At 59.2% G+C, this 56,533-nt stretch carries 54 protein-coding genes, 1 other RNA gene and 2 pseudogenes (2 of these 57 running past the window's edge); 21 read left to right on the forward strand and 36 right to left on the reverse strand.

Going from position 1 to position 56,533, the window contains the following annotated elements:
* The 6 genes and pseudogenes from WLY71_RS03005 to WLY71_RS03030 form a co-directional block, all read right to left on the reverse strand.
* Positions 1-15, reverse strand: the start of a protein-coding gene (locus WLY71_RS03005) for an ABC transporter ATP-binding protein (protein ID WP_008150457.1). It extends 1,128 nt beyond the left edge of the window; 15 of the gene's 1,143 nt are visible here — the first part of the coding sequence; the start codon lies at positions 13-15; its stop codon lies off the left edge, out of view.
* A 74-nt stretch (positions 16-89) separates the two neighbouring features.
* Positions 90-1,187 carry a polyamine ABC transporter substrate-binding protein gene (locus tag WLY71_RS03010; RefSeq protein ID WP_347802448.1) on the reverse strand — a complete coding sequence of 366 codons (1,098 nt, stop codon included), beginning with the start codon at positions 1,185-1,187 and terminating at the stop codon, positions 90-92.
* A 237-nt stretch (positions 1,188-1,424) separates the two neighbouring features.
* Positions 1,425-2,522: a polyamine ABC transporter substrate-binding protein gene (locus WLY71_RS03015; protein ID WP_347802493.1), complete on the reverse strand. Its 1,098-nt coding sequence runs from the start codon at positions 2,520-2,522 to the stop codon at positions 1,425-1,427.
* 197 nt (positions 2,523-2,719) lie between these two features.
* Positions 2,720-4,084, reverse strand: a complete 1,365-nt coding sequence (locus tag WLY71_RS03020) for an aspartate aminotransferase family protein (protein WP_046045153.1) — start codon at positions 4,082-4,084, stop codon at positions 2,720-2,722.
* A gap of 57 nt (positions 4,085-4,141) precedes the next feature.
* The gene (locus WLY71_RS03025; RefSeq protein ID WP_347802449.1) at positions 4,142-5,500 is read right to left on the reverse strand and encodes a glutamine synthetase family protein; all 1,359 of its coding nucleotides are present in this window, start codon (positions 5,498-5,500) and stop codon (positions 4,142-4,144) included.
* Between the two features lie 99 nt (positions 5,501-5,599).
* A pseudogene (locus WLY71_RS03030) lies at positions 5,600-5,917 on the reverse strand (gamma-glutamyl-gamma-aminobutyrate hydrolase family protein); the annotation flags it as partial.
* 278 nt (positions 5,918-6,195) lie between these two features.
* Between WLY71_RS03030 and WLY71_RS03035 the strand changes: the two are divergent.
* The 3 genes from WLY71_RS03035 (at position 6,196) to WLY71_RS03045 (ending at position 9,225) form a co-directional block, all read left to right on the forward strand.
* The gene (locus WLY71_RS03035) at positions 6,196-7,572 is read left to right on the forward strand and encodes a glutamine synthetase family protein (RefSeq protein ID WP_134420785.1); all 1,377 of its coding nucleotides are present in this window, start codon (positions 6,196-6,198) and stop codon (positions 7,570-7,572) included.
* Positions 7,573-7,812: 240 nt separating this feature from the next.
* Positions 7,813-8,445: a TetR/AcrR family transcriptional regulator gene (locus WLY71_RS03040; RefSeq protein ID WP_347802450.1), complete on the forward strand. Its 633-nt coding sequence runs from the start codon at positions 7,813-7,815 to the stop codon at positions 8,443-8,445.
* Between the two features lie 15 nt (positions 8,446-8,460).
* Positions 8,461-9,225, forward strand: coding sequence for a hypothetical protein (locus WLY71_RS03045; RefSeq protein ID WP_347802451.1), 765 nt, complete (start codon positions 8,461-8,463; stop codon positions 9,223-9,225).
* A gap of 63 nt (positions 9,226-9,288) precedes the next feature.
* On the opposite strand, the gene WLY71_RS03050 is transcribed toward WLY71_RS03045, so the two are convergent.
* From WLY71_RS03050 to WLY71_RS03090, 9 genes and pseudogenes are all read right to left on the reverse strand, one after another.
* Positions 9,289-9,504, reverse strand: a complete 216-nt coding sequence (locus WLY71_RS03050; protein ID WP_003229256.1) for a TOBE domain-containing protein — start codon at positions 9,502-9,504, stop codon at positions 9,289-9,291.
* Positions 9,505-9,536: 32 nt separating this feature from the next.
* Positions 9,537-10,343, reverse strand: a complete 807-nt coding sequence (gene ssuB, locus WLY71_RS03055; RefSeq protein WP_123368564.1) for an aliphatic sulfonates ABC transporter ATP-binding protein — start codon at positions 10,341-10,343, stop codon at positions 9,537-9,539.
* Positions 10,340-11,122, reverse strand: coding sequence for an aliphatic sulfonate ABC transporter permease SsuC (gene ssuC / locus WLY71_RS03060; protein ID WP_008150441.1), 783 nt, complete (start codon positions 11,120-11,122; stop codon positions 10,340-10,342). The genes ssuB and ssuC overlap by 4 nt, the downstream gene beginning before the upstream one ends.
* Positions 11,123-11,130: 8 nt before the next feature.
* A pseudogene (locus WLY71_RS03065) lies at positions 11,131-11,571 on the reverse strand (LLM class oxidoreductase); the annotation flags it as partial.
* A gap of 121 nt (positions 11,572-11,692) precedes the next feature.
* Complete coding sequence (locus WLY71_RS03070; RefSeq protein WP_347802453.1) at positions 11,693-12,658, reverse strand: sulfonate ABC transporter substrate-binding protein; 966 nt, start codon at positions 12,656-12,658, stop codon at positions 11,693-11,695.
* A gap of 90 nt (positions 12,659-12,748) precedes the next feature.
* A complete protein-coding gene (gene ssuE, locus WLY71_RS03075) occupies positions 12,749-13,342 on the reverse strand; it encodes an NADPH-dependent FMN reductase (RefSeq protein WP_008150435.1) in 594 nt (197 codons plus the stop codon).
* Between the two features lie 333 nt (positions 13,343-13,675).
* Entirely contained in the window at positions 13,676-14,314 is a 639-nt protein-coding gene (locus tag WLY71_RS03080) for a peroxiredoxin (RefSeq protein ID WP_129440176.1), read from the reverse strand.
* A 294-nt stretch (positions 14,315-14,608) separates the two neighbouring features.
* A complete protein-coding gene (locus WLY71_RS03085) occupies positions 14,609-15,952 on the reverse strand; it encodes an OprD family porin (protein ID WP_347802454.1) in 1,344 nt (447 codons plus the stop codon).
* A 352-nt stretch (positions 15,953-16,304) separates the two neighbouring features.
* Positions 16,305-17,642, reverse strand: coding sequence for an OprD family outer membrane porin (locus WLY71_RS03090; RefSeq protein WP_347802455.1), 1,338 nt, complete (start codon positions 17,640-17,642; stop codon positions 16,305-16,307).
* A 349-nt stretch (positions 17,643-17,991) separates the two neighbouring features.
* On the opposite strand from WLY71_RS03090, the gene tauA reads away from it, so the two are divergent.
* The gene (gene tauA / locus WLY71_RS03095; protein WP_347802456.1) at positions 17,992-18,981 is read left to right on the forward strand and encodes a taurine ABC transporter substrate-binding protein; all 990 of its coding nucleotides are present in this window, start codon (positions 17,992-17,994) and stop codon (positions 18,979-18,981) included.
* A gap of 111 nt (positions 18,982-19,092) precedes the next feature.
* Here tauA and argA read toward each other — a convergent pair whose 3' ends face one another.
* Positions 19,093-20,391, reverse strand: a complete 1,299-nt coding sequence (argA, locus tag WLY71_RS03100; protein ID WP_347802457.1) for an amino-acid N-acetyltransferase — start codon at positions 20,389-20,391, stop codon at positions 19,093-19,095.
* Between the two features lie 229 nt (positions 20,392-20,620).
* Positions 20,621-21,787 carry an acetylornithine deacetylase gene (argE, locus tag WLY71_RS03105; protein WP_347802458.1) on the reverse strand — a complete coding sequence of 389 codons (1,167 nt, stop codon included), beginning with the start codon at positions 21,785-21,787 and terminating at the stop codon, positions 20,621-20,623.
* Positions 21,788-21,945: 158 nt separating this feature from the next.
* On the opposite strand from argE, the gene WLY71_RS03110 reads away from it, so the two are divergent.
* Entirely contained in the window at positions 21,946-23,313 is a 1,368-nt protein-coding gene (locus WLY71_RS03110; protein WP_347802459.1) for a CYTH domain-containing protein, read from the forward strand.
* Positions 23,314-23,409: 96 nt separating this feature from the next.
* On the opposite strand, the gene WLY71_RS03115 is transcribed toward WLY71_RS03110, so the two are convergent.
* Positions 23,410-23,874, reverse strand: a complete 465-nt coding sequence (locus WLY71_RS03115; protein ID WP_046045137.1) for an Lrp/AsnC family transcriptional regulator — start codon at positions 23,872-23,874, stop codon at positions 23,410-23,412.
* Positions 23,875-24,000: 126 nt separating this feature from the next.
* Here WLY71_RS03115 and WLY71_RS03120 point away from each other — a divergent pair, with 126 nt between their 5' ends.
* The 4 genes from WLY71_RS03120 (at position 24,001) to WLY71_RS03135 (ending at position 27,484) form a co-directional block, all read left to right on the forward strand.
* Positions 24,001-24,339, forward strand: a complete 339-nt coding sequence (locus WLY71_RS03120) for a hypothetical protein (protein WP_347802460.1) — start codon at positions 24,001-24,003, stop codon at positions 24,337-24,339.
* 90 nt (positions 24,340-24,429) lie between these two features.
* Positions 24,430-26,214, forward strand: coding sequence for a type IV pilus assembly ATPase TfpB (gene tfpB / locus WLY71_RS03125; protein ID WP_347802461.1), 1,785 nt, complete (start codon positions 24,430-24,432; stop codon positions 26,212-26,214).
* A gap of 73 nt (positions 26,215-26,287) precedes the next feature.
* On the forward strand, positions 26,288-26,605 hold the full coding sequence (locus WLY71_RS03130; RefSeq protein ID WP_010466645.1) for a DUF2388 domain-containing protein: 318 nt from the start codon (positions 26,288-26,290) through the stop codon (positions 26,603-26,605).
* A 213-nt stretch (positions 26,606-26,818) separates the two neighbouring features.
* Entirely contained in the window at positions 26,819-27,484 is a 666-nt protein-coding gene (locus WLY71_RS03135; protein WP_347802462.1) for an outer membrane protein, read from the forward strand.
* A gap of 66 nt (positions 27,485-27,550) precedes the next feature.
* Here the strand turns inward: WLY71_RS03135 and gcvP are convergent, their stop codons facing one another.
* The 10 genes from gcvP to WLY71_RS03185 all read right to left on the reverse strand — a co-directional run bounded on the left by gcvP (position 27,551) and on the right by WLY71_RS03185 (position 39,767).
* Entirely contained in the window at positions 27,551-30,424 is a 2,874-nt protein-coding gene (gene gcvP / locus WLY71_RS03140) for an aminomethyl-transferring glycine dehydrogenase (RefSeq protein WP_347802463.1), read from the reverse strand.
* 208 nt (positions 30,425-30,632) lie between these two features.
* On the reverse strand, positions 30,633-31,016 hold the full coding sequence (gene gcvH / locus WLY71_RS03145; RefSeq protein ID WP_074871817.1) for a glycine cleavage system protein GcvH: 384 nt from the start codon (positions 31,014-31,016) through the stop codon (positions 30,633-30,635).
* A 50-nt stretch (positions 31,017-31,066) separates the two neighbouring features.
* Positions 31,067-32,149: a glycine cleavage system aminomethyltransferase GcvT gene (gcvT, locus tag WLY71_RS03150; protein ID WP_347802464.1), complete on the reverse strand. Its 1,083-nt coding sequence runs from the start codon at positions 32,147-32,149 to the stop codon at positions 31,067-31,069.
* Positions 32,150-32,305: 156 nt separating this feature from the next.
* Positions 32,306-33,922: an ABC transporter permease gene (locus tag WLY71_RS03155; protein WP_347802465.1), complete on the reverse strand. Its 1,617-nt coding sequence runs from the start codon at positions 33,920-33,922 to the stop codon at positions 32,306-32,308.
* 142 nt (positions 33,923-34,064) lie between these two features.
* Complete coding sequence (locus WLY71_RS03160) at positions 34,065-35,069, reverse strand: extracellular solute-binding protein (RefSeq protein WP_347802466.1); 1,005 nt, start codon at positions 35,067-35,069, stop codon at positions 34,065-34,067.
* Positions 35,070-35,300: 231 nt separating this feature from the next.
* Positions 35,301-36,518: a 2-octaprenyl-3-methyl-6-methoxy-1,4-benzoquinol hydroxylase gene (locus WLY71_RS03165; protein ID WP_347802494.1), complete on the reverse strand. Its 1,218-nt coding sequence runs from the start codon at positions 36,516-36,518 to the stop codon at positions 35,301-35,303.
* A 9-nt stretch (positions 36,519-36,527) separates the two neighbouring features.
* The gene (locus WLY71_RS03170; RefSeq protein ID WP_347802495.1) at positions 36,528-36,668 is read right to left on the reverse strand and encodes a hypothetical protein; all 141 of its coding nucleotides are present in this window, start codon (positions 36,666-36,668) and stop codon (positions 36,528-36,530) included.
* On the reverse strand, positions 36,661-37,848 hold the full coding sequence (gene ubiH, locus WLY71_RS03175) for a 2-octaprenyl-6-methoxyphenyl hydroxylase (RefSeq protein WP_347802467.1): 1,188 nt from the start codon (positions 37,846-37,848) through the stop codon (positions 36,661-36,663). Before ubiH ends, WLY71_RS03170 begins: the two co-directional genes overlap by 8 nt.
* A complete protein-coding gene (pepP, locus tag WLY71_RS03180; RefSeq protein WP_347802468.1) occupies positions 37,845-39,179 on the reverse strand; it encodes a Xaa-Pro aminopeptidase in 1,335 nt (444 codons plus the stop codon). Before pepP ends, ubiH begins: the two co-directional genes overlap by 4 nt.
* 27 nt (positions 39,180-39,206) lie before the next feature.
* Positions 39,207-39,767 (reverse strand): YecA/YgfB family protein, encoded by a 561-nt coding sequence (locus WLY71_RS03185; RefSeq protein WP_347802469.1) that lies wholly within the window; start codon positions 39,765-39,767, stop codon positions 39,207-39,209.
* Between the two features lie 128 nt (positions 39,768-39,895).
* On the opposite strand from WLY71_RS03185, the gene WLY71_RS03190 reads away from it, so the two are divergent.
* The 4 genes from WLY71_RS03190 to WLY71_RS03205 all read left to right on the forward strand — a co-directional run bounded on the left by WLY71_RS03190 (position 39,896) and on the right by WLY71_RS03205 (position 41,320).
* Entirely contained in the window at positions 39,896-40,105 is a 210-nt protein-coding gene (locus WLY71_RS03190) for a TIGR02449 family protein (RefSeq protein ID WP_007942437.1), read from the forward strand.
* On the forward strand, positions 40,102-40,419 hold the full coding sequence (locus tag WLY71_RS03195) for a cell division protein ZapA (RefSeq protein WP_007942435.1): 318 nt from the start codon (positions 40,102-40,104) through the stop codon (positions 40,417-40,419). The genes WLY71_RS03190 and WLY71_RS03195 overlap by 4 nt, the downstream gene beginning before the upstream one ends.
* A 30-nt stretch (positions 40,420-40,449) precedes the next feature.
* Positions 40,450-40,628: non-coding RNA, 6S RNA (gene ssrS, locus WLY71_RS03200), on the forward strand.
* A gap of 86 nt (positions 40,629-40,714) precedes the next feature.
* The gene (locus tag WLY71_RS03205; RefSeq protein ID WP_140675317.1) at positions 40,715-41,320 is read left to right on the forward strand and encodes a 5-formyltetrahydrofolate cyclo-ligase; all 606 of its coding nucleotides are present in this window, start codon (positions 40,715-40,717) and stop codon (positions 41,318-41,320) included.
* 32 nt (positions 41,321-41,352) lie between these two features.
* Here the strand turns inward: WLY71_RS03205 and WLY71_RS03210 are convergent, their stop codons facing one another.
* On the reverse strand, positions 41,353-41,523 hold the full coding sequence (locus WLY71_RS03210; protein WP_347802470.1) for a hypothetical protein: 171 nt from the start codon (positions 41,521-41,523) through the stop codon (positions 41,353-41,355).
* A 201-nt stretch (positions 41,524-41,724) separates the two neighbouring features.
* Between WLY71_RS03210 and WLY71_RS03215 the strand changes: the two genes are divergently transcribed.
* The gene (locus WLY71_RS03215; RefSeq protein WP_347802471.1) at positions 41,725-42,174 is read left to right on the forward strand and encodes an EVE domain-containing protein; all 450 of its coding nucleotides are present in this window, start codon (positions 41,725-41,727) and stop codon (positions 42,172-42,174) included.
* A 106-nt stretch (positions 42,175-42,280) separates the two neighbouring features.
* Here WLY71_RS03215 and WLY71_RS03220 read toward each other — a convergent pair whose 3' ends face one another.
* Positions 42,281-42,688, reverse strand: coding sequence for a flagellar basal body-associated protein FliL (locus WLY71_RS03220; RefSeq protein WP_033060630.1), 408 nt, complete (start codon positions 42,686-42,688; stop codon positions 42,281-42,283).
* 150 nt (positions 42,689-42,838) lie between these two features.
* On the opposite strand from WLY71_RS03220, the gene WLY71_RS03225 reads away from it, so the two are divergent.
* Together WLY71_RS03225 and glpT are read left to right on the forward strand one after the other, a co-directional pair.
* A complete protein-coding gene (locus WLY71_RS03225) occupies positions 42,839-43,816 on the forward strand; it encodes an NADPH:quinone oxidoreductase family protein (RefSeq protein ID WP_008150352.1) in 978 nt (325 codons plus the stop codon).
* A gap of 430 nt (positions 43,817-44,246) precedes the next feature.
* Positions 44,247-45,596: a glycerol-3-phosphate transporter gene (gene glpT, locus WLY71_RS03230; protein WP_347802472.1), complete on the forward strand. Its 1,350-nt coding sequence runs from the start codon at positions 44,247-44,249 to the stop codon at positions 45,594-45,596.
* Here the strand turns inward: glpT and WLY71_RS03235 are convergent.
* The 6 genes from WLY71_RS03235 to WLY71_RS03260 all read right to left on the reverse strand — a co-directional run bounded on the left by WLY71_RS03235 (position 45,572) and on the right by WLY71_RS03260 (position 51,756).
* The gene (locus WLY71_RS03235) at positions 45,572-46,240 is read right to left on the reverse strand and encodes a gamma-glutamylcyclotransferase (protein WP_347802473.1); all 669 of its coding nucleotides are present in this window, start codon (positions 46,238-46,240) and stop codon (positions 45,572-45,574) included. The two genes, glpT and WLY71_RS03235, sit on opposite strands and share 25 nt — an antisense overlap.
* Positions 46,241-46,513: 273 nt before the next feature.
* Entirely contained in the window at positions 46,514-47,482 is a 969-nt protein-coding gene (locus WLY71_RS03240) for a CDP-6-deoxy-delta-3,4-glucoseen reductase (protein WP_347802474.1), read from the reverse strand.
* Positions 47,482-48,948, reverse strand: a complete 1,467-nt coding sequence (ubiD, locus tag WLY71_RS03245) for a 4-hydroxy-3-polyprenylbenzoate decarboxylase (protein ID WP_046045118.1) — start codon at positions 48,946-48,948, stop codon at positions 47,482-47,484. The genes WLY71_RS03240 and ubiD overlap by 1 nt, the downstream gene beginning before the upstream one ends.
* A 140-nt stretch (positions 48,949-49,088) precedes the next feature.
* A complete protein-coding gene (rho, locus tag WLY71_RS03250; protein WP_007942421.1) occupies positions 49,089-50,348 on the reverse strand; it encodes a transcription termination factor Rho in 1,260 nt (419 codons plus the stop codon).
* Positions 50,349-50,598: 250 nt separating this feature from the next.
* Positions 50,599-50,928, reverse strand: a complete 330-nt coding sequence (gene trxA, locus WLY71_RS03255; protein ID WP_008150340.1) for a thioredoxin TrxA — start codon at positions 50,926-50,928, stop codon at positions 50,599-50,601.
* A 120-nt stretch (positions 50,929-51,048) separates the two neighbouring features.
* Positions 51,049-51,756 (reverse strand): FadR/GntR family transcriptional regulator, encoded by a 708-nt coding sequence (locus tag WLY71_RS03260; protein ID WP_347802475.1) that lies wholly within the window; start codon positions 51,754-51,756, stop codon positions 51,049-51,051.
* A 256-nt stretch (positions 51,757-52,012) separates the two neighbouring features.
* Here WLY71_RS03260 and WLY71_RS03265 point away from each other — a divergent pair, with 256 nt between their 5' ends.
* From WLY71_RS03265 to ppx, 5 genes are all read left to right on the forward strand, one after another.
* Positions 52,013-52,798, forward strand: coding sequence for a transporter substrate-binding domain-containing protein (locus tag WLY71_RS03265; RefSeq protein WP_347802476.1), 786 nt, complete (start codon positions 52,013-52,015; stop codon positions 52,796-52,798).
* 21 nt (positions 52,799-52,819) lie between these two features.
* Positions 52,820-53,488 carry an amino acid ABC transporter permease gene (locus WLY71_RS03270; protein WP_347802477.1) on the forward strand — a complete coding sequence of 223 codons (669 nt, stop codon included), beginning with the start codon at positions 52,820-52,822 and terminating at the stop codon, positions 53,486-53,488.
* Positions 53,485-54,135: an amino acid ABC transporter permease gene (locus WLY71_RS03275; protein ID WP_347802478.1), complete on the forward strand. Its 651-nt coding sequence runs from the start codon at positions 53,485-53,487 to the stop codon at positions 54,133-54,135. The genes WLY71_RS03270 and WLY71_RS03275 overlap by 4 nt, the downstream gene beginning before the upstream one ends.
* Entirely contained in the window at positions 54,122-54,859 is a 738-nt protein-coding gene (locus WLY71_RS03280; RefSeq protein ID WP_347802479.1) for an amino acid ABC transporter ATP-binding protein, read from the forward strand. Before WLY71_RS03275 ends, WLY71_RS03280 begins: the two co-directional genes overlap by 14 nt.
* 201 nt (positions 54,860-55,060) lie before the next feature.
* Positions 55,061-56,533: the 5' portion of an exopolyphosphatase gene (gene ppx / locus WLY71_RS03285; RefSeq protein ID WP_347802480.1), read on the forward strand. 30 nt of this gene lie beyond the right edge of the window; only the first 1,473 of its 1,503 coding nucleotides appear in the window; the start codon lies at positions 55,061-55,063; its stop codon lies off the right edge, out of view.

Genomic DNA, 56,533 nt, shown 5'->3' on the forward strand with positions numbered 1-56,533 from the left:
GGAGGCAACTGCCATTTACGAAACTCCCAGAAAAAAAGAGTGCAGTTCGCTCAAGGTGAGCCAACCTTGGATAATTTGAGCCTTTGCAGCTATTTACCCGACTTGACCTTGGTCCAGCTGCGGGTCATCAAACGTTGAATGTTTGGCGGTAACTCGATAGACACGTAAGTCTTGTCGAGGACGGCTTGCGGTGGATAAACCGATTTGTCGGTGCGAATGGACTGCTCCATCAATTTGTCCGACCCGGGGTTAGGGTTGGCGTAACCCACGTAATCGCTGACCTGGGCGATCACCTCAGGCTTGAGCAAATAGTTGATGAAGGCGTGGGCTTCCTTGACGTTGGCCGCATCCTTGGGGATTGCCAGCATGTCGAACCAGAGCGCGCCGCCCTCTTTCGGAATCGAGTAGGCGATGTTCATGCCTTTGCCGGCTTCAGCCGCGCGGGCCTTGGCCTGGAACATGTCGCCGGAAAAGCCGATCGCCACGCAGATATCGCCGTTGGCCAGGTCCGCGATGTATTTGGACGAGTGGAAATAGGTCACGTAAGGTCGCACCGCCAGCAACTTGGCTTCGGCCTTTTTGTAGTCTTCGGGGTTGGTGCTGTTGGCGTTCAGGCCCATGTAGTTGAGGACCGTGGGCATCATTTCATCGGCGGAGTCGAGAAACGCTACGCCGCAGCTGTGCAGTTTCTTGATGTTCTCCGGTTCGAACACCACATCCCAGGAATCGATCTTGTCGAGGCCCAGCACAGCCTTGACCTTGTCGACGTTGTAACCGATGCCGTTGGTGCCCCACAGATACGGTACGGCGTACAGGTTACCCGGATCGTTTTGCTCCAGGCGCTTGAGCAGCACCGGGTCGAGGTTGGCATAGTGGGTGAGCTTGGACTTGTCGAGTTTCTGGAAAGCACCGGCCTTGATCTGCTTGCCAAGGAAGTGGTTGGACGGCACGACCACGTCATAACCGGTACGCCCGGCCAGCAACTTGCCTTCCAGGGTTTCGTTAGAATCGAAAACGTCATAAACCGGTTTGATGCCGGTCTCTTTCTGGAAGTCGGCCAGAGTCGTCGAACCGATGTAGTCCGACCAGTTATAAATATGCACAGTGCCGGCCGCCTGGACACTAACGGCAAGCGTCAGTCCGGCGCCGACCAGCAGTGCATTGCGCAACAAAGAAAAAATAGGCACGTGGAGGTCCTCTAAAATTAGTTGGGCCCAAGTTGCCCCGCGTTACATGACAGCCATGGCTGCCTGGCAACAAAACCGGCGCGCAACTTACCCTCGAAAAACCGTTCCAGCAAACTTTATGAAGATCCCTGTAGCAGCTGCCGCAGGCTGCGTTCAACTGCGAAGCCGTTGTGCTGTCGAAAAGCGGAGGTCCTTCGGACCTCAACGCAGCCTGCGGCAGCTGCTACAGGGTTTTACTTACTTACCGGATTTGATCTTGGTCCAGCTGCGGGTCATGAGCCGCTGGGTCGCGGCCGGCAAGTCGGCAATCGCGTACAGCTTGGCCAGCACGTCCGCTGGTGGGTAGATGCCTGGGTCGGCGGTGATGTCTTTATCGACCAATGCGGTGGCGGCCGCGTTTCCGTTCGGGAAGCGTACGGCGTTGGTGATTTCAGCCATGATTTCCGGCTTCTGCAGGAAGGTCATGAACTTGTAGGCGCCTTCGACGTTTTCGGCATCTTTAGGGATGGCGACCATGTCGTAGAAGCTGCCGGCACCTTCTTTCGGAATGTTGTAGCTGACTTTTACCTTGTCACCGGCTTCAGCCGCGCGGGACTTGGCCTGGTAGATGTCACCCGAGTAACCCACGGCCACGCAGATGTTGCCGTTGGCCAGGTCGGAGATGTACTTGGACGAGTGGAAGTAGCCCACCGAAGGACGAATCTTCAGGAACAGTGCTTCGGCTTCGGCCAGTTGTTTTTTGTCCTGGCTGTCGGTTGGATAGCCCAGGTAGTGCAACGCCACCGGAATCATCTCGGTTGGCGAATCGAGGAAGCTGATACCGCACGACTTCAACTTGGCGGCGTTTTCAGGTTTGAAGATCAGATCCCAGGAATTGGTTGGCGCATCGGCACCCAGTGCAGCCTTGACCTTCTCGGCGTTGAAGCCGACACCGATCGAACCCCACATGTACGGGAACGCGTGTTCGTTGCCCGGGTCGCTCACCGAGACTGCTTTAAGCAGGTCAGTGTTCAGGTTCTTCCAGTTAGGCAGCTTGGACTTGTCGAGCTTCTGGTAAACGCCGGCCTTGATTTGCTTGGCCAGGAAGTTGTTCGACGGCACGACGATGTCGTAGCCGGACTTGCCTGCCAGCAACTTGGCTTCCAGGGTTTCGTTACTGTCGAATACGTCGTAAACAACCTTGATCCCCGACTCGGCTTCGAACTTCTTGACGGTTTCCGGTGCGATGTAATCGGACCAGTTGTACACGTGAAGAACCTTGTCGTCCGCCTGAACTGCGCCCGCCATCACGCCCATCAGGGACATGGCGAGGAGGGTCTTGCCAGCTATCTTCATACCTAATGCCTTCATGGGTAATGCTCCAATTTTTCTTTTTAACCACGTTCTTGTTAACCAAGAGCCAGCGGCCTATTCCTGGGCAACTAAAACAACCGGTAGTCTGGCAAGATCCCAGGCAGGCTTTCAAGGAAAGACCCATCCTTTGTTTGCGCTGAGCGAAATGCGAACTTCGCACCCCGCTCAGAGCCTAGCACTTAGCCCTGCAACGCACTCAGGGTCAGGTCCAGACACTTGCGTGCCTTGGTCACCAACTCATCGATTTCTGCCGGTGTAATCACCAGTGGTGGAGCAATGATCATGGTGTCGCCGACGGCGCGCATGATCAGGCCGTTTTCGAAGCAGAACGTGCGGCAAATCATGCCGGCGCCCTTGCCTTCGTAACGCTTGCGAGTGGCCTTGTCCTGCACCAGCTCGATCGCCCCCAGCAGCCCCACGCCGCGGACTTCCCCCACCAATGGGTGATCGTTCAGTTCCCGTAGACGCTTTTGCAAATAGGGTGCCGTTTCTGCATGAACGCGCTCGATAATTTTTTCTTCGCGCAGGATGCGGATGTTTTCCAGCGCCACCGCAGCCGCTACCGGGTGCCCGGAATAGGTGAAACCGTGGTTGAAATCGCCACCTTCATTGAGCACCGCAACCACTTCGTCACGCACGATCAGGCCACCCATAGGGATGTAGCCGGACGTCAGGCCTTTGGCGATGGTCATCATGTCGGGTCTGAGGTCGTAGAAATCGGAACCGAACCACTCACCGGTGCGGCCGAAACCACAGATCACTTCGTCCGCCACGAACAGGATGTCGTACTTGGCGAGGATTTCCTTGATGCGCGGCCAGTAGGTGTCTGGCGGAATGATCACGCCGCCGGCGCCCTGGATCGGCTCGGCAATAAAGGCACCGACGTTGTCCACGCCGACTTCCAGAATCTTCTCTTCCAGCTGATTGGCCGCCCAGATACCGAACTCTTCCGGCGTCATCTCGCCGCCTTCAGCAAACCAGTACGGCTGCGCGATGTGGACGATGCCCGGGATCGGCAAGTCGCCTTGTTCGTGCATGTACGTCATGCCACCCAAGCTCGCGCCGGCCACGGTGGAACCGTGATAGCCGTTCTTGCGGCTGATGATGACTTTCTTCTTCGGCTGGCCCTTGATCGCCCAGTAGTGACGAACCATACGCAGCATGGTGTCGTTGCCTTCAGAGCCGGAACCGGTGAAGAACACGTGGTTCATGCCTTGTGGCGCGATGTCGGAGATGGCCTTGGCCAGTTCCAGCACCGGCGGGTGAGCCGTCTGGAAGAACAGGTTGTAGTAAGGCAGTTCGCGCATTTGTTTACTGGCGGCATCGGCCAGTTCATCGCGACCGTAGCCGATCGCCACGCACCACAGGCCGGCCATGCCGTCGAGGATCTTGTTGCCTTCGCTGTCCCAGAGGTAAACGCCCTTGGCGTTGGTGATGATCCGTGGGCCTTTCTCTTTCAGCTGCTTGAAATCGCTGAACGGCGCCAGGTGGTGATCGTTGCTCAGGGTTTGCCATTCACGGGTTTGCGGGTTGTTGCTGGTCATGCGAATTCTCCTAAGATTTCAGTGAAGGCGCCGCCAATATCAGCGGCGCCCGGCGCATCAGACGGCGAAAAGCAGGAATTCCCGCTCCCACGAACTGATCACGCGCTTGAAGTTTTCATGCTCGGCCCGCTTGACCGCGACGTAGCCAGTGATGAATTTCTTGCCCAGGTACTTCTCGATAGTCGCGCTGTGTTCCATGCGTTCCAACGCGTCTTCGATGGTCAGTGGCAGGCGCAGGTTGCGGCGTTCATAGCCACGCCCCACCACCGGCGCACTCGGGTTCAAACCTTCGACCATGCCGATATAACCGCAGAGCAGGCTCGCGGCAATCGCCAGGTACGGGTTGGCGTCGGCGCCCGGCAGGCGGTTTTCCACCCGACGGTTTTGCGGCCCGGCATCCGGAACCCGCAGGCCCACGGTGCGGTTCTCTTCGCCCCACTCCACGTTCACCGGTGCCGAAGTGTCCGGCAGGAAGCGGCGGAACGAGTTCACGTTCGGGGCGAACAGCGGCAACAGCTCGGGGATCAGTTTCTGCAAACCACCGATGTGGTTCAGGAACAGCTGGCTCATGCTCCCGTCTTCATTGGAGAAGACGTTCTTGCCGGTTTCGATGTCGATGATGCTCTGGTGCAAGTGCATCGCACTGCCCGGCTCTCCAGTCATGGGCTTGGCCATGAACGTCGCCGCCACGTTGTGCTTGAGCGCGGCTTCGCGCATGGTGCGCTTGAACACCAGGATCTGGTCGGCCAGGGACAGGGCATCGCCGTGACGGAAGTTGATTTCCATCTGCGCCGTGCCGTCCTCGTGGATCAGCGTGTCGAGGTCCAGTTCCTGCAATTCGCACCAGTCGTAGACGTCTTCGAACAACGGATCGAATTCGTTCGCCGCTTCGATCGAGAAGGACTGGCGACCCGTTTCCGGACGACCTGAACGGCCAACCGGCGGTTGCAACGGGAAGTCCGGGTCCTCGCAACGCTTGGTCAGGTAGAACTCCATTTCTGGCGCCACGATCGGCTGCCAGCCCCTGTCGGAATAGAGTTTCAGCACCTTTTTCAGCACGTTGCGCGGCGACAGCTCGATCGGGTTGCCTTGCTTGTCGTAGGTGTCGTGGATCACCTGAGCGGTGGGCTCGATGGCCCAGGGCACCAGGAATACCGCGTTCTGGTCGGGGCGGCAGATCATGTCGATGTCGGCCGGGTCGAGCAGTTCGTAATAGATGTCGTCTTCGACATAGTCGCCGGTCACGGTCTGCAACAGAACGCTCTCGGGCAGGCGCATGCCTTTTTCGGCAATGAACTTGTTGGTCGGCGAAATCTTGCCCCGGGTGATCCCGGTCAAGTCGGCGATCATGCATTCGACTTCTGTGATCTTGTGGTCTTTCAACCAATCGGTGAGCTGGTCGAGGTTGTTACTCATAAATGCCTCTAGGCTGAGTTTCCTGACTCTTATAAGTCAGGCGTTGTTTGACGCATCGGCGTCGCGTGATACAGATTGCCACTGCAAGGGCCGCGCACAAAGACCCGCAGCGACCAGAGCAGGGGGCAGGGAGAGCGTAGCCGGGCGTGCAGAATCATGAGCAGGGCCCGACGCAATGGCCGGGCCGTTGAAGTAAAACGGTTCTATATTGGAAACAGAGGCAGTAAAGAGAATGTCGTGCAGACCGTCCAGAATATCGGACGGAGGCACAAAAGCAGCCGGGGAAGGAAGAGTCGACGATACACCGCTGGCAAGGCTGGCCTTGGCGTGGACGTACGGATCGCCACTGATGTGATAAGCATGCAGACCGATCTGCTTAGAGCAGGCGGTGACGCCGATTAACGGCAGGCGAGACATGAAGCACCCCGGTATTATTGCTGTTATGGGTTTGAATCGAGCTTAGCCTTGTTCATTTTTTTACACAACACCCCCGTAAAAAATACAACACGGCCCGCTCAAGCCCGCAGACGCTAAAGCGCTCAAAGGCATAAAAACGCCCCAAAGTGCCTCAAAAAAGCCCCACGGGTGCTTTTTTAGGGCAAAAAAGGCCTCGCTTGACTTCGGCATGCCGTTCGGGTTGACTGAAACCCGAAGAGATCAATGATTGATATTTTTAACAACAAAGGTGTTGCATCATGTCGGTACCCCCGCGTGCCGTTCAGCTTAACGAAGCGAACGCGTTCCTTAAGGAACATCCTGAGGTTCTGTACGTTGACCTTCTGATTGCGGATATGAATGGTGTGGTGCGCGGCAAGCGCATTGAACGCACCAGCCTCCACAAGGTTTACGAGAAAGGCATCAACCTGCCGGCCTCTCTATTTGCTCTGGATATCAATGGCTCGACGGTGGAAAGCACCGGCCTGGGTCTGGACATCGGCGATGCTGACCGAATCTGCTATCCAATCCCTGACACCCTGTGCAACGAGCCTTGGCAGAAGCGCCCTACCGCGCAACTGTTGATGACCATGCACGAACTGGAAGGCCAGCCGTTCTTTGCCGACCCGCGAGAAGTGCTGGCCAATGTCGTGCGCAAGTTCGACGAGATGGGCCTGACCATCTGCGCCGCGTTCGAACTGGAGTTCTACCTGATCGACCAGGAGAACGTGAACGGTCGTCCGCAACCGCCACGCTCGCCAGTGTCCGGCAAACGCCCGCACTCGACACAGGTTTACCTGATCGACGACCTCGACGAATACGTCGACTGCCTCCAGGACATTCTGGAAGGTGCGAAAGAGCAAGGCATCCCTGCCGACGCGATCGTCAAGGAAAGTGCCCCGGCGCAGTTCGAAGTGAACCTGCACCACGTGGCCGACCCGATCAAGGCCTGCGACTACGCAGTTCTGCTCAAGCGTCTGATCAAAAACATCGCCTACGACCATGAGATGGACACCACCTTCATGGCCAAGCCTTACCCGGGCCAGGCGGGTAACGGTCTGCACGTCCACGTCTCGATTCTTGATAGAGACGGCAAAAACATTTTTGCCAGTGAGGATCCCGAGCAGAACGCCGCACTGCGTCACGCGATCGGCGGTGTGCTCGAGACCCTACCGGCGCAGATGGCTTTCCTGTGCCCGAACGTCAACTCCTACCGTCGTTTCGGCGCACAGTTCTACGTGCCGAATGCCCCGTGCTGGGGTCTGGACAACCGCACTGTTGCGGTACGTGTGCCAACCGGTTCCGCCGACGCGGTCCGTCTGGAACACCGCGTTGCCGGCGCGGATGCCAACCCGTACCTGCTGATGGCTTCGGTCCTGGCAGGCGTGCATCACGGCCTGACCAACAAGATCGAGCCGGGCGCACCCGTGGAAGGCAACTCCTACGAGCAGAACGAGCAAAGCCTGCCGAACAACCTGCGCGATGCATTGCGTGAGCTGGACGACAGCGAAGTCATGGCCAAGTACATCGATCCGAAATACATCGATATCTTCGTCGCATGTAAAGAGAGCGAGCTGGAAGAGTTCGAACACTCCATCTCCGACCTCGAGTACAACTGGTACCTGCATACTGTGTAAGCGGTTGCAGTAAAAACAACGCCGCAGGCCTCACAGCTTGCGGCGTTTTTTTATGCGTTCCTTCAGTTAAACCGAGTTGCATTCATCGCGAGCAAGCTCGCTCCCACAGGGATCTTCTTTGACCACAAAATCTGCATTCAACATCGATCAAATGTGGGAGCGAGCTTGCTCGCGATGGCGTCCTGGCAGACAACATAGATACCTGCTCGTACAATGCCCGCTGCCCCGCAGGAGACACCAATGACCCGACTCGCCACCCCACGCAAACCCCGCGCTCGCAGCCAGGCCCGGATCGATTCGATACTCGATGCCGCCCGCACGCTGCTGGCTGCCGAGGGCGTGGCCAGCCTGTCGATCTACAGCGTCGCTGAACGCGCGGAGATCCCGCCCTCCTCCGTCTACCACTTCTTCGCCAGCGTCCCGGCGCTGCTCGAAGCCCTGACGGCCGACGTCCACGCTGCGTTCCGTGCCTGCCTGCAAGCCCCCATCGACCATGACGCCCTCAACGGCTGGCGCGATCTGTCGCGACTGGTGGAACAACGCATGCTCGCGATCTACAGCGAAGACGCCGCCGCCCGCCAGCTCATTCTTGCCCAGCACGGTTTGACCGAGGTCACCCAGGCCGACCGTCAGCACGACATCGAACTCGGCGACTTGATGCACAAACTCTTCGATCATCACTTCGAATTGCCGAAGCTTCCGACCGATGTCGATGTGTTTGCCCTGGCCATGGAGCTCGGCGACCGCGTCTATGCACGCTCGGTGCAACAACACGGACAGATCACCCCACGCATGGCCGAAGAAGGCATGCGGGTATTCGACGCCTATCTGGGTCTGTATTTGCCGCCCTACCTGTCCAAGCGCGACGCATAACGCAACGAGGTATTCATGGCACACGTTCCAGACAACTACCTTGGCGTGTGGCAACGACGCCTGATCAAATTCCAGTCGGGGCGCGTCGACAGCGAAACGGCCGTGTACTGGTTGCAAACCCCGCGCTTGTTTGCCGACCTGCGCATCCCGCCTGCCCCGCTTCCGGCCTTGCCGCTGGAACAACTGAATCACGCTGATTTGCTGACCCTGAGCGAGCAAAAAGGCTTCGCCGGCGTAACCCAGGTCGACGGCGACATTTGCCAGTGGCATCGCAAACTCGACTACCAGCCCGTCAGCGCCGAAGAAGACATCGGGCGCATGCATTTTGAAACCAGCGAACGCCTGATCGAAACCGCCCTGGACGACAGCTACTACGAGATCTGGGAGCGGCTGCCGGACTCTCGCGGCACCTGTCGCGGTCAGTGGTTGCAGGCGGTCGATGATCCAACGCGTGTTGCCTGCCTGGTGCTGGCCGGTGACTACTTTCTGTTCGCCGCCAGCCGGGTTGTCGCGCTGGAACCCGGTGGTCATTTGCGCGAACACATCGACTCGGCCACCGCTCAGCCGCAGCTTGCCTGCGAACTCTCTTTCGGCCGTCACCACGCCGGACAATCGCCGTGGCACATCGACTACTCCACACTGCCCATGCTGACCGGCCAGCCACTGTTGCCGGCAGACATTGATCCCAACGCCAGCGAGCTATTCAGCGACCCACGCCTGCTGTCTTCACTCGGCTCCTACGCGCCCGCCGTCGGTTGGCGCTGCGCCCCCGAGCCCTGAACACCCGCGCATAAAAAACCCCGAAGGGTTCACACCCTTCGGGGTTGTGCGCAATGCACGCGCTTACAACTTGGCGATCGACACCTCGGTGGATTTCACAAACGCGATCACTTCGCTGCCGACCACCAGTTCCAGCTCTTTCACCGAGCGAGTGGTGATCACCGAGGTGACGATGCCGGAAGCGGTCTGTACGTCGATTTCGGATAGCACGTCGCCGAGTACGATTTCCTTGATGGAGCCTTTGAACTGGTTGCGAACGTTGATGGCTTTGATTGTCATGATGTTGATTCCTGTCGTGGATAAGGCTTGAGTTATTGAGCCCAACGCAATTGCGTGGGCAATGGTGAAACAGGTTCCGGTGCCGGCGGTTCGCCGGGCAACGCCAGCACGCGATTGAGGACTTCGGTTTCCAGCGCCGCCAGCCGATGAGAGCCGCGAACCCGAGGGCGCGGCAACTCAACGTGGAGGTCGAGGCCGACTTCGCCCTCTTCGATCAGGATCACCCGATCGGCAATCGCCACCGCTTCACTGACGTCGTGGGTGACCAGCAACACGGTGAAACCGTGCTTCTGCCAGAGCCGTTCGATCAGCTGCTGCATTTCAATTCGGGTCAGTGCATCCAGCGCGCCCAGCGGTTCGTCCAGCAACAGCAACCGCGGTTGATGGATCAGCGCGCGGGCCAGGGCCACACGTTGCTTCTGGCCGCCGGACAAGGCGGCGGGCCATTCATTGGCGCGGTCGGCCAGACCGACCGACTCCAACGCTTCCAGCGCTTGTGGCCGCCAGTTGCCCTTGAGCCCGAGGCCGACGTTGTCGATGACCTTTTTCCAGGGCAACAAACGCGCTTCCTGGAACATCAATCGGGTGTCTTCCCGCGCCTCACTGAGCGGCGCGGAACCCGCGAGCAGTTCACCGCCCGTGGGTTTGTCGAGACCGGCGAGCAAGCGCAGCAAGGTACTTTTGCCGCAACCGCTACGACCGACCACGGCGACAAACTGACCGGCCGGGATGTGCAGATCGATCTCACGCAGCACTTGCCGCGAGCCAAAGGTTTTTTGCAGTTTGCGCACCGCCAGCGGAATCCCGCGCAGCAGGCGTGGAGGTTGTTGAGCCGTCATGCCGCACCTCCTTTAACAACCTGATAGGCCGGGTGCCAGCGCAACCACACGCGTTCAAGTCCACGGGCCGCGAGGTCGGCGAGTTTGCCGAGCACGGCGTACAAAAGAATCGCCAGTACCACCACGTCGGTTTGCAGGAACTCCCGGGCATTCATCGCCAGGTAGCCGATGCCGGAGCTGGCGGAAATGGTTTCCGCGACGATCAACGTCAGCCACATGAAGCCCAGCGCGAACCGCACGCCGACCAGAATCGAAGGCAGCGCCCCCGGCAGAATCACCTGACGGAACAGGCTGAAGCCGGACAAGCCATAACTGCGGGACATTTCCACCAGTGCCGGATCAACGTTGCGGATGCCGTGATAGGTGTTGAGGTAGATCGGGAACAACGTGCCCAATGCCACCAGGAAAATCTTCGCCGACTCATCGATGCCGAACCACAGGATCACCAGTGGAATCAGCGCCAGGTGCGGCACGTTGCGGATCATCTGCACCGAACTGTCGAGCAGGCGCTCGCCCCATTTCGACAGGCCGGTGATGAAGCCCAGGGTCAGACCGATGCTGCCACCGATGGCGAAGCCCAGCGCCGCACGCCAGCCGCTGATCGCCAGGTGAGTCCAGATTTCACCGCTGCGCACCAGGCTGACGCCGGCTTCGATGACGGCGATTGGCGCCGGCAGAATCCGTGTCGACAACCAGCCCGCCGACACCGACAACTGCCACACCGCCAGCAGCAACACCGGCAACGCCCAGGGCGCAAGGTTATGGATAAGTTTCTTCATGGCGCGCCTCAGCTCTGCGACGCGGCTTTGGGGAGGATGTCGTTGGCGACCATCTCACCAAACGGGCTGACGTAACCGGCACTTTTCGGCAATTCCGGGCGCTCGATATCGAGGTGCGGGAACAGCAATTCGGCGACGCGGTACGACTCTTCCAGGTGTGGATAACCGGAGAAGATGAACGTATCGATGCCCAGGTCCGCGTATTCCTTCACGCGGGCGGCCACGGTCGGACCATCGCCCACCAACGCTGTGCCGGCACCGCCGCGCACCAGACCGACACCGGCCCACAGGTTGGGGCTGACTTCCAGGTTGTCACGGCTGCCGCCATGCAGCGCGGCCATGCGTTGCTGACCGACCGAGTCGAAGCGCGCCAGAGAAGCTTGAGCGCGAGCGATGGTGTCGTCGTCCAGGTGAGAGATCAGCCGATCCGCCGCTTGCGCAACTTGTTGCAGATAACCGTGGTCGACGGCGCGAGCGCCTTCGGCGGTGCCGAGGTAATGGCCGTCGCCGTGGGTGGGCAGGAACCAGAAGATATTGAGGCTCATGGAGTGGTCTCCTTAGGGATTCGAATTACTGAGCTTTGGCAACGGCCGCCGGAGGCGTCCAGATCACGTCTTTGATGCTCAGCGGCTTTGGAATCAGCTTGAGCTGGTAGAAGCTGTCGGCGATTTTCTGTTGCGCGGCGACCACTTCAGGCGTGAGGAACAACGCGCCATAGCCTTGGCGTTTTACCGAAGTCAGGGTGATATCTGCCGGCAGGCCGAGCAGTGGCGAGACTTGTTTAGTCACGTCTTCGGGATTGGCCTTGGACCATTCGCCGACCGCACGCACTTCTTCCACGAGGGTCTTGATCACCTCAGGATTTTTCTGCGCATAAGGCTTGGTCGCGAGGTAGAACTGATGGTTGTCGACGATGCCTTGGCCATCACGCAACGTGCGTGCTTGCAGTTGCTGTTCGGCGGCAGCCTGGTACGGGTCCCAGATCACCCAGGCATCGACGCTGCCACGCTCGAACGCGGCGCGGGCATCGGCCGGCGGGAGGAATACGGTCTGGATGTCGGTGTATTTGAGGCCGGCGTCTTCCAGTGCGCGGACCAGCAAGTAGTGAACGTTGGAGCCTTTGTTCAGGACGACTTTCTTGCCCTTGAGGTCCTGCACCGATTTGATCGGCGAGTCCTTCGGCACCAGGATCGCTTCGCTGTGAGGCGCTGGTGGTTCGTAGGCGACGTAGAGCAGATCGGCGCCGGCGGCTTGAGCGAATACGGGTGGCGTTTCACCCGTAACGCCGAAGTCGATGGAGCCGACGTTCAGGCCTTCGAGCAGTTGCGGGCCGCCGGGGAATTCAGTCCATTGCACGTCCACGCCTTGGGCGGCGAGGCGTCTTTCCAAAGTGCCTTTGGCTTTGAGCAGCACCAGGGTGCCGTATTTTTGATAGCCGATTCGCAACGTCTCGGCTTGTGCTTGAGAAATAACGCCGAAGGACACAGCCGCAGCAAACAGAGCGACCAGACCACGACGCAAAATGACAGTGCGCATGGCGCTCTCCTTTTTGCAGTTGGGTTTTGGCTGCACCTGCTTGCCCGTTAGCGGGCCAGTAAGGTGGAGTACATCAAATTCGATTGAGGCTTAAATACTCCAGCGAGCACTCAGCAAACGTTCATTCAACAGGTTCGGATCGATCGGCTTGGGCCGTCGGGCCATGGCGCTGAAAAACAGCTCCAGTGATTCATTCAGTCTTTCTTCCAGCTCCGGTGCCAACTGCGCCTGGACGCTGCCTTCGCCGTAAGCGATCTGGCTGTCTACGGCGAAAATCCCGTGAAGCATTTCCTGGGCTTTCAACGCCGACAGCACCGGCTTGAGCGCGTAATCCACCGCCAACATGTGAGCGATGCTGCCACCGGTGGCCATTGGCAAAACCACCTTGTGGGCCAGGGCGCGCTCGGGCAGCAGGTCCAGCACGGTTTTCAATGCGCCGGAGAACGACGCCTTGTACACCGGTGTAGCGATCAGCAGGCCATCGGCGTTTTCAATCTGCTGCAGCAGGTCGATGACCTTCGGGCTGTCGAAGCGTGCATGCAGCAAGTCTTCGGCCGGGAAGTCCCGCACCTGGTAACTCACCACTTCCACACCTTGCTCCTGCAACCAGCGTTGGGAGCGCTCCAGCAGCACCCCGGAACGGGAGCGTTGGCTGGGACTGCCACCGAGTGAGACGACCAGCATTCAGACGATTCCTTGAGCGGTGTTGGCGATTCGCGGTTTGCGATCTCGCTTTGATGGAAGTGACCTTAACAGGTGATTGTTATATCCATAAATCATATTTATTCATTTGGTTATGCTTTGTAGATCTATGCGAGATGCCTTTCTCCGGGTAAAAAATAGGCCGTAAAAACGGCCTGAAATCCCCTGCTTTGTGGATACGGTTCAATCTGGATTCTGCGGCGCCTGGCCGGCCGTCATCGCGAGCAAGCTCGCTCCCACATTAGAGCGCGCTGTACCTGTGGGAGCGAGCTTGCTCGCGATAGCGATTTCAGCCTCACCGCAGGTGCTGGAGGTTTATCTGTTCGGCTGTGGCGTCAGGCGCAGGTACGGCTTCACCGCGCGATAGCCCTTGGGAAAGCGTTTCTTTATTTCGTCTTCGTCCTTGAGCGACGGCACGATCACTACTTCATCACCGTCCTGCCAGTTGGCCGGGGTGGCCACCTTGTAGTTGTCGGTGAGCTGCAGCGAGTCGATCACTCGCAGAATTTCATGGAAGTTACGCCCGGTGCTCGCCGGGTAGGTGATGGTCAGCCGAACCTTTTTGTTCGGGTCGATCACGAACAGCGAACGCACGGTCAGGGTGTCGTTGGCGTTGGGATGGATCAGGTCGTAGAGGTCCGAGACCTTGCGGTCGGCATCGGCAAGGATGGGGAAGTTGACGAGGGTGTTCTGGGTTTCGTTGATGTCTTCGATCCATTTGTGGTGCGAGTCCACCGGGTCCACGGACAGGGCAATGGCTTTCACACCGCGCTGCGCAAACTCGTCCTTTAGCTTGGCAGTGAAGCCCAACTCGGTGGTGCACACCGGGGTGAAGTCCGCCGGGTGGGAAAACAGCACGCCCCAGCTATCGCCCAGCCATTCGTGGAAACGGAGGGTGCCGGCGCTGGAATCCTGTTCAAAGTCGGGGGCGATATCGCCCAGTCTGAGGCTCATGGTGCTGCTCCTGGTGAGTGCTTGTTGAGGTCAACTGTGCCTGCATTTCTTATTCATTAAAAAGAATAAATATCGATTTGTTTAGATCGTAAATGAATATTAAAAATGTGTTCACTGGACCTCGCCCGCGGTCGGGACGACTATCACCCACAAGGTTCGAGAAGGCCTTGAGTTGCTGCACAAAGAGGGAAATTTCGAGGAAGGTTTACGGGGTGAGCCTGACTTGAAAACGCAAAAGCCCCGCCCGGCGAGATGCCGGGCGGGGCTTTTTTTACGTCGGTTACGCGAGCGCTATTACAACAGCGGAATCGAGTAGCTGACGATCAGGCGGTTTTCGTCCTGGTCGCGTTGGCCCGGGATGTTGGTGCGCCATGTAGCGTTTTTCCACATCAGGCCAACGTTTTTCAACGGGCCTTCCGGTACGACATAACCAACAGTCAGATCGCGTTCCCATTCGGAGCTGCCAGTGCTTGCTGGGGAACGGGTATCGATGTCGTCGCCATGCAAGTAAACCATACCGGCGGTCAAGCCAGGCACGCCAACCTTGGCGAAGTCATACGAGTAGCGTGCCTGCCAGGTACGTTCGCCGGCACGGGCGAACTTGGCGATCTGGCTGTCGGTAGTCAGGTAAGCCGACGAGCCGTCACCCTGGTTCAACCAAGGGAAGTCGCTGCTGCCGTTGCTGACCTGATAGCCGCCACCGAAGGTGTGGCCGGCAACGGTATACAGGAACAGGCCGCTATACAGGTTGTTGTCGACCTTACCTTTACCGGTGCCGGTGCTGTTGTAGTTACCGTTGCTGTAATAGGCCGGAGTGTTGCTGTTCAGACCGTCATCGGAGCTGTTGAAATAACGCAGGTCAGACTTCAACACGCCCGGACCGATCGACCAGTTGTGCACCAGACCCAGGAAGTGTTGCTTGTAGAAGTCTTCCAGATTGCCGTAGTAGTACTGGGCAGTCAGGTCTTTGGTGATCTTGTAGTCGCCACCGGCGTAGATGAGCTTGTTGCTGTTGGCGGTACGCGCGGAAGCGCCGCCGATAGACATTTGTTCATTGTTGCTGGAGTTACGGCCTTTGACGTGCTCGATCTGACCACCGATCAGTGTCAGGTCCTTGATCTCGCCCGAAGTGATCTGACCGCCCTGGAAAGTTTGTGGAAGCAGACGACCGTCGTTGGTCACGATCACCGGCAGTTTTGGCTGCAGGGTGCCCAACTTCAGTTCGGTCTGGGAAATCTTGGCTTTGGCAGTCAGGCCCAGGCTGGAAAAGTTATCCACCGCTTCGCCGTTGGATTCGCTTGGGAAAACGGTGCCGCCATAAGCGGGACCAGGGGTGCCATTGCCGTTAACGTTGCCATTAGTGCCGCCGCCCGAATCCAGACGTACACCCAGCAGGCCGATAGCATCGATACCGAAGCCGACGGTGCCTTGGGTGTAGCCGGAGATGAAGCGCAGGTCGAAGCCTTGGCCCCATTCTTCGTTTCTGCTTGGATCGTTAGTACCGCTACGGTTATCGGTGTTGATGTAGAAGTTACGCAGCCCCAATGTAGCCTTGCTGTCTTCGATGAAACCGGCGGCGCCTGCCTGCTGCGCCATAACCCCTACGGCCACAGCCAGGGCCAAGGTGGACTTGTTCATTTGTTTCGCTCCTATCGTTTCTAATTCTTGAGGTCCTGGGTCGAATGCCCTGGATCCTGAAATGCTCGGTTAGTGCCAGACCGTGTGACTACGGCGATGGCCTGACCCCTGTGATTTTGGCCCGCATAATAAACACAAAAAGAATTATTTCATTATTTTTCATGCCATTCAGGAATATAGCTTCGCGCTATTCCCCTGAGTCGGGACACAAGGTATCGGCTCATAAGCCACCCACTTTAGGCGTTTGGCCTAAAAGCCAAAAAGAATAAAAAATTACTAAGTAAGCTCTACTTGGAATAATGAAACACACAAAAAAAGCCTCGCTAGCAGGCGAGGCTTTTTCTAACGGGTTTTACAGGAAGCTGTAGGTGTAGTTGAAGATCAGACGGGTCTGGTCCTTGTCGGCAAGGCCGGCTGCGTCGCCACGGTAGACGCCATGACGCACCGTTGCGCCTAAGCCTTTGAGCGCGCCCTGCTGAATGGTGTAGTCCACCCGCATGTCGCGCTCCCACTCGGACGCATCGCTGCCACCTGTTGCGGATTTGATATTTTCGCCCTTCAAGTAAGCCACGGACGCTTTCAGACCCGGCACACCCGCAGCGGCGAAATCGTAGGTGTATTGACCGAACGTGGTGTTTTCACCTGCACGGACAAAACCGTTGATCATGGCATCGGTGAACAGGTAGAAGCTGGTACCACCGTTACCTTCCGGACGACCATTGCCGTCAACAACGTTGTTTTGGTTCAGGTAGACGAAACCGCCGTCATCATTGACGCGTTGGTGACCAAGCAGGAAGGCGTTACCACCCAAGGTGTAGGTGAACATGGCGCTCCAGGTCTTGTTATCGACCTCGCCCGGGGTCTTGGCGAAACCACCGTTGTTGTTGAAGCGGTAACCGGCGTCGCCGTTCTTGCCATCGGAGCCGCTGTCAAAATAGCGCAGGTCTGTCTTGAAGGACTGTTTGGCGTCGATCGGGAAAACGTGAATCAGACCAAGGAAGTCCTGCTTGTAGTAATCCTTCAGATTCGAGTGGTAGTACTGCAGGGTGAGGTCCTTGGTGACCTTCCAGTCAGCACCGGCGTAACGGAACTGGTTGCTGTCCTGAGTACCGCCAGCCACGGCCAGGCCGGTGGAGTTTGAAGAGGCGCGACCCGCCGAGTGCTCCAACTGACCCAGGTTAAAGGTCACGTTGTCGATTTCCTTCGAGGTGATGGTGCCACCGTCAAAGGTCTGTGGCAGCAGGCGGCTGTCGTTCGCTACCAGGATCGGCATGTTCGGTTGCAGAGCGCCACCCAGGTGGGCTTCGGTCTTCGAGAAGCGGGCCTTGACGTTAGCCGCCGCACGGCTCCACTCGTCCACAGCCGAACCATCGGTGTCGCTTGGGAAGAACGTGTTGTTATTTGCTGGGTGGTGACCTTTGCCGCCGTCCAGATGGATACCCACAAGGGCCTGGGCGTCGATACCGAAGCCGACCGTACCTTGGGTGAAACCGGACAGATAATCGAACTTGAGGCCTTCAGCGGTCTCTCTCTGATCCGTGCCACCGGAATCGCGGTTATCGTCGTTGTAATACATGGTGCGAGAACTGACGGAAGCCTTGCTGTCTTCGATGAAACCGGCGGCGCCTGCCTGCTGCGCTAAAACCCCGACGGCAACAGCCACGCCCAGAGCCAAGGTGGACTTGTTCATTGTTTCGCTCCTCTCGTTTCTAATTCTTGTGTTCCTGGACCCGGGACGTATGCCCAGGCTCCTAAGATCCGCGATTAGCGCCAGACCGTGACTCACAAGTCAATCGTAACTATGTGTGTCTACGACCATGGTCTAACCCCCAATAAATTCGTTCCTTGGCGGGCCATAAACCCAAAAAGAATCACCCAATTTTTTTTCATACCGTTTAGGAATTTAGCTCCGCACTACCCCTTAAGCCGGGACACGGGCGCCGGCTCATAAGCTAATTCCTAAGTGGTATTTGTGAGACTTTTTTTAGATCGATTAGCTTTGATGCATTCACGATCAATCCCTATCGAAAGGCAGCGCCATGACGACCAAACGCGCACTATCCGGCCCAATTGTTACAGTTTGTGTATCGCTAATAATTTCTTTTAGCGCCCAGGCGGCGAACCTCACGGTCGGTTATCAAACCGGTATCGACCCCAGCAAAGTCCCCCAGGCAGACGGACTGTACGAGAAAACCATCGGCCAAAAAATTGACTGGCGTCGTTTCAATAGCGGCCCGGAAGTGGTTACTGCCATTGCTTCCGGCGACGTGCAGATTGGCAACCTCGGTTCAAGTCCGCTGGCAGCCGCTGCTTCGCGCAATCTGCCGATCGTTGCGTTCATTGTTTCCGCTCAAATCAACGCCGCTGAAGCACTGGTGGTGCGTAACGGCAGCGGCATCGATAAACCGGAAGATCTGATCGGCAAGACCATCGCCACACCCTTCGTTTCAACCTCCCACTACAGTTTGCTGGGTGCGTTGAAGCACTGGGGCCTGGATGCCTCGAAAGTCAAAGTGGTGAATTTGCAACCGGCGGAAATCGCGACGGCGTGGAAGCGTGGTGACATCGATGGTGCGTTTGTCTGGTCACCCGCCCTGGGGGAAATTCGCAAGACTGGCAAGACTTTGACCGACGCTGCACAGGTCGGCCAATGGGGTGCTCCGACCTTCGAGGTCTGGGTCGCGCGCAAGGATTACGCCGAGAAGCACCCAGAGGTTGTGGCCAAATTCGCCAAGGTCACGCTGGACTCGTTCGCCGACTATGCCGCGCATAAGGACAGCTGGACTGCTGACTCGGTGCCGGTGCAAAAAATCGCCAAACTGACCGGTGCCAATGCCGTCGATGTGCCGGAGTTGCTGGCCGGTTCTACGTTCCCGGATGCTAAAGCCCAACAGACCACCGCGCTGCTGGACGGCGGCACGGCCAAAGCGATTGGCGAGACGGCGAAGTTCTTGAAGGAACAAGGGAAGGTTGAGACGGTGCTGCCGGATTATTCGCCGTATGTCAGTGTGAAGTTTGTCACCCAATGATTGCTGACGGCTGCTGCGCAGCCGATCGCGAGCAAGCTCGCTCCCACAGGGATCTTTGGCGTTTACAAAACCACTGTGGGAGCGAGCTTGCTCGCGATGGGGGCCCTGCGGTTACAAGGTTTTTTCGAAGATCTTCGAATTACGCTGATAGTTGTACAGCGACGCCCGCGCTGATGGCAGACGCTCTACGCTGCTCGGCACAAACCCACGCTCGCGAAACCAGTGAGCGGTCCGGGTCGTCAGCACGAACAAGGTTTTCAGCCCCTGCGCCCGGGCGCGGGTTTCGATGCGCTCCAGCAGTTCATCTCCACGACCGCCATGGCGGTATTCCGGGTTCACCGCCAGACACGCCAACTCCCCCGCATCCGAATCAGCAATCTGATACAGCGCCGCACACGCGATGATCATGCCTTCGCGTTCGACCACACTGAACTGCTCGATCTCACGCTCCAGCACCTCGCGGGAACGCCGCACCAGAATGCCCTGCTCTTCCAGCGGGCTGATCAAATCCAGCAAACCACCGACGTCTTCGATCGCCGCTTCGCGCACAATCTCGAATTGCTCCTGGGCCACCAGCGTACCGCCACCGTCACGGGTGAACAGTTCGGTCAGCAGCGCGCCGTCTTCGGCGTAGCTGACGATATGACTGCGAGCCACACCGCCGCGACAGGCCTCAGCGGCCGCATCCAACAGCTCAGCCTGATAGTTGCTGCCCAGACGCTGCAGATGCGCCGGCACTTGTTGCGGACGCAACTCACGAACCAGACGACCGTATTCATCGATCAGACCCAGGTCGGCGCCGAACAACAGCAACTTGTCCGCCCCCAGATCGATGGCGGCTCGGGTGGCGACGTCTTCGCAGGCGAGGTTGAAAATCTCACCGGTCGGCGAGTAACCCAGTGGCGACAACAGCACGATAGAGCGCTCATCCAGCAGGCGATTGATGCCCTTGCGGTCGACCCGACGCACTTCGCCGGTGTGGTGATAGTCGACGCCTTCGAGCACGCCGATTGGCCGTGCGGTCACCAGGTTGCCGCTGGCCACCCGCAGACGCGAGCCCTGCATCGGCGATGAAGCCATGTCCATGGACAGCCGCGCTTCGATGGCGATACGCAGCTGGCCGACCGCATCGATCACACACTCCAGCGTTGCGGCATCGGTGATGCGCATCCCGTGGTGGTAATGCGGGGTCAGGCCGCGCGCAGCCAGGCGGGTTTCAATTTGCGGACGGGAACCGTGAACCAGCACCAGTCGCACGCCGAGGCTGTGCAACAGCACCAGGTCGTGGACGATATTGCCGAAGTTCGGGTGCTCCACGCCGTCGCCGGGCAGCATGACGACGAAGGTGCAATCGCGGTGGGCGTTGATGTAAGGCGAAGCGTGACGAAGCCAATTAACGTATTCGGGCATGAACCTGGGCCTGTAATAAATAGCAGCCAAAAAATGGGCGAAACAGAAAACGCACAGCGGGCTGATGGTTATCGTCGGAACAGGCTTGGCGACACGCGCGCTCTCCTCATGAATACGGGTTAAAACACCGGCAATTTATACGCGCTCCCTGTAGGAGCTGCCGAAGGCTGCGATCTTTTGATCTTTGTTTTTAGAAGCAAGATCAATAGATCGCAGCCTTCGGCAGCTCCTACACTGGCATCGCCGTTTTGGCCGGCGTCAGGCAGTAATGTTCAATCAGTTGACGTAATAGATGCACCGTAGGCTGCAAACGTGACATTTCGAGGTATTCCCCCGGTTGGTGCGCACAGGCGATGTCGCCAGGGCCGAGCACCAGGGTTTCGCAGCCAAGACGCTGAAGATAAGGCGCTTCGGTGCCAAACGCCACTGCTTCGGCACGATGGCCGGTGAGCTTTTCCGCGACCCGGACCAATTCTGCATCCTCGGCCTGCTCGAACGGCGGCACTTCGGGGAACAGCGGCGCGTAATCGATCTTCACCTGATGCCACTTGGCAATAGGCTTGAGCTTCTGCAGAATCTCCGCGCGCAGGGCATTGGGGTCCATGCCCGGCAACGGGCGCAGATCAAACTCCAGCGAACACTGACCGCAAATACGGTTGGGGTTATCGCCGCCATGGATGCAGCCGAAGTTCAGGGTCGGCGTCGGCACGCTGAATTGTGGATTACGGAACTCACGCTGCCACAACAGGCGCAAACCGCGCAGTTCACCGATGGCGTCGTGCATGGCTTCGAGGGCGCTGTGGCCAAGGCGTGGATCCGAGGAGTGGCCGCTCTGGCCGAGGATGTCGATGCGCTCCATCATGATGCCTTTGTGCATGCGGATCGGCTTCAGCCCGGTCGGCTCGCCGATCACCGCCGCACGACCCAGCGGACGCCCGGCTTCGGCCAGGGCGCGAGCGCCGGACATCGAGCTTTCTTCATCGCAGGTGGCGAGGATCAGCAGCGGTTGCTTGAACGGCTGATCGAGCAGAGGTATGACGGCTTCGATGGCCAGCGCGAAAAAGCCCTTCATGTCGCAGCTGCCCAGACCCACCCAGCGGCCGTCGACTTCCGTCAGCTTCAGCGGATCGGTCTGCCACAGCGCGCCATCGAACGGCACCGTATCGCTGTGACCGGCCAGCACCAGGCCACCAGGGCCGGAACCGAAACTGGCCAGCAGATTGAATTTACCGGGGCTGACCTGCTGGATATCACAGGAAAAACCCAAATCACCGAGCCACGTTGCCAACAGGTCAATCACTGGACGGTTGGATTGATCGAGGCTGGGTTGGGTGCAGCTGACGGACGGCGCAGCGATCAGCGCAGCGAATTGATCTTTCATGGACGGCAAAAGCATCGCTGACTCCCAACTCCCGATTTGAACTCCATCATAGAACCATCTGGCGACAGGAATAAACCGTCGCGGCGCGTAGGAGGGATGAGTCCTGTACACTGCACGACCTTGGCAGCCACACATTCCCCCCGGCTGCGCTCCCGATCCTGGATTTTCCGGCCATGCAGAAAGAAACCGAAATCAAACTCCGCGTCAGCCGAGAAACTCTCGCTGCCCTGCGCGAGCACCCGCTCCTGAAAAAACGCAACAAAAGTGGCTGGGAACGCCGTGAGTTGATGAACCAGTACTTCGACACGCCTGAGCGCGACCTGGCCCGCGCCAAGGTTGCCCTGCGCCTGCGCCGCGATGGCGAAGAAGTGATTCAGACCCTCAAGACCCGCGGCCAGAGCGTCGCCGGTTTGTCCGAGCGTAACGAATACGACTGGAACCTGCCCAAAGCCAAGCTCGACGTGAAGAAACTCGACGGCGAATGCTGGCCTGAAGAGTTGGCCGAGCTGGACAAGAAAACCCTGAAGCCGATTTTCACTACCGATTTCGTCCGCGAACGCGCGGAAATCGCCTGGGGCCGTGGCAAGACCAAAGTGGTGATCGAAGCCGCACTGGATCTGGGTCACGTGATCGTGGGCAAGCAGAAAGAAGAAATCTGCGAGCTGGAGCTGGAACTGCGCGAAGGCGAGCCGGCCGCTCTGCTGGAACTGGCCGCCGAACTGGCCGCGACCCTGGCCCTGATGCCGTGTGACATCAGCAAGGCCGAGCGCGGTTATCGCTTGTACGACGCCAACAGCTATTCGTTGAGCCTGCCGGCGCCGCAGATCACCGCGGAAACGCCGCTGGACGACGCGTTCGCCGCGCTGAGCTGGCACTTGCTGAGCAGCAGCCAGCGCCTGGCCGAGCAGTATCGCTTCAATGGTCACTGGCGCCTGTTGCAGGACTGGGTCGAAAACCTGGCTGAATTGCGCGCGCTGCTGAGCAGCCTGGGTCAAGCCGCGCCACGTCAGTCGACGCACGATCTGCGCGTCGCGCTGGATGCCTTGCTCGAAGACTGGCGTCCGCTGGTGCAAGCCGGTGTCGACGACGAAGACGTGCGCAAAGCCGCGCCGGAGCAGTTCCTCGAAGAACTGGAAGATCCGCGTTGGGGCTTGTTCTCGCTGAACACTTCGCGCTGGTTGCTGGCCCGCACCTGGGCGGCCGATCGCAACGTCCGTGGCAACCGCCAGGGCGCTGCACAATTGGGCAGTTGGTTGCCGCGTTTGCTGGGCGAGGAAGCGACTTCCCTGCAACTGCAGCGTTATCAGCAACAGCCGGAAGACCTGGCCGAGCAACTGCCGCGCATCGAGCGCATCCAGGCCTGGCTGCACCACGCCCGCAGCGTGCTGGACATCCCGGAAATGGATCGCTTGTACGGTGAGCTGAAACAGCTTGCTCAATTGGCGAACGAGCCGATCACCGATGAATCGCTGGATGCGCGCAAGCAGCAGGCGATTGCGGTGTATCAGAATCGTTCGTGGAAGATGCTTCTGCGTATGTGACACCGCCTTCGCGAGCAGGCTCGCTCCCACATTGGAATGCGTTCCCCTGTGGGAGCGAGCCTGCTCGCGAAGAGGCCCGAACTTTCACCGAAAACATCAGACCGGCAAACTCGTCGTGGACTTTATTTCCGACAACGCCACGATCGAGTTCACCTCCTGAATCCCCGGCACCATCGACAGCTTCTCGAAGAAAAACCGCTCATACGCCTCGATGTCCGCCGTCACAATCCGCAGCAAGAAATCCACCGACCCCATCAGCACATAACACTCCAGCACTTCGGGAAAGCCGCGAATCGCCTCGGTGAATTCGGTGAAGTTCGAACGCCCGTGAGCGTTGAGTTTGATTTCAGCGAAGATCTGCGTGTTCAGACCGATTTTCTTCCGATCGAGCAAGGTTACCTGCCCGCGAATAATCCCCTCCTCCTTCATCCGCTGTATCCGTCGCCAGCACGGCGACTGCGACAGCCCGACCTGCTCGGCGATTTGCGCGCTGGAGAGCGAAGCGTCCTCTTGCAGCAACGCCAGAATCTTGCGGTCGTAGCCATCCAGCTCGCTATGCATAAAAAAACCTTTGATTGATAACTTAACGAATCAAGCAATTCAAATAATCGCCAGTAAGCTCAATCATAGATAAGAAATGCCCGACACCTAATGTAAAAATTCCTCCAGTGATTTTGGAGAACGACCATGCCGCATCTAGAAGCCGTGAACACCCCGCACCCCCGCGCCGATGTCTGGAACGTCAGCAACGCCCACTGCCGTGTTCATTACCAACTGGTGGCCGAGGCCGAACCGGACCTGCTGTGCCGGGCGCTCAACCTGTTTGCTTTGCAGTTTCTGACGCCGCAACAGGTCAACGTGCAGCGAATGGACGATCTGTTGTCGATCGACATCGTGATAGACGGCCTGAGCTGGCACCGCGCCCAAGTGATCGCGGAAAAATTACGTAACCTGATCAGCGTCTGTTCGGTTGAGCTGCAAGCAGCTGATTGCGCGTGGGATGAACCGGCTCAGGCGGCGGGCTGAAAAAACTCGACACGGCTTCGTCGGGTAGTGGCCCAACGGTCTGCGGGTCCGCGACTATCCTTTGCGAACTGTTGTTCATGAGGAGCCCGCATGTCCGTTCAACCTGCCATTCAGGACCGCTGGCTGGATCTCAATGATTTGCTGCGTGAACTGGTCGCCCAAGGCTTTATCAGCCAGGACTCGGCCGAACACGCGCTCAATGCTCGACGCCGTCACGCTGCCAATGGCCAGATGCACCCGCTGGAATTCATCGCCAGCCAACACCTGGACGACCTCAGCCGTCCCGGTAAACACCTCGACCTGGAAAGCCTGACGCTTTGGCTGTCGCAGCAGGCCGGTCAGCCTTATCTGCGTATCGATCCGCTGAAAATCAATGTGGCAGCGATTACGCCGCTGATGTCCTACGCGTTCGCTCAGCGCCACAAGATTCTTGCGGTGTCTATCGACCGCGACGCGGTGACTGTGGCCAGCGCCCAACCCTACGTCACCGGCTGGGAAGCCGACCTGACCCATGTGCTGAAGCTGCCGATCAAGCGTGTGGTCGCCAACCCGGTGGACATCCAGCGCTTCAGCGTGGAGTTTTTCCGCCTGGCCAAATCGGTCAGCGGCGCGACCAACGCCGATCAGCAGATGAACACCCTGGGCAATTTCGAACAGCTGCTCAACCTCGGCGCCAGCGACCAGGAACCGGACGCCAACGACGCGCACATCGTCAACATCGTCGACTGGTTGTTCCAGTACGCGTTCCAGCAACGCGCCAGCGACATCCACATCGAACCCCGGCGCGAACAAGGCACGGTGCGTTTTCGCATCGATGGCGTGCTGCATAACGTCTATCAATTCCCGCCGCAAGTGACCATGGCCATCGTCAGCCGCCTGAAAAGCCTCGGGCGAATGAACGTCGCGGAAAAACGCAAACCCCAGGACGGCCGGGTGAAAACCAAGACCCCGGACGGTGGTGAAGTCGAGCTGCGGCTGTCTACGTTGCCAACGGCGTTCGGCGAAAAAATGGTCATGCGGATCTTCGACCCGGAGGTACTGCTCAAGAACTTTGATCAGCTGGGCTTCTCCGCCGAAGACTTGCGTCGCTGGCAAGACATGACGAGCCAGCCCAACGGCATCATTCTGGTCACCGGCCCGACCGGCTCCGGCAAGACCACCACGCTGTACACCACCCTGAAGAAACTGGCGACGCCGGAGGTCAACCTCTGCACCATCGAAGACCCGATCGAAATGGTCGAGCCGGCGTTCAACCAGATGCAGGTCCAGCACAACATCGACCTGACCTTCGCCGCCGGTGTGCGCGCGCTGATGCGACAGGATCCGGACATCATCATGATCGGTGAGATCCGAGATCTGGAAACCGCTGAAATGGCGATCCAGGCTGCGCTCACCGGCCACTTGGTGCTGTCGACGCTGCACACCAACGATGCGCCGAGCGCGATCAGCCGCTTGCTGGAACTGGGTGTGCCGCATTACCTGATCAAAGCCACGGTGCTTGGCGTCATGGCCCAGCGCCTGGTCCGCACCTTGTGCCCGCATTGCAAGGCACTGCTGACCCTGGGTGAAGAAGACTGGCAAACCTTGACCCGGCCCTGGCAGGCACCGTTGCCGAACAACGCACATCGCGCCATCGGTTGCCTGGAATGCCGCGATACCGGTTACCGCGGCCGCGCCGGAGTCTATGAAATCATGCAGCTGACGGACGGCGTCAAGGCGCTGATCAACCCCGACACCGATTTGCTGGCCGTGCGGCGTCAGGCGTTCAAGGAAGGCATGCGCAGTTTGCGGTTGTCAGGGGCGCAAAAAGTGGCGGCGGGTTTGACGACGATTGAGGAGGTATTGCGGGTGACGCCGCAGAGCGAACAAAAGTAGGCGCGGCCGTCATGGAACTCGATTGGGGGATTGGCAATCCAACGCCGTAGTTAACCCAGTGGAGTCACCCAATATGCGTCTCAAACTTGCTGTCGCTACCATCGCCTTGTTGTCCCTTCCTGTCGGTTCGGCGATGGCCGATAGCTTTTGGCGTAACGTCATCTCGTCCGGTGCGACTACCGGTTCGACCTACCTGACTTTCAAGGATCACAAGCTGATCGTTGCTGCCCAGGACGATGCCGGCAGCTTTGTCGCCAGTGACGGCGGCATTCGCGGCCCATACCTGGAGGCCGCGATGCAGAAAGTCCGCGCCGACAACCCTGGCCTGCAGGCCACGGACATGGAACTGGCGAACGCGATCCTGGCGAAGAATGCCGTTGCTTCGGAATAAGCGTTGTTGCTGAATAAAAAATGCCGCTCTCAATGAGCGGCATTTTTTTGAACCAGAGAAATTGCATAGCTATTTCCTACGTAGGCTAACGCCAAAACACTGACATGCAGACGAGTTTTCACCGACCTACTGATGAAAGCTCTGATATGAGCGCCAGACGTGCGAACTCAAACTTTGTCGATTCGGATTACCCCCACAAGCGAATCGACTCACATGAAAAAACCAGTCTTATCTTTACTTCTGCTGGCCGCCTACAGTCACGTTTCCCAAGCCGAAGGCCTGTACGGCTCGATAAAAATCCAGAGCGTCCAGCAAGAACTTGCCGACGCCCTGCTCACAAGTCCCAGAGTGAACAACCGTACCGTCAGTCCGGAGCGCAACAAAGATGTCGGCGGCTCCGTTGCGCTCGGCTATGAGTTCATAGGTGGCTGGCGCCTGGAAAGCGAGTACACCATCAAGCAGGACTCGGAGTTCAAGAGTTACTGGGCGCCATTCAACGCCAACGTTAACAACATGCAGGTCTCATCCAAGCGCCTGATGTTCAATGCCTACAAGGACTTCCCCTTGACCCAAAGCCTATCGCTGTACGCCATGGCCGGCGCAGGTGTGGCCCATATCAATTCCGAAGGCTACCAGTCCAACCCTTCACGTCGATTTGCCAACAATACCCAAAACAATTTCGCCTACACCCTGGGCGTCGGTGCAGACCTAAAACTGACCCGGCAAATTACCGTCGGCACCGGCTACCGCTATGTCGACATGGGTAAGGTTGAAACCGGCTATAACACCTTCGCCAACCGCATCAATGCACGGGACGAACAGCTAAAGGGCAAGCTTCGAGAGCAGAATCTTTACGTTGAAGCGCGGATGTCGTTCTGATTCATGACTCAAAAAAATGCCGCTCTCCATGAGCGGCATTTTTTTGCTGGAATACAAAACGGTGTGTCAGCGGTAATCATCCACCGGAACACACGCACAAAACAGATTGCGGTCACCGTAGACATTGTCCACCCGGTTCACCACCGGCCAGTACTTATGCGCCTTGGTGTGGGCATCCGGCGTCACCGCCTGCTCGATGGTGTAGGGCCGCTCCCACACCCCGGTGATATCCGCCAGGGTATGCGGCGAACGTTTCAGCGGGTTGTCATCGGCCGGCCAGTTGCCGTTCTGCACCTCGGTGATTTCCGCGCGGATACTCAGCATCGCCCCGATAAACCGGTCCAGCTCTGCCTTCGATTCACTTTCGGTCGGTTCAACCATCAGCGTCCCCGGCACCGGGAACGACATGGTCGGCGCATGGAACCCGTAATCCATCAGCCGCTTGGCGACGTCCTCCTCGCTGATCCCGGTCAGCGCCTTGAGTGGCCGCAGATCAAGAATGCATTCGTGAGCCACCCGTTCGTTACGCCCGGTGTAAAGCACCGGAAACGCCCCGGACAAGTGTTGCGCCAGGTAATTCGCGGCGAGGATCGCCACCTCACTGGCATCCGCCAATTGCGGCCCCATCATCGCGATGTACATCCAGCTGATCGGCAGAATGCTCGCGCTGCCCCAAGGCGCCGCGCTGACTGCGCCGTTTTGCGCCAGCGGCCCGTCAATCGGCACCACCGGGTGATTGGCCACGAACGGCGCCAGATGCGCCCGCACACCACTCGGCCCCATGCCCGGCCCGCCGCCACCATGTGGAATGCAGAAGGTCTTGTGCAGGTTCATGTGGGACACGTCGGCGCCGATGTCCGCCGGGCGCGCCAGTCCGACCTGGGCGTTGAGGTTGGCGCCATCCATGTACACCTGGCCGCCGTGGCTGTGGATAACTTCGCAGATTTCGCTGATGCCTTCCTCGTACACGCCGTGGGTAGAAGGATACGTCGCCATCAGGCAGGCGAGTTTGTCGCCCGCCTCGGCTGCTTTGCCTTTGAGATCATCCAGATCAACGTTGCCCGCCTCGTCGCATTCGACGATCACCACGCGCATCCCGGCCATCTGCGCCGAAGCCGGATTGGTGCCGTGGGCCGAGGACGGGATCAGGCAAATATCCCGCGCGCCCTCATGACGACTCTCGTGATATTTGCGGATCGCCAGCAACCCGGCGTACTCGCCTTGGGCGCCAGAGTTGGGTTGCATACAGATCGCGTCGAAACCGGTAATCGCGCAGAGCCAACGCTCCAGTTCTTCGATCATCAGCGAATAACCGACCGCCTGCTCTTTCGGCACAAACGGGTGCAGGTTGGCGAACTGCGGCCACGTGATCGGGATCATCTCGCTGGTGGCATTGAGCTTCATGGTGCAGGAGCCCAGCGGGATCATCGATTGGTTGAGCGCCAGGTCCTTGTTCTCCAGTTGCTTGAGGTAGCGCAACATCTCGGTTTCGCTGTGATGGGCGCTGAACACCGGGTGGCGTAAATAAGGCGAGGTGCGCAGCAGACCTACGGGAATGCCGGAATCGAGGGCTTCAGCGTCCAGTTCCTCGACGTTAAGCCCATGATCGGCACCGAGGAACACATCAAACAACTTCGCGACGGTGGATTCGTCAGAGGTTTCGTCGAGGCTCAGTCCCAACTGCCCGCGCCCGAGAATGCGCAAATTGATCTGTGCAGCCTGGGCACTTTCGATGATTGCCGTCTGAGTACCACCGACCTCCAGCGTCAGCGTGTCGAAAAAGTGTTTATTAAGGCGGGTGATACCGTGGCGCTCCAGGCCAGCGGCAAGGATGCTGGTCAGCCGATGGACGCGCTGGGCAATGCGTTTAAGCCCTTCCGGACCGTGATAGACCGCATAGAAACTGGCAATGTTGGCCAGCAGCACTTGAGCCGTGCAGATGTTTGAGTTGGCCTTCTCCCGGCGGATATGTTGCTCGCGGGTTTGCAGGGCCATGCGCAGGGCGACATTGCCGCGAGCATCTTTCGACACGCCGATGATCCGCCCGGGAATCGCCCGTTTGTACTCATCGCGACTGGCAAAAAACGCCGCGTGCGGCCCGCCGTAACCCATGGGCACGCCGAAACGCTGGGATGAACCGAACACCACGTCGGCGCCCAACTCCCCCGGCGGCGTCAGTAACAGCAAACTCAGCAGGTCGGTTGCGACACACGCCAAGGCTTGCTGCGCATGCAGATGATCGATCAATGGACGAAGATCGCGGATCTCGCCGTGGGTATCGGGATACTGCAGCAGCGCGCCGAACACCTGGTGCTGTTTCAAGTTATCCACAGTGTCGATGATGAGTTCGAAGCCGAACCCTTCTGCCCGGGTCTGCACCACGGAAATGGTCTGCGGATGACAGTTTTCGTCGACGAAGAACAGATTGCTTCTGGACTTGGCGACACGCTTGGCCAGTGCCATGGCTTCCGCCGCCGCCGTGGCTTCGTCCAGCAACGAGGCGTTGGCCAGTTCCAGGCCCGTGAGGTCAATGGTCAATTGCTGAAAGTTCAACAGCGCTTCGAGCCGCCCTTGGGCGATCTCTGGTTGATACGGCGTGTACGCGGTGTACCAACCGGGATTTTCCAGCACGTTGCGCACAATGACGGTCGGCGTGAGGGTGCCGTGGTAGCCCATGCCGATCAGGCTGGTCCAGACCTGGTTTTGCTCAGCGTAACCGCGCAGTTTGGCCAGCGCGGCTTCTTCGTCGAGCGCGGGCGGCAGGTCGAGCGGCCTGTTCAGGCGGATTCCCGGCGGCACCGTCTGCTCGATCAACTCGACCCGGCTGCCGAGGCCGAGGCTGTCGAGCATCGCCTGTTGCTCGGCGGCATCGGGCCCGAGGTGGCGGCGAAGGAAGGCATTGGGGTCGCGTAACTGGCTCAAGGACGGCAACTGGGACATGACGGGCTCTCTCTTGACTGGCGCTCAACGTCGATGCAACACGGTCAAACCAGCATAGCAGTCGATGTCGCAGTGCCCTTGAACATCAAAAGATCGCAGCCTCGTTTCACTCGACAGCTCCTACATTGGAATGCGATCTTTTGATCCATGATCTGCAAGGCATAAAAAAGCCCCGACAAGTCGGGGCTTTGGGGATGACGCTAAACGCTTACTCGCCGATGGCGGCCTTGTAGCCAGCTGCATCGAGCAGCTTGTCCAGATCGCCAGCGTTGCTTGGCTTGAGCTTGAAGATCCAGGCACCGTACGGGTCGGAGTTGAGCAACTCAGGGTTAGCGCTCAGTTCTTCGTTGATGGCAATCACTTCACCGGCAACCGGGGAGTAGATGTCCGAAGCGGCTTTAACCGACTCCACCACACCGGATTGATCACCGGCAGCAAAGACTGTTCCGACTTCGGTCAGCTCAACGAACACCACGTCACCCAAGGCTTCCTGAGCGTGATCGCTGATGCCCACGGTGACGCTGCCATCGGCTTCGAGACGGGCCCACTCGTGACTTTCGGCAAAACGCAGGTCGGCTGGAATATCGCTCATGTTCTGTGTCCTCAAGAGAATTGTCAGCGGTCGTTGCCCGCCAGAAAAGGTTAGATCAAGGTTTTGCCATGGCGTACGAAGGTCGGTTTGACCACGCGGACCGGGTACCACTTGCCACGGATTTCCACTTCTGCGCGGTCGGCTGTCGCCATCGGCACGCGCGCCAGTGCTATCGACTTGCTAAGCGTAGGAGAGAAACTACCACTGGTGATCTCCCCTTCGCCAACATTGGCGATGCGGACTACTTGATGAGCGCGCAAAACCCCACGCTCCTCAAGGACCAGACCGACCAGTTTGTGCTGCACGCCACCCGCCCGCTCGGCTTCTAAAGCGCTGCGACCGATGAACTGGCGAGTGGCCGGTTCCCAGGCAATGCTCCAGGCCATGTTGGAGGCTAGCGGTGAAACGTCTTGGTGAATGTCCTGACCGTAGAGGTTCATGCCGGCTTCGACCCGCAGAGTATCGCGCGCGCCTAGGCCGATAGGCGAGATGCCCGCGCCCACCAGATCGTTAAAAAATCCTGGCGCTTGACTGGCCGGCAGAACGATTTCCAGGCCATCTTCGCCGGTGTAACCCGTGCGTGCGATGAACCAGTCACCATCGGCCTGGCCTTCGAAGGGCTTGAGCATCTGAATCAGGTTGCCGCGGGACTGGGTCACCAGTTCGGAAATTTTGTGCCGGGCCTGGGGACCTTGAATGGCCAGCATCGCCAGCTCGGAGCGCTCGTTGAGCCGCACCTTGAAACCATCGAGGTGAGCCTGCATCCAGGCGAGGTCCTGATTGCGGGTGGAGGCGTTGACCACCAGCCGATAACCATCCTCGAGACGGTAGACGATCATGTCGTCGACGATGCCGCCGCGCTCGTTGAGCATGGTGCTGTACAAGGCACGGCCAGGGCTGTGCAGACGTTCGACGTCATTGGCCAGCAAATGCTGGAGCCAGGCCTTGGCCTGAGGGCCGCTGACATCGATCACGGTCATGTGGGACACATCGAAAACCCCGCAATCGCGACGCACCTGATGGTGTTCCTCGACCTGCGAGCCGTAATGCAAAGGCATATCCCAACCGCCAAAATCGACCATCTTCGCGCCGAGGGCGAGATGAAGGTCATACAGAGGCGTGCGCTGTCCCATGGGTTTCTCCTTCCGGGCGTGGCGAAGGTGCGGGCCGGTGCTGCACGGGGTGAAAGCCTTGAAATACAAGGCTTCCAGCCGATTTCAGCTACCTGGTCTGTAGGACGGACCGCACCGAATGCCGCGCATTGTAGCCTCAAGGTGTAGGACTGGCACCTAGGCGTTTCGATGCGCCGAACGTCGAATCAATCCGATGACCGGTAACAGCCCGACCAAAACCAGCGTCAAGGCCGGCAACGAGGCCCTCGCCCACTCGCCTTCGCTGGTCATTTCGAAGATGCGCACCGCCAGCGTGTCCCAGCCAAACGGGCGCATCAGCAGGGTCGCGGGCATTTCCTTGAGCACATCGACGAACACCAGCAACCCAGCGCTCAACGTGCCGGGCAGCAATAACGGCAGATACACTTTGAAAAACAGTCGTGGCCCACTGACGCCAAGGCTACGTGCCGCTTCGGGCAAAGATGGCCGTATTCGCGCCAGACTGCTTTCCAGCGGCCCATATGCCACCGCGATGAAACGCACCAGATAGGCCAGCAACAACGCCGACAGGCTGCCCAGCAGCAATGGCTTGCCGGCGCCGCCCAACCAACCCGATAACGGGATCACCAGTTCGCGATCCAGGTAACTGAACGCCAGCATGATCGACACCGCCAGCACCGAACCCGGCAAGGCGTAGCCGAGGTTGGCCAGGCTGATGCCGGTGCGGATCGCTTGGGTCGGGGCCAGACGCCGGGCAAACGCCAGCACTAAAGCAACACTGACGGTGATCAGCGCCGCCATGCCGCCCAGGTACAACGTATGGACGATCAACCCTGCGTAACGCTCATCCAGGTCGAAGCGCCCGCGCTGCCAGAACCACACCATCAGTTGCAGCATCGGAATGACGAAGGCACACGCGAACACCAGAGCGCACCAACTCATGGCCGCCAGCGCTTTGAAACCGCGCAGGTGATACAGCGCCTTGACCCGAGGTCGTTCGTTGCTCGCCCGGTTGGCCCCGCGAGCACGGCGCTCGCCGTACAGCACGACCATCACCACCAGCAGCAACAGGCTGGCCAGTTGCGCGGCGGTGGAGAGGCTGAAAAATCCGTACCAGGTCTTGTAGATGGCGGTCGTGAACGTGTCGAAGTTGAACACCGACACCGCACCGAAATCCGCCAGTGTTTCCATCAACGCCAGCGCCACGCCAGCGCCGATGGCCGGGCGCGCCATGGGCAACGCGACTCGCCAGAACGCTTGCCACGGGGATTGCCCCAGGACTCGCGCCGCTTCCATCAAGCCTTTGCCCTGAGCCAGGAACGCGGTTCGCGCCAACAGGTAAACGTAGGGGTAGAAGACCAGCACCAGGACCAGAATCACGCCGCCAGTGGAGCGCACGCGCGGCAACCTCAAGCCCGAGCCGAACCATTCGCGCAACAGGGTTTGCACGGGGCCGGCAAAATCCAACAGGCCGACGAAGACGAATGCCAGCACGTAAGCGGGAATGGCGAATGGCAGCATCAGCGCCCAGTCCAGCCAACGCCGACCGGGGAATTCGCAGAGGCTGGTGAGCCAGGCGAGGCTCACACCCAAGAGCGTCACGCCGATACCGACGCCGAGTACGAGGGTCAGGGTATTGCCCAGCAGGCGCGGCATCTGGGTATCCCAGAGGTGGGACCAGATTTGATGATCGATGGCTTGCCATGACAACAGCAAAACGCTAAGTGGCAGCAGGACCAGCGCAGCGATGGCGAAGACCAGGGGGTACCAGCGGCGTTGGGCGGGGTGGGCCAATGAAAAGCTCTCTGCGGTGAAACAATGAAATGTACGTTAAACGCAAAAAGATCGCAGCCTGCGGCAGCTCCTACATTGGGATGCGGTACACCCGGTAGGAGCTGCCGCAGGCTGCGATCTTTTGCTCTTTAAAACAGCAGAGTCAGTTCCAGCCCGCCCGATCCATCATCCGAATCGCTTCAGCCTGACGCTTGCCGGCAATTTCCACAGGCAAGGTATCGGCGACAAACTTGCCCCAGCTCGCCACTTCTGCAGATGGCTGAACCGCAGGGTTGGCCGGGAACTCCTGGTTCACGTCAGCAAAGATCTTCTGTGCTTCAGGTGTGGTCATCCATTCCACCAAGGCCTTGGCCGCTTCCGGGTGCGGGGCGTGTTTGGTCAGGCCGATGCCCGACAGGTTCACGTGCACGCCACGGTCGCCCTGGTTCGGCCAGAACAACTTCACCGCCAGGTCAGGCTTCTGCTTGTGCAGACGACCGTAGTAGTACGTGTTGACGATACCGACGTCGCATTGACCCGCGTTGATTGCCTCCAACACCGCGATGTCATCCGAGAACACATCAGTGGACAGGTTACTCACCCAACCCTTGAGAATCTTCTCGGTTTTGTCAGCGCCGTGGACTTCGATCATGGTGGCGGTCAGGGACTGGTTGTAGACCTTCTTCGCCGTGCGCAGGCACAGGCGGCCTTCCCAGTTCTTGTCGGCCAGACCTTCGTAGGTGGTCAACTCACCGGGTTTCACCCGATCGGTGGAGTAAGCGATGGTCCTCGCCCGCAGGCTCAGGCCAGTCCAGGCATGGGCGGATGAGCGGTATTGCAGCGGGATGTTGGCGTCGATCACCTTGGAGGTGAACGGTTGCAGGATGCCCATTTGCTCGGCCTGCCAGAGGTTGCCGGCATCGACGGTCAGCAGCAGATCCGCGGTGGCGTTCTCGCCCTCGGCCTTGATCCGCTGCATCAGCGGCGCTTCCTTGTCGGTGATGAACTTCACCTGCACGCCGGTTTTCGCGGTGTAGGCATCGAAGACCGGTTTGATCAGCTCGTCGATACGCGAGGAGTAAACCACCACCTCGTCAGCGGCCTGGGCAGCAGCGCTGCCAATCAGGGTCAGGGCGAGCGCGGTCAGTAGACGCTTCGGTATCAACATGGGAGCGATCTCTCGGTTGAAAAAGTAAGGGCAAATGATATGGACTCACATTTACCTTCTCAATCGAACAGTTCGCGGAGGCGTTACCAGATGTTGCACCGCTGGAAATTTGCGGTGAATGTACCGGCCTCATCGCGAGCAAGCTCGCTCCCACAGGGGATCTTCAGTGTTCACAAACCCAATGTGGGAGCGAGCTTGCTCGCGATGGGGCCACTAGCCACACAGAAAACCTCAGGCCTTGGCGAGTGCCGGCAGATCCCCGGTCAACCCCAGCGCCTCACGCACGAACAGAGCCTTGGCTTCGGGCATTTGGTCGACCATCTTTAACCCGGCATTGCGCAACCAGCGAATCGGCAACGGATCAGCCTGAAACAGGCGCTCGAAGCCTTCCATCGCCGCCATCAACGCCAGGTTGTGGGGCATGCGTCGACGTTCGTAACGGCTGAGCACTTTCACATCCGCCAGACGCTCGCCACGCGTGGCCGCTTGCAACAGCACTTCCGCCAGCACGGCGGCATCGAGGAAACCAAGGTTCACGCCCTGCCCGGCCAGCGGGTGAATGGTGTGCGCCGCATCACCGATCAACGCCAAACCTTCAGCCACATAACGCTTGGCATGACGCTGCCGCAGCGGTACGCACAGACGCGGATCGGCGCTGAGCACCTTACCGAGTCGGCCTTCGAAGGCCCGCTCCAGCTCTTTGCAGAAACCGTCGTCATCCAGCGCCATCAGGCGTTCGGCTTCGCTCGGGGTGGTCGACCAGACGATCGAACACCAATCCTGCTGACCGTCACGCTCCAGCGGCAAAAACGCCAGCGGACCGTTGTCGGTGAAGCGCTGCCAGGCAGTCATTTGATGCGGCTTGGCGCTGCGCACGCTGGTGACAATCGCGTGGTGCATGTAGTCCCACTCGCGCGTCGCCATGCCGGTCAGACGCCGAACGGCGGAATTAGCGCCATCCGCCGCGATCACCAAAGGTGCGCGCAAGGTGCGGCCATCGGCCAGGGTCAGCAGCCACTCGTCGCCGGAGCGACGCATTTGCTCCAGGCGCGCGTTGGCCAACATTCCAAGATCGCAGTCGTGCAAGCGGTCGAGCAAGGCGTCCTGAACCACGCGGTTCTCGACGATATGCCCCAGCACGTCGGCATGCACACTGGTCGCCGAAAAGTGGATTTGCCCGGTGCCGCTGCCGTCCCAAACGTGCATGTCGGTGTAGGGGCTGCTGCGCCGATTGGCGATGCCGTCCCAAACGCCCAGACGCTCAAGAATCCGCTGGCTGGCCGTTGACAAGGCACTGACTCGCGGCTCGAACGAAGCCTGCCCATCGAAGGGTTTGACGCTCAGGGGGCTGCCGTCCAGCAGCAGGACTTCCAGCCCGCTGTCCTGCAACGCCAGCGCCAGGGTGCTACCGACCATTCCGGCCCCGACAATCAGCAGATCTGCGCGCATTTCCATGCTTTAAGCCTGTCTCGCTTGCGGCTTGAGCCGCACGTAAAGGGTTTTTCCGACAATGTACCGGTGACCGAGGTTCTCCAGCAGCATCAGCATGAAAAACGGATCGACCATCGAGTCGAGTCTTGCAGTCAGCCACTTAAGCATCGGGACGCGCACCCAAACCCATGGCCTGTCGCGCGAACCAGCGTTTGGCCGGCGGCAACAGATCGAGACCGAGCAGACCGATGTTACGGCCCAGGGACACCAACGGTTGAGTGCTGCCAAACAAACGGGTGACCTGATCGGAGAAACCCACTGTCAGGTTCTGATCCAGACGCTGACGCTCGCGGTAAGCCTGCAAGGTCGCAAAGTCGCCGGGAGATGTTTCGCTGGCCAGCAGCGCATCCGCCAGCGCTTGAGCATCACGCAGGGACAGGTTGAAACCTTGCCCTGCAATCGGGTGCAGGCTGTGAGCAGCGTTGCCGAGAATCGCCAGATGCGGACGCACCTGCTCTTCGGCTTCGATCAATGTCAGCGGGTACAAGTGCCGCGCGCCAACCTGCTTCAAAGTGCCGAGGCGATAACCGAACACGCCTTGCAACTCGCTGAGGAAGCTCTTTTCATCGAGGGCCGCCAGCCGTTGCGCGTCCATGCCCAATCGAGTCCAGACCAGTGCGCAGCGGTTTTCCGGCAACGGCAACAAGGCCATCGGCCCGTCATCGGTGAAACGCTCGAAGGCCATGCCGTTGTGCGCTTCACTCGGCGTGATGTTGGCAATCAACGCGCTCTGGTTGTACGGGCGCTTTTTGATACCGATCCCCAGTTGCTCGCGCAGGCCGGAACGGCCGCCATCAGCCAGCACCGCAAGATCGCATTCCAGAGTGATTTCGTCGTTGAGGGTCAGGCGATATCCATCGATCAGCGGCTCCATGCGCGTGACTTCCGCCGGGCAACGCCAGCTGATCACGTCCTTGTCCAGACCTTGCCAGAGGCATTGGCCAAGCCAGGCGTTTTCCACCACGTAACCCAGCGCCGGCACGCCCTCTTCCATCGCCGACAGTCGCGCGGTGGAGAAGCGTCCACGGTCGGAGACATGAATCTGCTTGATCGGCTCTGCGCGGCGGGAGATTTCCTGCCACACGCCCAACCGTTGATAAATCTGCTTGGCGCCGTAGGACAACGCCGAAGAACGGGCGTCATAGCTCGGTTGATAAGTATCGCCGGGGGCAAACGGCTCGATCAGCACGATCTTCCAGCCACGAGCCTTGGCTCCGGCCTGCAGTGCCAACGCCAGGCTGGCGCCGACCAGACCACCACCGATGATTGCCAGATTGACTCGACTCATGCCGCTTGTGTCCGCGCGGCGGCCATCAAGGCCTCAATCTCGGCGACCGTTTTCGGTACGCCTTTGGTCAGGATTTCACAGCCGCTTTTGGTGACCACTACGTCGTCCTCGATGCGCACGCCAATGCCGCGCCATTTCTTCGCTACGTTCTGGTTGTCCGGGGCAATGTAGATGCCCGGTTCCACAGTGAGCGCCATGCCGACTTCCAGCACACGCCATTCGCCGCCGACCTTGTATTCGCCAACGTCATGTACATCCATGCCCAGCCAGTGGCCGGCGCGGTGCATGTAAAACGCTTTATAGGCTTCGCTGGCGATCAACTCGTCGACGTCGCCCTGCAACAGGCCCAACTTCACCAGACCGGCAGTAATCACCCGGACTGTGGCTTCGTGGGCCTGATTCCAGTGTTTATTCGGGGCGATTTCGGCAAACGCGGCTTCTTGCGACGCCAGCACCAGCTCGTAGATCGCCTTCTGTTCCGCTGAATACTTGCCGTTGACCGGCCAGGTACGGGTGATGTCGCTGGCGTAGCAGTCGATCTCGCAACCGGCATCGATCAGCACCAGATCGCCGTCCTTGAGCACCGCGTCATTCTGCTGGTAATGCAGGATGCAGCTGTTGCGCCCAGCGGCGACGATCGAACCGTAGGCCGGCATTTTCGCCCCGCCCTTGCGAAATTCGTAGTCGAGCTCGGCTTCGAGGCTGAACTCATGCAGCCCCACACGACTGGCCTGCATCGCGCGGATGTGTGCCTGTGCGGAAATCCGTGCGGCTTCGCGCATCACCTTCACTTCTGCCGCCGATTTATACAGGCGCATATCGTGAAGCAGATGATCCAGGGCAACGAATTCGTTCGGCGGCTGGGCGCCAAGGTGCGCTTTAGAGCGGATCACGTTGATCCAGTCCATCAGGTGCCGGTCGAATTCCGGGTTGCTGCCCATGGCCGAATACACCCGGTCGCGACCTTCGATCAGGCCTGGCAGGATGTCGTCGATGTCGGTGATGGGGAAGGCGTCGTCGGCGCCAAAGTCGCGAATCGCGCCTTCCTGCCCGGCGCGCAGGCCGTCCCACAACTCCCGTTCGGCATTGCGTTCACGGCAGAACAGTATGTATTCGCCATGTAAGCGCCCAGGCATCAAAACGATGACCGCCTGAGGCTCGGGAAAACCGCTGAGGTACTGGAAGTCGCTGTCCTGACGGTAGACGTGCTCGACGTCACGGTTGCGGATCGCAACGGCGGCGGCGGGCAGGATGGCGATGCTGTTGGGTTCCATCTGCGCCATCAGGGCCTTGCGGCGACGGCTGTATTCCGATTTCGGGATATGAATCATGGGCAGATGGCTTTCCCTGGCACGCGATTAATGCAACGACGGTTTGGCGGCAGCCGGCGCGTCCGGCTTTTTGTTTTCGGTGAACAGCAGCAGCGGCGCGACGCGTAGGTACTCCATCACTTCCATGTAATCGCTTTCGCCGTCGTCGGACTCTTCCAGGGCGTCTTGCACCTGTGAAATAGCCGCCAGGTCCTGAAGTACTTCGGTGGCCTCGGTGCTCAGCATGCTGCTGTCACGGCAGTTCAGGCCAAAACCGCTGAGGAAACCTTGGCACCATTGGCCCAGTGCGGCGGCGCGGTCGGCCAGTGGCTCGTCATCGGTCGGCAGCAGCAGAACGACGGTCACGTCGTCGCCGGTGAGCTCGCCCTTGACCATCTCCTGCAAGCCGATCAAGGCGTTGCGAACATTATCCTGCGGCTCGCTTTCGAGCAGCTCGGCGGCGTCAATCAGCCAGCCTTCGGCATCGAAGCCGGCACCGGCGCAACTGCGACCGAGCAGCAGGCCATGCAGTTCGGCAGGCGAGACGTTATGACCGCTGGAAGTCAGCAGGGTGGCGAAGGCTTGGTACGGGGAATTCTGAATGGGCATGGGCAGCTAGGCGCCAGACGGCGCTATGTCTAGAATGAAGGCCTTGTATCCTACATCGACAGACTCGCCAAGACTATTAAAGGCTGTCCGCCAGCTACCACTCATCAAGCACAATTTAAGTGGACACAATGGAAGACACCGACCTGCAAGCGCTGATGGCCAGACTCGAACTGCTAATTAGCCGCGTCGAGCAACTAAAGAGTCAAAACGGACTCCTATTAGCTCAGGAAAAGACCTGGCGCGAGGAACGCGCTCACCTCATTGAAAAGAACGAAATCGCCCGGCGTAAGGTCGAATCAATGATTTCGCGCCTCAAGGCCCTGGAGCAAGACTCATGAGTTCAAGCAATAGCGTTACCGTGCAGATCCTCGATAAAGAATATTCGATCATCTGCCCGCAGGAAGAGCGCAGCAACCTGGTGAGCGCCGCCCGTTACCTGGACGGCAAGATGCGCGAAATCCGCAGCAGCGGCAAAGTCATCGGCGCCGATCGCATCGCCGTGATGGCCGCCCTGAACATCACCCACGATCTTCTGCACAAGGAAGAACGCCCGGATGTGCAGGCCAGCGGCTCGACCCGTGAGCAGGTTCGCGACCTGCTGGATCGCGTCGATCTGGTGCTCGCCACCGATCCGGACGTCACCAAGGGCTGAAACGCGAAACCGCTTGGGGTATACTCGCAACACTCCCTGGGGTGCTTGCCAGTTGGCGATGTCCCTGAGCCGATTTGCTATACCCTGGAGGTTGCACGTTGGGCTGGTGTGCATGTCCGCTAGACGGAAAGCCTTAAAGCCTACTGCATCTTCCACCTTGAACTTTCGGGTTCAAGGGCTAAGTCGACAGCGGTACATCCGGGGAGCCTGATTCCAGTCCGATGCCGGTTTAAATACCGGCATCGGCTTTTTTACGGGTACGCTTTATGTACCCGTACTGCCGAAGCCCGAATTCATGACCGAACCTGCGCTGCTGCCCCGCCCGCAACTTCGACGCATGCTGCGCAAGGCCCGCCGCGCCCTGACTCCCAGTCAGCAACGCCAGGCCGCTCGCGGGCTGTACAAGCAATTGGCCCAGCAGCCGCTGTTTCGCCGCGCAAAACATATCTCTCTCTATTTGCCCACTGACGGTGAAATCGACCCGCGTGTTTTGCTGCGTGCGGCTCAACGTCGGGGCAAGGCGACGTATCTGCCGGTGCTCAGCGCCTGGCCTCGAACCAAAATGGTGTTCCAGCGAATTCGCCCCGGCGAAAAACTGAAACCCAACCGCTTCCGTATTCTCGAACCCAGGCACAACCTCGCCCGGCAACGCAAAGTCTGGGCGCTCGATCTGGTGCTGTTGCCATTGGTGGGGTTTGATGATGTCGGCGGACGCCTGGGCATGGGCGGCGGTTTCTATGATCGAAGCCTGGCGTACCTGGCACGACGTAAAAACTGGCGCAAGCCGACGCTATTGGGGCTGGCCCATGAATGTCAGAAGGTCGAACGATTGGCTCAAGCGAGCTGGGATGTGCCGTTACAGGGAACGGTGACAGACAAGGCGCGGTATTTCGCCGGCTAGACGCCACTGGAATCAGCGGCGTCCGAAGAGATTCAGCGCTTGAAGGCCGAAGGCTGCTGTTGCTGTTGCTGTTGCTGTTGCTGCGCGATTTCGATCGGAGCGTCAGTCTTGTTGCTCCACAGGCTTTGGGCATAGCCAGTGGTCACGACGCCGAGGCCGAACAAAATAACCAAAATCCATAGTAAATCCGGTTTGCGTTTCATCGATTGCCCCCCAAAGGCACATCAACACGATGACAGCAGCGGTTTCCGTTGTAGGTGTAGGCCGTGCAGCAGCGTCAAGCTTAGAAGGCCGGCATTTTGCGACAACGTGAACCGACACGCAAACGCTGGCGTCAACCGACCGTCGGTTTGTCATAAAATTCCCCGACAACTTGCCCACCCACTTCGCAAGGAGCAAAAACCATGGCTTATTGGCTGATGAAATCCGAGCCCGACGAGCTCTCGATCAAGGGCCTGGAGACGCTTGGCAAGGCGCGCTGGGACGGGGTTCGCAACTACCAGGCGCGTAATTTTCTGCGGGCCATGGCCGTGGGCGACGAGTTTTTCTTCTATCACTCCAGCTGCCCCGAACCGGGGATCGCCGGGATCGGAAAGATTGTCGAAGCCGCGTATCCGGACCCGACGGCGCTGGAGCCGGAGAGTCATTACTACGATCCGAAGGCCACGGCAGAGAAAAACGCCTGGAGCGCGATCGATGTCGCGTATGTCGAGACGTTTCCCAAGGTGCTTAAGCTGGATTACCTGAAACAGCAGGCGGCGCTGGCCGAGATGCCGCTGGTGCAGAAAGGTTCGCGACTGTCGGTGATGCCGGTGACAGCCGAGCAGTGGGCGGCGGTGATTGCATTGCGCTGACGGACGCCAAAAGATCGCAGCCTCCGGCAGCTCCTACAGGAAACCGCGCTCGGCGTAGGAGCTGCCGAAGGCTGCGATCTTGGCAATCAATCAGACAAACCAAGACTCACTGGATAATGAGGTTGTTGAACAACAGATCCTCAACCACCGGTTTGCCGGTTTCGTCGTTCATGATTTGCTGGGTCTGCTTCAGGGCTTCCTGACGCAGCTTTTCCTTGGCCTCGACGTTGTTCATCGCTTCAGTGGTCTGCTGGGCAAACAGCGCCACCAGTTGATTACGAATCAACGGTTCGTTGGCTTTCACCAGTTTGGTCGCCTCATCACCGGTCACTCGCAACGCCACATCGGCCTTGTAGACCTTGAGCTTCGGCGTCCCGTCCAGCCCGTAGTTGCCCACGAACGGCGGGCTCAGGGTGATGTAATTGACCTTCGGAGCTGCACCTTCTTTGGCTTCTTCGGCCATCGCTGCCACAGGCAGAGACAGGGCCAGCAACAACATGATCCACGCTTTCACAATTCGCTCCTTATCCGGTTTGCGGCCTAGCATAACGACCCGCCGCTCAAGCACAAGCTTATGGCTGACTATCAGGGCCGGGCATGCTCGTTGACCCATCGACTCACACACCTACACTTATCGGCCATCACTCCCAAAGGAATAGCCCTGATGAAAGCCGTGCTGTGCAAAGCCTTCGGCCCTGCCGAATCGCTGGTGCTGGAAGATGTCGCCAGTCCTGTCGCGAAGAAGAATGAAATCCTGCTGGACGTGCACGCCGCCGGGGTGAATTTCCCGGACACGCTGATCATCGAGGGCAAATATCAGTTCAAGCCGCCCTTCCCGTTTTCCCCGGGCGGCGAAGCGGCTGGCGTGGTCAGCGAAGTAGGCGAAAAGGTCAGCCACCTCAAGGTTGGTGATCGTGTCATGGCGCTGACCGGCTGGGGCAGTTTTGCCGAACAGGTCGCGGTGCCGGGCTACAACGTGCTACCCATCCCGCCATCGATGGACTTCAACACCGCCGCCGCGTTCAGCATGACTTACGGCACGTCGATGCACGCGCTCAAGCAACGGGGCAACCTGCAACCGGGTGAAACCTTGCTGGTACTCGGTGCTTCCGGCGGTGTCGGTCTGGCCGCCGTGGAAATCGGCAAAGCCATGGGCGCCCGCGTGATCGCCGCCGCCAGCAGCGCCGAAAAACTCGCGGTGGCCAAGGCTGCCGGTGCCGATGAGCTGATTAACTACAGCGAAACCAGTCTCAAGGACGAAATCAAGCGCCTGACCGATGGCCAGGGCGCCGACGTGATCTACGATCCGGTGGGCGGCGACCTGTTCGACCAGGCCATCCGTGCCATCGCGTGGAACGGCCGCCTGCTGGTAGTCGGCTTCGCCAGCGGACGCATTCCCGAACTCCCCGTGAACCTCGCGTTGCTCAAAGGTGCAGCGGTGGTCGGCGTGTTCTGGGGCTCGTTCGCCCAGCGCCAGCCTCAAGACAACGCGGCGAACTTCCAGCAATTGTTTGGCTGGTTTGCCGAAGGCAAGTTGAAGCCGCTGGTGTCGCAGGTGTATCCACTGAGCAATGCGGCGCAGGCGATCAATGATCTTGGCCAGCGCAAAGCGGTTGGGAAAGTGGTGGTTCAAGTTCGCTGAGCCCAGTGCAGCGGTCTGGACTTCAAATGAAGTTTTCCAGACCGCTTTTTATTGTCCGGCACTAAAGCAACTTCCGAATATCCTCCGGCAGCAAACTCATGTACTTGCGGACAGGGCTCGCCCGGCAATCCCTGACGATTTTCGGTACCCGCTTATTCAGTTTGTGACTGAGAACAGGACGCCACGACTTCCCATTCATACGAAGGACATTTCCCAAAGCCTCGTCCTACCCTGGACCGAAATGCGGCATGTAGACCTGCAAGTAACGTTTCCCACAACGCCCTACATTTATACCTGAGCGACATGTTCATAAAAGAACATGCAATCTTCAGCATTTCCGCTATTTGGCCGATGCGAACCGGTGCTATTTTCGGTAACGAAACTGTAACATTCGCATCCGCAGTCAAAACAAGAAATCTGGAGCTCTTGAATGTTTGCTTTCTTTCGTCCTGCCGCACATCAGGCTCCATTGCCTGAAGAAAAAATAGACAACACCTACCGACGCCTTCGCTGGCAGATCTTCGCCGGCATTTTTATCGGCTACGCCGGCTATTACCTGCTGCGCAAAAACTTCTCCCTGGCCATGCCCTATCTGATCGAAGAGGGCTATACCCGCGGTGAGCTGGGCCTGGCGCTGTCGGCCATCGCCATTGCCTACGGCCTGTCCAAGTTCCTGATGGGCATCGTGTCCGACCGTTCCAATCCGCGTTTCTTCCTGCCCTTCGGCCTGTTGGTATCGGCCGGTGTGATGTTCATTTTCGGCTTCGCGCCCTGGGCGACGTCCAGCGTGACCATCATGTTCATCCTGCTCTTTATCAATGGCTGGGCTCAGGGCATGGGCTGGCCACCGAGTGGGCGGACGATGGTGCATTGGTGGTCGCAGAAGGAACGCGGCGGCGTAGTGTCCTTGTGGAACGTGGCGCATAACGTCGGTGGCGGCCTGATCGGCCCGCTGTTCCTGCTCGGCATGGGCCTGTTCAATGACTGGCACGCAGCGTTTTACGTGCCGGCGGCGGTCGCCATGGCGGTGGCGGTGTTTGCCTTTGTCACCATGCGCGACACCCCGCAATCGGTGGGCCTGCCGCCCATCGAGAAGTACAAGAACGACTACCCGGAAGGCTACGACGCCAGCCACGAAGAAGAATTCAGCGCCAAGGAAATCTTCGTCAAATACGTGCTACGCAACAAAATGCTCTGGTACATCGCCCTGGCCAACGTCTTCGTCTACCTGTTGCGCTACGGCGTGCTGGACTGGGCACCGACCTACCTCAAGGAAGCCAAAGGATTCAGCGTGGACAAAACCTCGTGGGCGTATTTCCTCTACGAGTGGGCAGGTATTCCGGGCACGCTGCTATGCGGCTGGATGTCGGACAAGATCTTCCGAGGCAACCGTGGCCTGACCGGCATGGTGTTCATGGCTTTGGTGACCGTGGCGACCCTGGTGTACTGGCTCAACCCGGCCGGCAACCCGACAGTCGACATGATCGCGCTCATCTCGATCGGCTTCCTGATTTACGGCCCGGTGATGCTGATCGGCCTGCAAGCGCTGGAATTGGCACCCAAGAAAGCCGCCGGTACGGCAGCGGGCTTCACGGGCCTGTTCGGTTATCTGGGGGGTTCGGTCGCGGCCAGTGCAGCGATGGGCTACACCGTGGACCACTTCGGCTGGGATGGCGGTTTCGTGCTGCTGATCGGCGCATGCTTACTGGCGATGGCCTTCCTGGCCCCGACGCTGTGGCACAAACAAGTCGCCAGTCAGAGCCGCGAAGCAATCGCCTGATCGGCCTTTGATTTGCAGCGCTTGAGCCGCGCCTCCAGATTCCGGTCTGGCATGGCGTGGCTACGCAGGGCGTGGGCGGTCTGCTCGACATAATCGCGAGTCGTGCCGTAACGCCCGCAAGCGTTTTCGAACACGTGGCTCAGCACGTGATCCGGCAAGTTGCCCGCATAGCTGGGCAGATGCCGCTCCAATACAAACCCCAACGCCTGAACCTGACTTCCGTCTTCAAGACGGCAGTTGAGCCAGTGTGGGCGATAGGACGGGAATGGCATTTCGCGCTGCCAAAGTGCGTAAAGAGAGGCTTCAAGTTGTTCTTCAGGCAAGCGATAGGCGAAGCCGCTGCAAGAACCACCGCGATCCAGGCCGAATACCAGCCCAGGCACTTCGGGCGTGCCGCGATGTTCGTGGGACCACAAATACAAACCGCGATGGTAGCCATGTACACGACCGCGCACTCGCTCCACCGCTGCGCATTCGGGACGCCAGATCAGCGAACCGTAAGCGAACAGCCACACCGGCCCGCCCTTGTGGCTCGCCATTGTCGACTGCATTGAGCTGAGCAATTGTTCGTGCGTGAGCTGCGGCCCCAGATCGAGCCGCGGAGGGTAAGCCAGATTCAAAAAAGCAGATTCAATGGCGCTCATGGCGATTAGCGTTCAGCTCCCCGCGGGTGAAGAATTACTTAATAGAACGCACCGCTGTAACAATAAGGCACATATGTTTTAAGGCAATTTAAGTGCCATGGCACAGTTCTTAAATAATTGCCTGGATGACATATAACCTACCGGCATTTATATCATTTTATAAATACCGATCGGCTATATAGGGAGTTATAACGATTAAGATCGCGGATCAAGATCGCGGATCAAGATCGCGGATCAAGATCGCGGATCAAGATCGCGGATCAAGATCGCGGATCAAGATCGCGGAGCGTACGCAAACACGTCGGCACGCATCTGATGCGCATCCATCCCGGCTTCGACCAAAGCATCCAGTGTGCCGTAGACCATGGCCGGAGAGCCGCTGGCGTAGACATGCAAGGGTTTCAGATCCGGGAAGTCCTCACACACTGCCTCATGCAGCATCCCGCAGCGCCCCTGCCAGCCGCATTGATCGCTGACGACTTTATGCAGGAATAGATTGGGCAGTTTCAGCCATTCATCCCAATGTTCGATTGCATAAAAATCTTCAGGACGACGCACGCCCCAATACAGATGCACCGGATGTTTGAAGCCCGTAGCTCGGCAATGTTCGATCAGGCTATGGATCTGGCCCATGCCGGTGCCCGCAGCGATCAGCACCAGCGGACCCTCCGGCAGTTCCGCCAGATGGGTGTCGCCGAACGGCATTTCGATCCGCACCATCGGGTTGCGTTGCAACTGGTGGATCAGGCTCAGCGCACTGCTTTCGCGCGCCAGTACATGGATTTCCAGATCGCGCCCGCCATGCGGCGCCGAGGCCAGGGAGAACGCGGATTTCTCACCGTTCTCGCGCTCGATCATCAAGTACTGACCGGCGTGATAACGCAGCGGCTTGCCGGCCGGCGCTCGCAGACGCACACGCCAGGTATCGCCGCCGACGTCCCTGCATTCAATGACCTGACACGACAAGCTGCGCACCGGCAATTCTCCCAGCGCGAGCACGCCATCCCACAGCACGATGCAGTCTTCCAGCGGCTCTGCAATGCAAGTGTAGAACTCGCCATGGTCGCGCACACCGCCTTCCTGTTCGACCCGCCCTTCCACCAGCAGTGCGGCGCACACGTGGCAATTGCCGTTTCGACAGCTTTGCGGGCATTCATAGCCCAGACGCCGCGCGCCATCGAGAATCCGCTCGCCGGGCAGAATCTGTAGCACTGCTCCGGAGGGCTGCAAGGTTACACGCATCAATCTATTCCTAACTGATTCCAGATGGCATCGATCCGCTGGGTAACGGCTTCGTCCTTGACGATCACCCGGCCCCACTCGCGAGTGGTTTCGCCCGGCCATTTATGCGTGGCATCGAGCCCCATCTTCGAACCCAGGCCGGAAACCGGCGAGGCGAAGTCCAGGTAATCGATCGGCGTGTTGTCGATCATCACCGTATCGCGCTTGGGGTCCATGCGCGTGGTGATGGCCCAGATCACGTCGTTCCAGTCGCGTGCGTTGATATCGTCGTCACAGACGATAACGAACTTGGTGTACATGAACTGTCGCAAAAACGACCAGACACCGAGCATTACCCGCTTGGCATGGCCGGGATACGACTTCTTCATGGTCACGATGGCCATGCGGTACGAGCAGCCTTCGGGCGGCAGGTAGAAGTCGGTGATCTCGGGGAACTGCTTCTGCAGGATCGGCACGAACACTTCGTTCAGCGCCACGCCGAGAATCGCCGGCTCATCCGGCGGACGGCCAGTGTAGGTGCTGTGATAAATCGGTTTGATGCGATGGGTGATGCGCTCGACGGTGAACACCGGAAAGCTGTCGACTTCGTTGTAGTAGCCGGTGTGGTCGCCGTACGGGCCTTCATCAGCCATTTCGCCCGGATGGATCACGCCTTCAAGGATGATCTCGGCGGTCGCCGGGACCTGCAAGTCGTTGCCACGGCACTTCACCAACTCGGTGCGGTTGCCGCGCAACAAGCCCGCGAAAGCGTATTCGGAAAGGCTGTCCGGCACAGGAGTCACCGCGCCGAGAATGGTCGCTGGGTCAGCACCCAGCGCCACGGACACCGGGAACGGCTGGCCAGGATGCTTCTCGCACCACTCGCGGTAATCCAGCGCGCCGCCACGGTGACTGAGCCAGCGCATGATGACCTTGTTGCGGCCGATCACTTGTTGACGGTAGATGCCGAGGTTCTGGCGATCCTTGTTCGGGCCTTTGGTGACGGTCAGGCCCCAGGTGATCAGCGGGCCGACGTCGCCCGGCCAGCAGGTCTGCACCGGCAGCATCGCGAGGTCGACGTCGTCGCCTTCGATGACCACTTCCTGGCAGACCGCGTCTTTGACCACCTTCGGTGCCATGGCGATGATCTTGCGGAAGATCGGCAGCTTGGACCAGGCATCCTTCAGGCCTTTCGGCGGCTCGGGCTCCTTGAGGAACGCCAGCAGCTTGCCGATCTCGCGCAATTCGCTGACCGCTTCAGCGCCCATGCCCAGCGCCACGCGCTCGGGGGTGCCGAACAGGTTGCCGAGCACCGGGATGTCATAACCCGTGGGCTTTTCGAAAAGCAGGGCCGGACCTTTGGCACGCAGGGTGCGGTCGCAGACCTCGGTCATTTCGAGCACTGGGGACACCGGAACCTGGATGCGCTTGAGTTCGCCGCGCTTTTCCAGGCCGCTGATAAAGTCGCGCAAGTCGCGATACTGCATGCGTGAGCCTCGTGTTGGCCGTGCCGTTCGGGGGTGGCAGTTTAGCGCCGAACCCCTCTATTCAGAACCACGAACTGCTGGTTCAGCAAAAATCAGATAGCAAAAAGCCGGGTTTCCCCGGCTCTAGTGCCCTTATCGACTTACTTGCGTTTCATCGACAGGAAGAACTCATCGTTGGTCTTGGTCGTTTTCAGCTTGTCGACCAGGAACTCGATGGCAGCGATTTCGTCCATCGGGTGCAGCAGCTTGCGAAGGATCCACATGCGTTGCAACTCGTCGTCGGCTGTCAGCAACTCTTCGCGGCGGGTGCCGGAACGGTTGATGTTGATGGCCGGGAAGACGCGTTTTTCAGCGATGCGGCGATCCAGAGGCAGTTCCATGTTGCCCGTGCCTTTGAATTCTTCGTAGATCACTTCGTCCATCTTCGAGCCGGTTTCAACCAGCGCGGTGGCGATGATGGTCAGCGAACCGCCTTCTTCGATGTTCCGCGCGGCGCCGAAGAAACGTTTCGGTTTCTCCAGGGCGTGGGCATCGACACCACCGGTGAGTACTTTGCCGGAGCTCGGGATCACGGTGTTGTAAGCGCGAGCAAGACGGGTGATGGAGTCGAGCAGGATCACCACGTCTTTCTTGTGTTCGACCAGGCGCTTGGCCTTCTCGATCACCATTTCGGCAACCTGCACGTGGCGGGTTGGCGGCTCGTCGAACGTCGAGGCAACCACTTCGCCGCGCACGGTGCGCTGCATTTCGGTCACTTCTTCCGGACGTTCGTCGATCAGCAATACGATCAGATGAACTTCAGGATTGTTACGCGCGATGTTGGCTGCGATGTTCTGCAGCATGATGGTTTTACCGGCTTTCGGCGGTGCAACAATCAGACCGCGCTGGCCTTTGCCGATCGGGGCGCACAGGTCGATGACACGACCGGTCAAGTCTTCGGTGGAACCGTTGCCGGCTTCCATCTTCATGCGCACGGTCGGGAACAGCGGGGTCAGGTTCTCGAAGAGAATCTTGTTTTTCGCGTTCTCTGGACGATCGTAGTTGATCGTGTCGACCTTGAGCAGCGCGAAATAACGCTCGCCTTCCTTTGGAGGACGGATCTTGCCAACGATGGTGTCACCGGTGCGCAAGTTGAAGCGACGGATCTGACTCGGCGAGACGTAGATATCGTCTGGGCCGGCGAGATAGGAAGCGTCAGCGGAGCGAAGGAAGCCGAAGCCGTCCTGGAGAATCTCCAGCACGCCATCACCGGAGATTTCCTCGCCGCTTTTAGCGTGCTTTTTGAGCAGGGAGAAAATCACGTCCTGCTTGCGCGAACGGGCCATATTTTCTATGCCCATCTGTTCGGCCAATTCGAGCAGTTCGGTAATCGGCTTTTGCTTGAGTTCAGTCAGATTCATATAGGAATGACGTAATCATTTATGGAGGGGGGGGAAATTAAGCTTTTGGCTTAATGAGGCCGCGCCGCAGAGAAGGCGACAGGATCGCGTACTTATTCGAAAAGGAGTGCGTCGGCGACGGCTAGCAGGGGGCAGTGGAGAAACCAGTGCGGGGCCGAATGTACCACCTGAGTTTCGGAGCGTCTAGCCCTGAATAACGAAAAGGCCCCGCAATATGCGGGGCCTTTTAAATGACGCTTTACAACGACGCTTAGATGTTGGCGTCGAGGAAGGCAGCCAGTTGCGACTTCGACAGCGCACCGACCTTGGTCGCTTCAACGTTGCCGTTCTTGAACAGCATCAGAGTCGGGATACCACGCACGCCGTGCTTGGCCGGGGTTTCCTGGTTCTCGTCGATGTTCAGTTTGGCAACGGTCAGCTTGCCTTTGTAGGTTTCAGCAATTTCGTCCAGAACAGGAGCGATCATTTTGCAAGGGCCGCACCATTCAGCCCAGTAGTCGACCAGTACAGCGCCTTCGGCCTTGAGGACGTCGACGTCGAAGCTAGCGTCGGTGACGTGTTTAATAAGATCGCTGCTCATGGAAGTCTCCAGGTTGTAAGCAAAAAAACGTGGCCCATCATAGCCGCCCTTCCCTCGTTCAGGAAGGTGCAGATGATTGAGTCTCGCTATGGTGCCGCATGAGTTTGGGTATAGCCCAAGTCACGAGGTGGCGGGAGCGACGAAGGCAATTCCTGTGCGCAGTGCCGCGTTACGCACATGTTCGTACATGGCCTTCTGCGCTGGGCCGGACGCCCGCCGGGCCAGTGCGCGGAGGATTTTGCGGTGTTCCTGCCAGGTTTCCATGGCCCGCTCTGCCCGGATGAACGGTAGTTTCTGGCTCTCTAGAAAAATGTCGGCGCTGGCCGTCAGGATGCTCAGCATCGCCTGATTGCCGCTCGCCAGCAGAATGCGTCGGTGAAACTCGAAATCCAGTCTCGCCGCGGCCTCGAAGTCGCCGGCCTTCAATTCGATGCGCATGGCGGCGACGTTATCTTCCAGTGCATCGAGCTCGTGAGTACTCAGGGTCACCGCCGCCAAACCGGCAGCAAAGCCTTCCAGGGCATAGCGCAACTGGAAGATGTCCAGCGGCGAGGCCTGGGCCGCGAACGGCCAACTCAGCCCCGCATCACCTCGCGGCAAATCAATCGGCGACTGCACGAACACGCCTTTGCCAGGCTGGATGCTGATCACCCCCAACGCACTCAATGACGACAACGCTTCGCGCAGCGACGCCCGACTGACCCGCAATTGCACCGCCAAATCCCGTTGCGAGGGCAAAGCATCCCCCGGCCCGAAACCTTGCTCGGTGATGAGTTTACGGATGGCTTGCAGCGCCACTTCAGGTACGGCGCGGGAGATCGAGTTCATGGTTTTTCAGCCGAACCAGGCGAATGAGCGGTTAGTTGTAAAGCTATTCGCGACGCCCGGCAAGTCGTGCCCCATGGGGGTTCGGAGATTTTCATGGATGCGCTATCGGGGTGCGAAACGCCGCTCAACTGTTCAGACCAGTAAGACCGATCGACACCAGCAAAACCGTGGCCTCGCGCCCCCAAAACCCGATATTGGCACGGCCCATGCTCTGTCGATCCGCAGAATTCACTTCTCGCCGATTCGGAGATTTGCCATGACCCAGTGTTACAGCGCCCTCCTCGCCGCCCTGTTTGCCAGCCTGATGCTGAGCCAGGCGCCCGCCCATGCCGACGGTCTGGAGGATGTGGTCAAGCGCGGCGTCCTCAAGGTTGCCGTACCTCAGGACTTCCCGCCCTTCGGTTCGGTCGGTCCGGACATGAAACCGCGCGGCCTGGATATCGATACTGCAAAACTACTGGCCGACCAACTCAAGGTCAAACTCGAGCTGACACCGGTCAACAGCACCAACCGCATTCCGTTCCTGACCACCGGCAAGGTCGATCTGGTGATCTCCAGCCTCGGCAAGAACCCCGAGCGCGAGAAGGTCATCGACTTCTCCCGTGCCTACGCGCCGTTCTACCTCGCCGTATTCGGTCCGCCAGACGCTGACATAAAAAGCCTGGACGACCTCAAGGGCAAAACCATCAGCGTTACCCGTGGCGCCATCGAAGACATCGAGCTGACCAAAGTCGCGCCCGAAGGCGTGACCATCAAGCGCTTCGAAGACAACAACTCGACCATCGCCGCTTACCTCGCCGGGCAAGTTGATCTGATCGCCAGTGGCAACGTGGTGATGGTGACCATCAGCGAGCGCAACCCGAAACGCATTCCGGCGCTGAAAGTGAAGCTCAAGGATTCGCCGGTCTACGTCGGCGTGAACAAAAACGAGCCGGCGCTGCTGGACAAGGTCAACCAGATCCTCACCACCGCCAGGACCGACGGCGCGCTGGAGAAGAACTCCCGGACCTGGCTCAAAGAGCCGCTGCCGGCCGATCTCTGATCGTCGTTGCGGAGACTGAACATGGCTTATCAGTTCGATTTCATACCGGTGGTGCAAAACACCGACCTGCTGCTGCGCGGTGCGCTGTTCACCCTTGAACTGACGGCCATCGGCGCAGTGCTCGGGGTGGGTCTGGGCATCGTCGGGGCGCTGGTGCGGGCGTGGAACATCCGCCCGTTCGCCGGCATTTTTGGGGTTTACGTCGAGTTGATCCGCAATACGCCGTTTCTGGTGCAGTTGTTTTTCATTTTCTTCGGCCTGCCGTCACTGGGCGTGCAGATTTCCGAATGGCAGGCCGCGGTGCTGGCGATGGTGATCAACCTCGGCGCCTATTCCACCGAGATCATCCGCGCCGGCATCCAAGCGATCCCCCGAGGCCAACTGGAAGCCGCCGCCGCGTTGGCGATGACCCGTTTCGAAGCGTTCCGCCACGTGGTGCTGCTGCCGGCGCTGGGCAAGGTTTGGCCGGCGCTGAGCAGCCAGATCATCATCGTCATGCTCGGCTCGGCGGTCTGCTCGCAGATCGCCACCGAAGAGCTGAGCTTCGCCGCCAACTTCATTCAGTCGCGCAACTTCCGTGCTTTTGAAACCTACGTCCTGACTACGCTGATCTACCTGTGCATGGCGCTAATGATCCGCCAATTGCTGAACTGGATTGGTCGCCGCTACATAGCCCGGAGCAGCCAATGAGCGATTTCACGTTCTGGGACGTCGTACGCAACCTGCTCACAGGCCTGCAATGGACCCTGGCGCTGTCGCTGGTGGCGTTTATCGGTGGCGGACTGATCGGCTTGCTGATCATGGTCATGCGCATCTCGAAAAAATCCCTGCCCCGCAGCTTCGCCCGCACCTACATCGAACTGTTCCAGGGCACGCCGCTGTTGATGCAGCTGTTTCTGGTGTTCTTCGGTGTGGCGTTGGCGGGGGTTGAGATTTCGCCGTGGATGGCCGCGGCAGTTGCCTTGACGCTGTTCACCAGCGCCTACCTGGCAGAGATCTGGCGTGGTTGCGTCGAGTCGATCCCCAATGGCCAGTGGGAAGCCTCGTCGAGTCTGGCGCTGAACCCGCTGGAGCAACTGCGTTACGTGATCCTGCCGCAAGCGCTGAGGATCGCCGTGGCGCCGACCGTGGGCTTCTCCGTGCAGGTGGTCAAAGGCACCGCCGTCACCTCGATCATCGGCTTCACCGAACTGACCAAGACCGGCGGCATGCTCGCCAACGCGACCTTTGAACCGTTCATGGTCTACGGCCTCGTGGCCCTCGGTTACTTCCTGCTCTGTTACCCCTTGTCCCTCAGCGCGCGCTACCTGGAAAGGAGACTGCATGCCTCTGCTTAGAATTTCCGCCCTGCATAAATATTACGGCGACCACCATGTGCTCAAAGGCATCGACCTGAGCGTCGAGGAAGGCCAGGTGGTGGCAATCATCGGCCGCAGCGGCTCGGGGAAATCCACCTTGTTGCGCACCCTCAATGGCCTGGAATCGATCAACGACGGCGTGATTGAAGTCGACGGCGAATACCTCGACGCCGCTCGTGCCGATCTGCGCAGCTTGCGACAGAAAGTCGGGATGGTGTTTCAGCAGTTCAACCTGTTCCCGCACCTGACGGTCGGCGAGAACGTGATGCTCGCACCGCAAGTGGTGCAGAAAGTGCCGAAAGCCAAAGCTGCCGAGCGGGCGCGGGAGATGTTGGAACGGGTTGGGCTGGGGGAGAAATTCGATGCCTTCCCGGATCGGTTGTCTGGCGGGCAGCAACAGCGGGTGGCGATTGCCCGGGCGCTGGCGATGTCGCCGAAGGTCTTGCTGTGCGATGAGATTACCTCGGCGCTGGACCCGGAATTGGTCAATGAAGTGCTGAGCGTGGTCCGGCAACTGGCCAAGGAAGGGATGACGTTGATTATGGTCACCCATGAGATGCGTTTTGCCAGGGAGGTTGGGGATAAGTTGGTGTTCATGCATCAGGGCAAGGTGCATGAGGTGGGGGATCCGAAGATTTTGTTTGCCAACCCGCAGACCGCGGAGTTGGCGAATTTCATTGGTACCGTCGAAGCGGCAGGTTGAAGGATCTTTAGTCGCTGGAAGGCCCTTATCGCGAGCAAGCTCGCTCCCACATTGGTTTTGCGCTGCAGCAGGAATTGGGGCAACACAGAACCCTGCGGGAGCGAGCTTGCTCGCGATTGACCGCGAAGCGGTCACCTGCGCGTTGGCGGCAGCGTTTGATCGTGGCACGATGTCGAGGTTATCGACCGAGACCCCCTGACCATGCCGCAATCCCAAGCCAAGAATCTGTCTCTGATCGCCGCAATCGACCTGGGCTCCAACAGCTTTCACATGGTCGTGGCCAAGGCCCAGAACGGCGAAATCCGTATTCTCGAACGTCTCGGGGAGAAGGTTCAGCTGGCCGCCGGCATCGACGATGAGCGTCAGCTCAGTGAAGAATCCATGCAACGCGGGCTCGATTGCCTGAAGCGTTTCGCCCAACTGATCAGCGGTATGCCGACCGGCGCCGTGCGGATCGTCGGCACCAACGCCCTGCGCGAAGCCCGTAACCGTGCCGAGTTCATCCACCGCGCCGAAGAAATTCTAGGCCACCCGGTGGAAGTCATCTCCGGTCGTGAAGAAGCACGCCTGATTTACCTCGGCGTTTCCCACACCCTCGCCGACACCCCTGGCAAACGCCTGGTGGCCGACATTGGCGGCGGCAGTACCGAATTCATTATCGGCCAGCGCTTCGAACCGCTGCTGCGCGAAAGCCTGCAAATGGGCTGCGTCAGCTACACCCAGCGCTATTTCAAGGACGGCAAGATCACCCCGGCCCGCTACGCCCAGGCGTACACGGCGGCGCGGCTGGAGATCATGAGCATCGAACACGCCCTGCATCGGCTGACCTGGGATGAAGCCATCGGCTCCTCGGGCACCATTCGCGCCATCGGCCTGGCGCTCAAGGCCGGGGGACATGGCACTGGCGAGGTCAATGCCGAAGGCCTGGCCTGGCTCAAACGCAAGCTGTTCAAACTCGGCGACGTCGAGAAGATCGACTTCGAAGGCATCAAGCCTGACCGCCGGGCGATCTTCCCGGCGGGCCTGGCGATTCTCGAAGCGATCTTCGACGCGCTCGAACTGCAACGCATGGACCACTGTGAAGGCGCCCTGCGCGAAGGCGTGCTCTATGACCTGCTGGGCCGTCATCATCACGAAGACGTCCGTGAGCGCACCCTCAGCTCGTTGATGGAGCGTTATCACGTCGATCTGGAACAAGCGGCGCGGGTTGAGCGCAAGGCGTTGCATGCCTTCGATCAAGTCGCCGAAGATTGGGATCTGGATGACGGCGTATGGCGCGAACTGCTGGGCTGGGCCGCCAAGGTCCATGAAGTGGGCCTGGACATCGCCCACTATCACTACCACAAGCACGGCGCCTACCTGATCGAGCATTCGGACCTGGCCGGGTTCTCCCGCGAAGACCAACTGATGCTTGCGCTACTGGTGCGTGGCCACCGCCGCAATATCCCCAAGGACAAGTTTGCCGACTTCGGCGATGAAGGCATCAAGCTGATTCGCCTGTGCGTGCTGCTGCGCTTTGCGATTCTGTTCCATCACATCCGCGGCACCCAGGAAATGCCTCAGGTCGTGCTGCAGGCCAATGGCGACAGCCTGGATGTGTTATTCCCGGAAAACTGGCTGGACGAAAACCAGCTGACCCAGGCCGACTTCGGTCTGGAGGCGGAATGGCTGACC

The organism is Pseudomonas rossensis, assembly GCF_039888995.1.
GTDB classification, from domain to species: Bacteria; Pseudomonadota; Gammaproteobacteria; order Pseudomonadales; family Pseudomonadaceae; genus Aquipseudomonas; species Aquipseudomonas rossensis.

Coding starts and splice junctions, on each gene's coding strand:
- WLY71_RS03070 (WP_347802453.1), bottom strand. CDS start 12,658: ATGCGCACTGTCATTTTGCGTCGTGGTCTGGTCGCTCTGTTTGCTGCG.
- WLY71_RS03135 (WP_347802462.1), top strand. CDS start 26,819: ATGAAAAAACCAGTCTTATCTTTACTTCTGCTGGCCGCCTACAGTCAC.
- argA (WP_347802457.1), bottom strand. CDS start 20,391: ATGCCCGAATACGTTAATTGGCTTCGTCACGCTTCGCCTTACATCAAC.
- glpT (WP_347802472.1), top strand. CDS start 44,247: ATGTTTGCTTTCTTTCGTCCTGCCGCACATCAGGCTCCATTGCCTGAA.
- WLY71_RS03275 (WP_347802478.1), top strand. CDS start 53,485: ATGAGCGATTTCACGTTCTGGGACGTCGTACGCAACCTGCTCACAGGC.
- WLY71_RS03195 (WP_007942435.1), top strand. CDS start 40,102: ATGAGTTCAAGCAATAGCGTTACCGTGCAGATCCTCGATAAAGAATAT.
- WLY71_RS03015 (WP_347802493.1), bottom strand. CDS start 2,522: ATGAAGATAGCTGGCAAGACCCTCCTCGCCATGTCCCTGATGGGCGTG.
- WLY71_RS03090 (WP_347802455.1), bottom strand. CDS start 17,642: ATGAACAAGTCCACCTTGGCTCTGGGCGTGGCTGTTGCCGTCGGGGTT.
- ubiH (WP_347802467.1), bottom strand. CDS start 37,848: ATGAGTCGAGTCAATCTGGCAATCATCGGTGGTGGTCTGGTCGGCGCC.
- gcvP (WP_347802463.1), bottom strand. CDS start 30,424: ATGTCCCAGTTGCCGTCCTTGAGCCAGTTACGCGACCCCAATGCCTTC.
- WLY71_RS03025 (WP_347802449.1), bottom strand. CDS start 5,500: ATGAGTAACAACCTCGACCAGCTCACCGATTGGTTGAAAGACCACAAG.
- WLY71_RS03120 (WP_347802460.1), top strand. CDS start 24,001: ATGCCGCATCTAGAAGCCGTGAACACCCCGCACCCCCGCGCCGATGTC.
- tfpB (WP_347802461.1), top strand. CDS start 24,430: ATGTCCGTTCAACCTGCCATTCAGGACCGCTGGCTGGATCTCAATGAT.
- WLY71_RS03080 (WP_129440176.1), bottom strand. CDS start 14,314: ATGAGCCTCAGACTGGGCGATATCGCCCCCGACTTTGAACAGGATTCC.
- WLY71_RS03170 (WP_347802495.1), bottom strand. CDS start 36,668: ATGCTTAAGTGGCTGACTGCAAGACTCGACTCGATGGTCGATCCGTTT.
- WLY71_RS03210 (WP_347802470.1), bottom strand. CDS start 41,523: ATGAAACGCAAACCGGATTTACTATGGATTTTGGTTATTTTGTTCGGC.
- ssuB (WP_123368564.1), bottom strand. CDS start 10,343: ATGACGGCTCAACAACCTCCACGCCTGCTGCGCGGGATTCCGCTGGCG.
- WLY71_RS03165 (WP_347802494.1), bottom strand. CDS start 36,518: ATGCGCGCAGATCTGCTGATTGTCGGGGCCGGAATGGTCGGTAGCACC.
- WLY71_RS03190 (WP_007942437.1), top strand. CDS start 39,896: ATGGAAGACACCGACCTGCAAGCGCTGATGGCCAGACTCGAACTGCTA.
- WLY71_RS03270 (WP_347802477.1), top strand. CDS start 52,820: ATGGCTTATCAGTTCGATTTCATACCGGTGGTGCAAAACACCGACCTG.
- WLY71_RS03240 (WP_347802474.1), bottom strand. CDS start 47,482: ATGCGTGTAACCTTGCAGCCCTCCGGAGCAGTGCTACAGATTCTGCCC.
- tauA (WP_347802456.1), top strand. CDS start 17,992: ATGACGACCAAACGCGCACTATCCGGCCCAATTGTTACAGTTTGTGTA.
- WLY71_RS03205 (WP_140675317.1), top strand. CDS start 40,715: ATGACCGAACCTGCGCTGCTGCCCCGCCCGCAACTTCGACGCATGCTG.
- WLY71_RS03050 (WP_003229256.1), bottom strand. CDS start 9,504: ATGACAATCAAAGCCATCAACGTTCGCAACCAGTTCAAAGGCTCCATC.
- WLY71_RS03115 (WP_046045137.1), bottom strand. CDS start 23,874: ATGCATAGCGAGCTGGATGGCTACGACCGCAAGATTCTGGCGTTGCTG.
- pepP (WP_347802468.1), bottom strand. CDS start 39,179: ATGATTCATATCCCGAAATCGGAATACAGCCGTCGCCGCAAGGCCCTG.
- rho (WP_007942421.1), bottom strand. CDS start 50,348: ATGAATCTGACTGAACTCAAGCAAAAGCCGATTACCGAACTGCTCGAA.
- WLY71_RS03260 (WP_347802475.1), bottom strand. CDS start 51,756: ATGAACTCGATCTCCCGCGCCGTACCTGAAGTGGCGCTGCAAGCCATC.
- WLY71_RS03225 (WP_008150352.1), top strand. CDS start 42,839: ATGAAAGCCGTGCTGTGCAAAGCCTTCGGCCCTGCCGAATCGCTGGTG.
- ubiD (WP_046045118.1), bottom strand. CDS start 48,948: ATGCAGTATCGCGACTTGCGCGACTTTATCAGCGGCCTGGAAAAGCGC.
- WLY71_RS03040 (WP_347802450.1), top strand. CDS start 7,813: ATGACCCGACTCGCCACCCCACGCAAACCCCGCGCTCGCAGCCAGGCC.
- gcvT (WP_347802464.1), bottom strand. CDS start 32,149: ATGGGACAGCGCACGCCTCTGTATGACCTTCATCTCGCCCTCGGCGCG.
- WLY71_RS03265 (WP_347802476.1), top strand. CDS start 52,013: ATGACCCAGTGTTACAGCGCCCTCCTCGCCGCCCTGTTTGCCAGCCTG.
- WLY71_RS03045 (WP_347802451.1), top strand. CDS start 8,461: ATGGCACACGTTCCAGACAACTACCTTGGCGTGTGGCAACGACGCCTG.
- ssuC (WP_008150441.1), bottom strand. CDS start 11,122: ATGAAGAAACTTATCCATAACCTTGCGCCCTGGGCGTTGCCGGTGTTG.
- WLY71_RS03020 (WP_046045153.1), bottom strand. CDS start 4,084: ATGACCAGCAACAACCCGCAAACCCGTGAATGGCAAACCCTGAGCAAC.
- WLY71_RS03160 (WP_347802466.1), bottom strand. CDS start 35,069: ATGTTGATACCGAAGCGTCTACTGACCGCGCTCGCCCTGACCCTGATT.
- WLY71_RS03215 (WP_347802471.1), top strand. CDS start 41,725: ATGGCTTATTGGCTGATGAAATCCGAGCCCGACGAGCTCTCGATCAAG.
- argE (WP_347802458.1), bottom strand. CDS start 21,787: ATGCTTTTGCCGTCCATGAAAGATCAATTCGCTGCGCTGATCGCTGCG.
- ssuE (WP_008150435.1), bottom strand. CDS start 13,342: ATGCTGGTCGTCTCACTCGGTGGCAGTCCCAGCCAACGCTCCCGTTCC.
- WLY71_RS03085 (WP_347802454.1), bottom strand. CDS start 15,952: ATGAACAAGTCCACCTTGGCCCTGGCTGTGGCCGTAGGGGTTATGGCG.
- gcvH (WP_074871817.1), bottom strand. CDS start 31,016: ATGAGCGATATTCCAGCCGACCTGCGTTTTGCCGAAAGTCACGAGTGG.
- WLY71_RS03280 (WP_347802479.1), top strand. CDS start 54,122: ATGCCTCTGCTTAGAATTTCCGCCCTGCATAAATATTACGGCGACCAC.
- WLY71_RS03110 (WP_347802459.1), top strand. CDS start 21,946: ATGCAGAAAGAAACCGAAATCAAACTCCGCGTCAGCCGAGAAACTCTC.
- WLY71_RS03235 (WP_347802473.1), bottom strand. CDS start 46,240: ATGAGCGCCATTGAATCTGCTTTTTTGAATCTGGCTTACCCTCCGCGG.
- WLY71_RS03130 (WP_010466645.1), top strand. CDS start 26,288: ATGCGTCTCAAACTTGCTGTCGCTACCATCGCCTTGTTGTCCCTTCCT.
- WLY71_RS03185 (WP_347802469.1), bottom strand. CDS start 39,767: ATGCCCATTCAGAATTCCCCGTACCAAGCCTTCGCCACCCTGCTGACT.
- WLY71_RS03035 (WP_134420785.1), top strand. CDS start 6,196: ATGTCGGTACCCCCGCGTGCCGTTCAGCTTAACGAAGCGAACGCGTTC.
- trxA (WP_008150340.1), bottom strand. CDS start 50,928: ATGAGCAGCGATCTTATTAAACACGTCACCGACGCTAGCTTCGACGTC.